Raw genomic sequence first — 54,498 nt, 5'->3', positions numbered from 1 at the left:
ATCCGAGAAGGATGGCAACAGGCATCGATCATAACCGAGTCTCATTGCTTATGGCGGTCCTTGAAAAAAGGGTGGGCCTCCTGCTTCAGAATCAGGACGCCTATTTAAACGTCGCCGGCGGTGTGCGTCTGGATGAACCAGCTGTTGATCTGGCCGTTGCCGTAAGCATAGCATCGAGCTTTCGGGATGCTCCTACCCGGCCGACAGATGTTATGATCGGGGAAGTCGGCCTGACAGGAGAAGTGCGCCGGGTTTCAAGAATCGACCAGCGGATTCATGAAGCTGCGAAACTTGGTTTCGAGCGGGCGATTATCCCGGATAAAAACCTCGGGGGATGGACAATCCCTAAAGGAATTGAAGTGATTGGTGTGTCTACTGTTGAAGAGGCATTGCACTATACTTTGGGAGGATAAGGTATGGATCATATACTAAGAGAAGCGATCATCAGCAACATGCTCCAGCTCGTTGCGCCAGGAACACCCCTCAGAGAGGGTATAGACAATGTACTCCGCGCCAATACTGGCGGCCTCATTGTTGTCGGCTATAATGATAAAGTTACACAGCTTGTTGACGGAGGATTCTCCATCAACTGTAAATATTCCCCGGCATCTCTTTATGAGCTCGCTAAGATGGATGGAGCCATCATCCTAAGTGAAGATGCCTCTCGCATCCTATATGCCAATACGCAATTGGTGCCTGACACGTCTATTCCGTCTACCGAAACCGGAATCCGGCACAGGACTGCTGAGCGTGTAGCCCGGCAGACCGGAAATCTTGTTATATCGATATCTCAGAGACGTAATGTCATCACGCTCTATCAAGGTGTGATCCGCTATTCATTGAAAGACATCGGTGTCATTTTAACAAAAGCAAACCAGGCCATCCAGACCCTCGAAAAATACAAGGTTGTGTTCGACCAGAGCGTAACAAACCTTGGTGCTCTTGAATTTGAGGAGCTTGTGACATTTCAGGAGGTCTCCCAGGTCATCCACCGTATTGAAATGGTTCTAAGAATAAAGAGCGAAATCATAAAATATGTTAATGAATTGGGTGTAGAGGGAAGATTAATACGGATGCAGATGGAAGAACTTGTATCTAACATAGAAGATGAGGCAGTTCTTTTAATCAAAGATTATGTAAAAGACAGAAAACATGACCCGGCACACATTCTCCGTCAGCTCAAAAAGCTTTCCAGCGACGAGCTGTTTGATGAAAATGTCATTGTGAAACTGCTGGGACACTCCCCTTCTTCCAATGTGCAGGATGAAACCGTTCATCCGCGTGGCTACCGCATCCTTTCAAAGATTCCAAGGCTGCCGACGCTCATTGTGGAAAATTTAATCGGAACATTCGACAGTCTTCCGAGTATTTTGCGAGCTTCTATCAAAGAGCTGGATGAAGTAGAGGGCATCGGAGAAATCCGTGCCAAGAAAATTAAAGAAGGCCTGAAACGGATTCAGGAGCAGCTTTTTGTAGACAGGCATATATAAATGGGTAATTTTTATGGAAATTATCAAAAGAGCACGTTTCAAAACAGACAATCTGTAAATAATGGTTAAGGGAGGTGAAATGCATGCTTAAAAGATTTGTACAGCTGTTTTTTGTTGTTGTTGGTGGCATGCTTGGTTTTATCTATGTCCCTGACATTATCCGTATTCTCAATTTGGGTGATCTGCCGTCAGAATTGACTTCATCTTATGCGGGCGCCGTCTTAGGGGCACTTATATTCTTTTTATCTACGTTTTGGGTGACTGATTATATTGTTGGGCTGATCCGGTGGGTGGAAGAAACCGTCGTAAAAGCTCCGGTCACTGATGTTCTTTTTGGAACGATGGGACTTATATTCGGACTTATAGTTGCTTTTTTTGTACAACTTCCTCTTAATAACATCAATATTGTGGTGTTCAGTTCGGTTCTGCCCATATTTCTAACGTTGTTATTAGGCTACCTCGGTTTCCAGGTTGGTTTTAAAAAGCGGGATGAGCTGATTAATCTGTTCTCCATTAACCGCTCAGGAAAAGAACGGAAAAAGGATACGGAAGAAGAAAAGCTTAAAGGAAAATATAAGATTCTAGATACGAGCGTCATCATTGACGGAAGAATCGCGGATATCTGCCAGACCGGTTTCCTTGAAGGCCCGCTCATTATTCCTCGCTTTGTGCTGGAAGAACTTCAGCATATTGCCGACTCGTCCGATGTATTGAAACGGAACAGAGGAAGGCGCGGACTTGATATTCTCAACCGCATCCAAAAGGAACTCTCCATCAAAGTTGAGATCTACGAAGGCGACTTTGAAGAAGTGAGCGAAGTGGACAGCAAATTGGTGAAACTCGCCCAGCTTCTGTCCGGTATCGTTGTAACGAATGATTTTAATTTAAACAAAGTATGCGAGCTTCAAAATGTGTTAGTATTGAACATAAATGACCTTGCCAACGCAGTGAAACCGGTCGTATTGCCTGGTGAAGAATTGATCGTGCAGGTGATAAAAGACGGCAAGGAGCATAACCAGGGTGTTGGCTATCTTGATGACGGAACGATGATCGTGGTGGAAGAAGGCCGAAACTATATCGGTAAGACCATCGATGTCCTCGTGACGAGCGTACTGCAGACTTCTGCGGGACGGATGATTTTTGCCAAGCCGAAACTTCTGGAGAAGGCTTTATAATTAACGAGCTTACAAGAGAGCCATTGATTTCTCTGTACGCGGTATAGTGTGGTGGAGAAGATTGTTGGAATATAGCGTAGTCATTCCTGCTGCAGGCCAGGGAAAAAGGATGAATGCAGGAAAGAATAAACAATGGATCGAACTGAACGGCAAACCGCTGATCGCTCATACACTTTCTGTATTTGAAGAGGATCCGTGGTGCCGGGAAATCATCCTGGCTGTGAATCGGTTGGAACAGGCTCAATTCCAGGAATTGGCCGAAAAAGGACGTTTTCAAAAGATTGTCCGGATTGTAGAAGGCGGAGCCGAACGGCAGCACAGTGTTTTTGAAGGATTAAAAGCAGTGCAGCACACGGAACTGGCACTCATTCATGATGGTGCACGTCCCTTTGTGGAAAGAGAAAACATTCATGAACTTGTACTGAAAGCGAATGAAACAGGAGCGGCCATCTTGGCTGTTCCTTTAAAAGATACGGTAAAAAAAGCAACAGGCGGAACCGTGTATGAAACGGTAGACCGTGCGAGCTTGTGGGCTGTCCAGACCCCACAAGCTTTTCGTCTGCCTGTCGTACTTGACGCTCACCGGATGGCAGCCGAAGCTGATTATCTAGGTACGGACGACGCCAGCCTCGTAGAACAAATGAACTACCCGGTATCCATCGTTGAGGGAGATTATCTAAACATTAAATTAACAACTGTGCATGACATACTATTCGCCAATGCCATATTGGCACAAAGGGAGAGGGGAAAACATGATTCGAGTAGGACAAGGCTATGATGTGCACCAGCTCGTCGAAGGGCGCCCTCTGATTATCGGAGGCATCACCATTCCTTATGAAAAGGGGCTGCTCGGCCATTCTGACGCGGATGTTCTGCTGCATGCTGTAACGGACGCATTGCTTGGAGCAGCGGGTGAAGGCGATATCGGCAAGCATTTTCCGGATACGGACGCAGCTTTTAAAGATGCGGATTCAAAAAAACTGCTTCAGGAGTCCTGGGATTTTGTAAAGAATAAAGGCTATATTCTAGGGAACGTCGATTGCACGATCATTGCCCAAAAGCCAAAGATGGCTCCATATATTGAAGAGATGCGAAATGTAATCGCCGGGATATTCGGTGCTGAAACGGATCAGATTAATGTGAAGGCGACAACGACTGAGAAACTGGGTTTTACCGGCCGCAGTGAAGGGATTGCCGCTAACGCAGTCATCCTTATTACAAAAAAGTAGACAAAGTGGTACAATGGGAAAAGCAAAAAATATATCGAGGTGGAATTGAAATGTCAAACGAAGTAAGGGTACGGTATGCACCAAGCCCAACAGGACATTTACATATAGGGAACGCAAGAACAGCATTGTTTAACTATTTGTTTGCCCGCCACAATAACGGCAAGCTAATCATCCGTATTGAGGATACTGACCAAAAACGAAATATCCAGGGCGGAGTGGAAAGCCAGCTGACGTATTTAAAATGGCTGGGCATCGATTGGGACGAAAGCATTGATGTCGGCGGAGAGTATGGCCCGTATACTCAGATGGAGCGTTTGGACATCTACAAAAAACACTATGAGGACTTGTTAGACCGCGGCTTGGCTTACCCGTGCTACTGTACAGAGGAAGAGCTTGAAGCGGCACGCGAGGAGCAGGTTGCCAAGAACGAGACGCCTCATTACTCAGGCAAGTGCCGCCATTTGACGGAAGATGAGCGTAAGGCGCTTGAAGCAGAAGGAAGAAAGCCAAGCATCCGTTTTGCTGTGCCGGCAGACCATACGTATACGTTTGATGATATGGTAAAAGGACATGTTTCGTTTGATTCCAATGGAATTGGCGACTATGTCATCGTGAAAAAAGACGGTATTCCGACTTATAACTTTGCCGTAGCTATAGATGATCACTTAATGAAGATTTCTCACGTACTGCGCGGGGATGATCACATCTCCAATACACCGAAACAGCTTATGGTCTATGAAGCATTTGGCTGGGAGCCGCCAGTGTTTGGCCACATGACGCTGATCTTTAATGAAAACCGCAAGAAACTGAGCAAACGCGATGAGTCCATCATCCAGTTTATTGAACAGTACGAACAGCTGGGATACATTCCTGAAGCTTTGTTCAACTTCATTACCTTGCTTGGCTGGTCTCCGGTTGGAGAAGAAGAGATCTTCACGAAGGAAGAGTTCATTGAAATCTTTGATCCTTCCAGACTGTCTAAAGCACCCGCTATTTTTGACAAGCAGAAGCTGCTTTGGGTAAACAACCAATACATGAAAAAGCAAGACCTTGAAACAGTGATGGAACTTACCCTTCCGCATCTTATTGAAGCAGGAAGGCTCAAAGAGAACATGACTGAGGAAGACCGCGAGTGGGCATCCAAGCTCATCTCCCTCTATCAGGAAAAATTAAGCTATGGCGCTGAGATCGTGGAACAGACAGATGTCTTCTTTAAGGATCAGATTGAATATGAAGAAGAAGCGCTTGAAGTTTTGAAAGGCGAAACGGTTCCTGAAGTCATCGCTGCCTTTAAAGGCCATGTCGAAGCGATCACGGATTTCTCTGCGGAGGAAGTGAAAGCGGCGATTAAAGCGACACAAAAGGAAACGAAGCAAAAAGGGAAAAATCTGTTCATGCCGATTCGCGTGGCGACTACAGGCCAGACGCATGGTCCAGATCTTCCTCAAGCTATCTCATTGTTTGGCAAGGAAGAGATCCTGAAACGCCTGGATAAAACAGCATCCCGCCTATCATAATTTTTTGTCAGGCAAAATTAGTTAACATTTTGCTCCTAATGTAATATATTAAAAGAAATTAATTACAGCGACAGCAAGGATGAGGAGAGTAAGTTTGCCATTTTCCTATCAGAGAGAACCGCCATGGGCTGAGAGCGGTTTATGAAAAGGAAACTGAAATGCACCTCGGAGCCTTTTATCGAACCGATACAGTAGATAAAAGCGGCCCTCCACGTTACGGAGTACAAGGAGAACAGCAAAAATACGGCATTATATTCCGTTTTTGCTGTTAAACAGAGTGGAACCGCGCAAAAAGCGTCTCTGTGCATACGCACAGTGGCGCTTTTTTTGCTGGAGCGGGCAGAGCAAGGGCCATGGATAAGTTTACTGGCGGAAATGAAGGGTTTACTGTCCGAAAGTGCACATTTACTGTCTAAAATGAAAATTTACTGGCGAAAAGCACACGTTTACCGGCCGAATGGGGATTACGGTAAACTAGCGGTTCAGCAGCTGCAGGAGCTTCAGCTTTTCTCGATCCAGCTTCAGCAGGCAGGGCCTCGGCCGCTTCACACTCCCACCACAACACAAAAAGCGTGTTGCTGTGTAAGTGTTCCACCGTCTTTCGGCCCTAAACGCCTGCTTCAGCTTTTCTAACTAAGGGGGGATTACAATGTGGAAACGCATGAGGGAGGATATACAGGCTGTCTTTGAGAATGATCCGGCAGCGCGCAGCAAGCTGGAGGTGGTTCTTACCTACTCTGGCCTGCATGCAATATGGGCACATCGGCTGGCACATAAGTTGTTCAAACGAAACTTTTTGTTTTGGGCCCGGGTCGTTTCGCAGATCAGCCGCTTTTTTACAGGAATTGAGATTCATCCGGGTGCACAGATCGGGCACCGGTTTTTTATAGACCATGGTATGGGTGTGGTCATAGGGGAGACCTGTATTATCGGTAATGATGTTACCTTGTATCAGGGGGTAACACTTGGTGGTACTGGTAAAGAAAAAGGTAAACGCCACCCGACCATTGAGGACCATGCTTTAATTGCGACAGGTGCAAAAGTATTGGGATCCATCACAATTGGGAAACATTCTAAGGTAGGAGCAGGATCTGTTGTTTTGCGGGATGTACCTCCGAATTCGACAGTTGTTGGGATTCCTGGTCGGATTGTTATCCAGGATGGAATGAAAATTGGCAAAGAACTGGATCATTGTAACCTGCCTGATCCGGTGGCCTCTCAGTTCAGAGAGGTTCAGGAAGAGCTGGAACGATTGCAGGAAGAGATTGAACGTTTACGAAAGGGAAGTGAAGTACGATGAGTTTAGTTATTTATAATACGTTGACGCGTCAAAAAGAGGTATTCAAACCTCTCGAAGAAGGGAAAGTAAAGATGTATGTATGCGGACCAACCGTCTACAATTATATTCATATTGGCAACGCGCGTCCGGCCATCGTCTTTGATACCGTAAGACGCTATCTCGAATATCGCGGCTATGATGTAAACTTTATTTCCAACTTTACGGATGTGGATGACAAACTCATTAAGGCGGCAAAAGAGCTTGGTACTGATGTGCCGGCAGTCGCAGAACGTTTTATCCAATCCTATCATGAAGATGTTTGCGCGTTGGGTGTACAAAAAGCGGACCACCATCCGCGGGTGACCGAAACGATGCCTGAAATCATTGATTTTATCAGCAAGCTGATTGAAAAAGGTTATGCATATGAAGCAAAAGGCGATGTTTATTTTAAAACCCGCTCGTTTGAAGGATATGGCAAGCTTTCTCATCAGTCGATCGATGACCTTCGTTCGGGTGCACGTATCGAAGTGGGTGAAATTAAGAAGGATCCGTTGGATTTCGCATTGTGGAAAGCGGCGAAAGAAGGGGAGATCTTCTGGGAAAGCCCTTGGGGCAATGGACGTCCGGGATGGCATATCGAGTGCTCGGCCATGGCTAAAAAATACCTTGGTGATTCCATTGATATTCATGGCGGCGGCCAGGATCTTACCTTTCCGCATCACGAAAATGAGATTGCTCAGTCTGAAGCCCTGAACGAAGCACCGATGGCCAAGTATTGGATGCATAACGGCTATATTAATATCAATAACGAAAAAATGTCCAAATCGCTTGGGAATTTTGTTCTCGTCCATGACATGATCAAAGAATATGATCCTCAAGTCATCCGCTTTTTCATGATGGCGGTTCACTACCGAAATCCGATCAATTTCAGTGATGAACTGCTTCAAAGCGCACATGCCAGTTTGAGTCGAATCCGTACAGCATACGAGAACTTGAAACACAGACAGGAAGTCAGTGCTGACCTGGCGGAAGATACAGCAGTTTGGGAAGCGAAAGTTTCGCAGTTTAAAAAGGACTTCATTTCTGAGATGGATGATGATTTTAATACAGCCAACGGAATTGCTGTCTTGTTTGACGCGGCTAGGGAAGCTAACGTTTACCTGCAGTCTGAAAACACATCCAAAAGTGTGCTGTCTGATTTTATCACCCTCTTTGAAGAGCTTACCGGGGTACTTGGTTTGGCCCTGTCAGCAGAAAAAGAACTGCTTGATGAAGAAATTGAAGCACTGATCGAAGAACGCAACAAATCAAGAAAAGACCGTAATTTTGCGAGAGCAGATGAAATTCGTGACCAGCTGAAGGATATGAACATCATCCTGGAGGATACTCCGCAGGGTGTCCGCTGGAAGAGGCAATAAATGAGCAGACAGATTTCGAGTTCGGATATAAAACAACTGAACGGGATGACGCTGGCTTACATGGGAGATGCTGTACTTGAAACATTTGTACGGCATCACCTCATCCATACCGGCCAGGTGAAACCGAACCGGCTTCATACCCTGGCAACCAAATATGTTTCAGCCAAGGCCCAGGCTTCTGTTGTTCTTCGCTTGCTTGATGAGAAATTTTTTGACGAAGAGGAAGTTAGTGTCATTATGCGGGGCAGAAACGCAAAGCAAGGTTCCGTGCCCAAAAACACAGATGTACAAACGTACAGGTATGGGACAGGCTTTGAAGCGATTATTGGCTATCATCATCTGCTTGGGAATGAAGAGCGGTTACAGACCATTTTTGAAAAAGTAGTTTCTTTCGTCGAACAGGCGGGAGAGGGAGGAAAAAAATGAGCGAAGAATTTATTATTGGCAGAAACCCTGTACTTGAGGTATTGCGTGCGGGAAGAGACATAAACAAAATATTTGTAGGTGAAGGCTCACAGAAAGGGCCGGTCAGCCAGGTCATTCATATGGCGAAGGAGAACAATGTCCTCGTGCAGTTTGTTCCGAAGCGCAAACTCGATCTGCTGAGTGACGGGGGCAATCACCAAGGAGTGATCGCTGCAGTTGCCGCATACGAATATTCAGAGATCGATGATTTATTTAAAAAAGCAGAGGAAAAAGGTGAAGAGCCTTTCTTCATCATCCTTGATGAGATTGAAGATCCCCACAACCTCGGATCCATTATGCGTACGGCAGACGCAGCAGGCGCCCACGGAATTATCATCCCTAAGCGGAGGGCGGTCGGATTGACGGCCGCTGTAGCAAAAGCCTCAACTGGAGCGATCGAATATATTCCGGTCGTGCGTGTGACCAACATCGTACAAACAATGAAAGAGCTTAAGGAGCGCGGCATTTGGTTTGTAGGAGCCGATATGAAAGGAAAGGAAGATTACAGGGAAGCCGGACTTGATATGCCAATCGGACTTGTCATCGGAAGTGAAGGCAAAGGCATGGGCAGGCTGGTTAAAGATACGTGTGACTTTCTTGTACGCCTGCCGATGGAAGGGAAAGTTACTTCTCTCAATGCTTCAGTCGCAGCCGGCCTTTTATTGTATGAGGTTTACCGCAAACGCCATCCGCTGTCATCATAATGGATAATATTTTACTCGTTGATGGCTATAATGTCATAGGCGCCTGGCCTGAACTCCGGTCATTAAAGGATGCGGACTTTGCAAAAGCACGCGATATCCTGATTGAAAAAATGGCAGAGTATCAGGCCTTTACAGGCTGCCGGGTCATCATTGTATTCGATGCCCATATGGTAGCTGGAATGGAGAAGAAAGCAAAGAATTACAAGGTTGAAGTGATTTTCACAAGGGAAAACGAAACGGCCGATGAAAGAATCGAGAGGCTGGCTTCAGAGTACAAAAATGTGAATACACGCATCTTTGTAGCAACCTCCGATTATACGGAGCAATGGGTTGTTTTTGCCAAAGGCGCTTTAAGAAAGTCATCCCGAGAGCTAAAGGTCGAAATGGACGATATAGAGAAAAGAATTGAGCGGAAAGTCAAGAAAGCGAGAGAACGAAACTTTTCCAGCATCTCCCTGTCCGAGGAAGTAGCTGAAATATTCGAAAAATGGCGAAGAGGTCAAAAATAAACAATCTTGACGCTTTTTCATGACATGCTGTATAATATTGTTATATTTTGCCTTGCATTCAGGCTCTGACGGGGGGATTGTCGTGAGCATTTACCTCAAAGAAATGACGGTTCTGGATTATGAACAGATTGAAGATGAAAGTCTGGTTGAACATGTCCATGAAGGAGACAGTGCTGCACTGGAATTTTTAATTAACAAGTATAAAAATTTCGTGCGCGCAAAAGCTAGATCCTACTTTTTAATCGGAGCTGACCGGGAGGATATTATCCAGGAAGGCATGATTGGCCTTTATAAGGCAATCAGGGATTATAAAGAGGACAAGCTTTCATCCTTTAAGGCTTTTGCCGAACTGTGCATCACGCGGCAAATGATAACGGCTATTAAGACAGCCACAAGGCAGAAACATATTCCGCTCAATTCCTATGTATCATTGGACAAGCCGATCTATGATGAAGAATCGGACAGGACGCTGATGGATGTAATTTGCGGGACGAAGGTTACCGATCCGGAAGAGTTGATCATTAACCAGGAAGAGTTTGATGATATTGAACTGAAAATGGGAGAGATATTGAGTGACCTCGAGCGAAAAGTGCTGATGCTCTACCTGGACGGAAGATCGTATCAGGAAATTTCGATCGATCTGGACAGGCATGTGAAATCGATCGACAATGCATTGCAGCGGGTGAAGAGGAAGCTCGAACGATATCTTGAGTTAAGAGAAATAACGTTATAAGCAGGGATCCCCCTGCTTTTCTTTTTTTATTTCAATAAAGTTTTCCGGAACGCGAAAGGGCACGATCTTCTCTCATGAGCCGTTCCGACCTTTATTGACAAGCCTTTTGGGCTGTGATAATGTGGTAAAAGTAGTATAGATATTGTGGATGAGTGGGTCTTAACAGCACGGAAGGTGTTATTATGCGAAAAAAAGTTATTTTAGCCTGCGGTCAATGCAACAGCCGAAATTATACCACCATGAAAAACCAGGCGGAAAATCCTGAACGTATCGAGGTTAAAAAGTTTTGCAGTCATTGCAATGCGCACACTACCCACAAAGAAACGAAATAAAAGGCCGGCTAGCCGGCTGTTTTCAAAGTAAGAAAGGTAAGACTAAGACTGTGAGGAATTCGGCAGGGCTATGTCTAGCTGCAGCGCCCACCCAGATCGCTTCCGCTTTTCTTACTCATATATCAATCAGGTAATGGGGGTAACATGATGGCTGACATTGCTGAAAAAACAAGGAAATCACCTGCAAAGTTTTTATCCGATGTTAAGAAGGAAATGAAAAAGGTAAGCTGGCCGAAACGTGATGAGCTGATCCGCTATACAACTATAACGGTCGTAACAGTGGTTTTGATGGCAATCTTTTTCTGGGCAGTTGATCTTGGTATTTCGAAGCTTATTGAACTCATTTTAGACTAGTTTGATTATATAGAAACATAACTGGATACAATGCTAGAGTATATCCGCTTAGGAGGGAAAGGACACGGGTTGTCCCGATGAATATGGAAAAAAACTGGTATGTCGTTCATACTTATTCAGGGTATGAAAACAAAGTGAAAACGAACCTGGAAAAGCGCGTGGAATCAATGGGAATGTCGGACAAGATCTTCCGTGTACTGGTTCCTGTTGAAGAAGAAACAGAAATCAAGAACGGCAAAACAAAAACCGCTATGAAAAAGGTGTTTCCTGGATATGTTTTGACTGAAATGGTCATGACGGATGATTCATGGTATGTGGTTCGAAATACGCCGGGTGTTACAGGATTCGTCGGATCTGCAGGAGCGGGTTCAAAACCGACTCCGCTCTTGCCTGAAGAGGTTGAACACATTCTTAAAGGCATGGGCATGGAAGAGCCTCGCATCGAAGTGGATTATGAGCTGAAGGAAGCGGTCAAAGTTAAAGAAGGACCGTTTGCTGACTTTGTCGGTACCATCGAAGAAATCGATCCGACAAAACGAAAACTCAAAGTTCACGTGAATATGTTTGGCCGCGAAACCCCGGTTGAATTAGATTTCAACCAGGTCGTCAAGCTTTAATTTTTGAAGTAATTTCAAAAACACTTGAAATCCAACTTAAAAAGTGATAGACTTTTTAATGTTTGATATTTCTAAACATCTGCTTTCTCCTAAGCAAGGGGGAAGCGTATTTTTGAGTGGGAGGGTATATCATACCCATATACCACATCACGGACTTAAGGAGGTGTGTCGCGTGGCTAAAAAGGTTATTAAAATGGTAAAGCTTCAGATCCCTGCTGGTAAAGCAAATCCGGCACCACCGGTTGGACCTGCACTAGGACAAGCTGGTGTTAACATCATGGGATTCTGTAAAGAGTTTAACGCTCGTACTGCTGATCAAGCTGGTTTAATCATTCCGGTTGAAATCACGGTTTTTGAAGACCGTTCATTTACATTCATCACTAAAACTCCTCCGGCTGCTGTTCTACTTAAAGTAGCTGCTGGAATCGAGTCTGGTTCAGGTGAGCCGAACAAGAAAAAAGTTGCAACTGTAAAACGTGATAAAGTTCGCGAAATTGCAGAATCAAAAATGCCTGACCTAAACGCTGCAAATGTTGAATCTGCAATGCGTATGGTTGAAGGTACAGCACGCAGCATGGGAATTGTTATCGAAGACTAATTCTAATGCTTCCAAAGGGTTGCGAGTAAAGGAGACATCCTACCGGTAACGGTTCGCAACCTTTATTAATGGAACCAAAGCCGGACGGAACGCGCGATAATCATCGGCGTTCCCAAAAAGGCATGGCGGCCTCAAAATCTCGAGAGACCGCTTAAGTGGGAGGAATATCCGCTAAACCACATAAGGGAGGAAATTTTTACAATGGCTAAAAAAGGAAAGAAATACCAAGAAGCGGCTAAATTAGTAGACCGCCAAAAATCTTATGAAGCTTCTGAAGCAATCGAGCTTGTTAAAAAGACTGCGACAGCTAAGTTTGATGAGTCTGTAGAAGTAGCAGTACGTCTTGGAGTAGATCCTAAGAAAGCGGACCAACAAGTTCGTGGCGCTGTAGTACTTCCGCACGGAACTGGTAAAACTCAACGTGTGCTAGTATTTGCTAAAGGCGAGAAAGCGAAAGAAGCAGAAGCTGCTGGAGCAGATTTCGTAGGCGATACTGACTACATCAACAAAATCCAACAAGGTTGGTTTGATTTTGATGTAATCGTAGCAACACCAGACATGATGGCTGAAGTTGGCCGTCTTGGACGCGTATTAGGGCCAAAAGGTTTAATGCCTAACCCTAAAACTGGTACAGTTACATTTGAAGTTGAAAAAGCGGTTAACGATATTAAAGCTGGTAAAGTAGAATATCGTGTAGATAAAGCTGGAAACATTCACGTGCCGATCGGTAAAGTTTCTTTCGACAACGACAAGTTGGCTGAGAACCTTGGTACAATCATCGACACATTGCTTAAAGTGAAACCAGCTGCTGCGAAAGGGACTTATGTTCGTAACGTAGCAATCTCTTCTACAATGGGACCTGGAATCAAAATTAACCCATCTAACTTTTCTCTTAAAAAATAGTTGACACACATTAATTAGACTGTTATAGTTGTTAATGTTGTAAATAAATATCTATGTCATGCCGTAGACAGCGGGGGCTTAATGCTTAATTATCCTGCCGAGGTGTGTAGCACAGAATAAATCAATTATTGATTGCTTAATTTCTGACACTACGCCTTCATGTCTAACATGAAGGCTTTTCTTATGGCTACGGTATGAAGATGACTAGACTATTCTACAGGAGGTGTAAGGATGAGCAGTATTCTTGAAACTAAGAAGCAATTGGTTTCTGATATCGCTGGACAATTGCGTGAGAGCAAATCAACAATTCTTGTTGACTATCGCGGTTTGACTGTAGCGGCAGTAACTGAGCTTCGTAAACAACTTCGTGATGCTGGGATCGAGTTTAAAGTATACAAAAACTCAATGGCTCGACGTGCAGCTGACGAAACTGGCTTATCTGAGCTTAACGAGCATTTGGTTGGTCCTACAGCGATTGCGTTCAGCAATGACGATGTAGTAGCTCCAGCTAAAATTCTTAACAACTTTGCTAAGGAAAATGATGCTCTTGAGATCAAAGCAGGTGTAATTGAAGGCCGTATCGCATCGGTTGAGGAAGTTAAAGCTCTTGCAGATCTTCCATCACGCGAAGGACTTCTTTCTATGTTACTCAGCGTGCTTCAAGCGCCAATTCGCAACTTTGCGTTGGTTACTAAAGCAGTTGCTGAACAAAAGGAAGAACAAGGCGCATAAGCTTTGCGTTTTAACTGATTTATAGATTTAACTAACTAAGGAGGAAATTATAATGTCTAAAGAAATCATTGAAAGCTTAAAAACTATGACAGTTTTAGAACTTAACGACCTAGTTAAGGCAATTGAAGAAGAGTTTGGTGTTACTGCTGCAGCTCCTGTAGCTGTAGCTGGTGGAGCTGCTGGTGCAGACGCTGCTGCTGAGCAAACTGAGTTTGATTTAGTTCTTACAAGCGCTGGCGCTTCTAAGATCAAAGTTATCAAAGTAGTTCGTGAGCTTACAGGCCTTGGTCTTAAAGAAGCTAAAGAACTAGTTGACGGCGCTCCAAGCAATGTTAAAGAAGGCATTGCTAAAGAAGAAGCTGAAGAAATGAAAGCTAAACTTGAAGAAGTTGGAGCTTCTGTAGAAGTTAAGTAATTTCAAATCAAAAAGGGTTCGCCAACAGGCGGACCTTTTTATTTGGAAGATAAGAAAGCATGAAAACTATGGAGCATTCGGCGAAGTATTGTCCAGCTCCAGCGCCCAGGGCTGAAAACGTATTTATTGTTTTCAGCATAAGTCCTCGGAGGGCGAATTGAAAAACCACAATTCGTCTTAGGTCGCTTCACTCTTGCCCCTCAACACAAAAAGCGTGTTGCTGTGCATGAGTTCCGGCGGTTGTCGGACTTAAACAGGGCACTTGCGCTTATCTTGAGTAATCTTGGTCATACTGATAACAGGAATTCCTTTTAAGGAAAGGAAGATGAACATGGGTGGTCATTATTATTCTGAGCGGCCGGACGTAAAAAGCGATCCGAAAAACTGGACGTTTACGCTTAGAAACCATGAGTTCAAATTCACATCTGATTCCGGTGTCTTTTCAAAAAAGGAAGTGGACTTCGGAAGCCGATTGCTGATTGAAGAATTTGTATCTCCGGGAATTGAAGGAGATTATTTGGATGTTGGATGCGGCTATGGACCGATTGGACTCGCGATTGCTAAAGAAAATCCTGGCCGGCGTGTGCTGATGGTGGACATTAACGAGCGCGCCCTGGAATTGTCTGCGGAAAACGCGAAGAAAAACGGGATCTCCAACATCGAAGTGCGAAAAAGCAGCCTGTTTGAAAATGTTGCAGAAATGGGATTTGCGGCCATTCTTACAAACCCTCCCATCCGTGCAGGAAAAAAGGTTGTCCATCAGCTGTTTGAAGATTCGTATGATAAATTGCAGACTGATGGGGAATTATGGATAGTCATTCAAAAGAAACAAGGTGCTCCATCTGCGATTGAAAAACTTCAGTCCGTATTTGCGGAAGTGGAGACTGTTTCAAAAAGTAAAGGGTACTATATTATTCGAGCGATAAAACGTTGACTCTGTATGGAGTCTATGCTAATATTATAAAATGCCAATGAATTCACATTTTCTGCCCTTGTGTTCAAATGCAGAAAAAACCTCGATATTATAACCTTTTAAGGTATATCAAGAGAAGAATTTGGACAAAATTATATAATCTGTTGCTCGATTGAAATTGTGGTTTTTATAAAAACCCTTTTTCTTTTTGTCTTTCTGACATTCAATAATAGAATGTTAGAGTATATAGGAACAAGAAAAAACGCTGGATTTGAGGGGTGAATCAGTTGACAGGTCAACTAGTTCAGTTTGGACGCCACCGCCAACGAAGAAGTTACGCAAGAATTAGCGAAGTGCTTGAATTACCGAACTTAATCGAAATTCAAACTGCTTCCTATCAATGGTTTCTTGATGAGGGACTGCGTGAAATGTTCCAGGACATTTCGCCGATTGAAGATTTCACTGGAAATCTCGTGCTAGAGTTTATTGACTATAGCCTCGGAGAGCCAAAGTATCCTGTGGAAGAATCAAAAGAGCGTGATGTAACTTATGCTGCGCCGCTTCGTGTAAAGGTGCGTCTCATTAATAAAGAGACTGGCGAAGTGAAAGAGCAAGAAGTATTTATGGGAGATTTCCCGTTAATGACAGATACAGGCACGTTTGTGATCAACGGTGCTGAACGTGTAATTGTTTCCCAGCTTGTTCGTTCACCAAGTGTCTATTACAGTGAAAAGATTGATAAAAACGGTAAAAAGGGTTTCACTGCCACTGTTATACCAAACCGAGGTGCCTGGCTTGAGTTCGAAACAGACGCCAAAGATATAGTATATGTGCGCATTGACCGCACTAGGAAAATTCCTATTACCGTATTGCTTCGCGCATTAGGGTTTGGGTCTGATCAAGAAATCATCGACTTGCTTGGGGAAGATGAGTATTTAAGAAATACCCTTGATAAAGACAATACAGAAGGTACGGAAAAGGCACTCCTAGAAATCTATGAGCGCCTTCGCCCCGGCGAACCTCCTACTGTTGATAACGCCAAGAGTTTGTTAGACTCACGCTTCTTTGATCCGAAGCGTTATGATCTTGCAAGTGTAGGACGTTATAAAATCAATAAAAAGCTTCATATTAAAAACCGCTTATTCAACCAAAAGCTGGCTGAAACCCTGGCTGATCCAGAAACGGGCGAAGTGCTTGCTGAAGCAGGGACACTACTCGACCGCCGTACACTGGACAAGATACTTCCTTATCTTGAGAACGGCATTGGTTTCCGTCATGTGACTCCGGCAGGCGGGGTAGCTGAAGATCAGGATATTCCGCTTCAGTCTATTAACATTTATGCTCCGGATGATGCTGATGGAGAGCGCGTTATTAAAGTAATTGGCAATGCTTATGTTGAGAAATCAGTTAAGAACATTACGGTTTCTGACATCATTGCATCTATTAACTACTTCTTCAACTTGCTTCATAGTGTTGGTAATACAGATGATATTGACCACCTTGGAAACCGCCGCTTGCGCTCTGTGGGCGAGCTTCTCCAAAATCAGTTCCGCATCGGGCTGTCCCGTATGGAACGTGTTGTTCGCGAACGTATGTCGATACAAGATACAAATGCGATTACACCACAGGCACTGATCAATATTCGCCCTGTTATTGCTGCGATCAAAGAGTTCTTCGGAAGCTCTCAGCTTTCTCAGTTTATGGACCAGACCAACCCACTTGCAGAACTTACGCATAAACGCCGTCTTTCAGCCCTAGGGCCCGGCGGACTTACGCGTGAGCGCGCAGGGTTCGAAGTCCGTGACGTTCACTACTCCCACTATGGCCGTATGTGTCCGATTGAAACACCTGAGGGACCGAATATCGGTTTGATCAACTCATTATCAAGCTATGCAAAAGTAAACGAGTACGGCTTTATTGAAACACCATATCGCCGTGTAGATCCTGAGACTGGTAAAGTAACAGGAAGAATCGATTACCTGACAGCTGATGAAGAAGACAACTATGTGGTAGCACAGGCGAACTCCCTTCTTGGTGAAGACGGGGAATTCCTGAACGAAGACGTCATCGCACGTTTCCGTGGTGAAAACACCATTGTCAGACGCGATCGCATCGACTATATGGACGTATCACCGAAACAGGTCGTATCCGCCGCTACAGCTTGTATTCCTTTCCTTGAAAATGATGACTCCAACCGTGCACTGATGGGTGCGAACATGCAGCGTCAAGCGGTTCCTCTAATGGTACCGGAAGCACCAGTCGTCGGAACAGGAATGGAGCATGTGTCTGCAAAAGATTCTGGTGCGGCTGTTATCTGTAAATACGAAGGAATTGTTGAGAAGGTTACCGCGAAACAAGTCCAAGTACGCCGCATTGAAACTATTGACGGGAAAGAAGTAGAAGGTCAGCTTGACCGCTACAACTGCCTTAAATTCATACGTTCCAACCAAGGAACTTGCTATAACCAGCGTCCGATTGTCAGTAAAGGCGACCGTGTAGTTAAAGGAGAAATTCTTGCAGACGGACCATCCATGGAAAAAGGAGAACTCGCTCTTGGGCGAAACGTTCTTGTCGGCTTCATGACATGGGAAGGCTATAACTATGAAGATGCGGTCATCATGAGCGAACGACTGGTAAAAGATGATGTATACACATCCATCCATATTGAAGAATATGAATCAGAAGCCCGTGATACGAAATTAGGTCCGGAAGAGATTACAAGAGATATCCCGAACGTAGGGGAAGAAGCTCTTCGCAATCTGGATGACCGTGGAATTATTCGTATCGGTGCGGAAGTGAAAGATGGAGACATCCTCGTAGGTAAAGTTACACCTAAAGGGGTTACTGAACTTACAGCTGAAGAACGCCTTCTTCACGCGATCTTTGGTGAAAAAGCGCGTGAAGTCCGTGATACATCACTTCGTGTGCCTCACGGCGGAGATGGAATCATTCTGGATGTTAAAGTATTTAACCGTGAAGACGGCGACGAGCTTCCTCCAGGAGTGAATCAGCTGGTGCGTGCTTATATCGTACAGAAGCGTAAGATTCACGAAGGAGATAAGATGGCGGGCCGCCACGGAAATAAAGGTGTAATCTCCCGCATCATGCCGGAAGAAGATATGCCGTTCCTTCCAGATGGAACACCTATTGATATCATGTTGAACCCTCTGGGTGTACCTTCCCGTATGAACATCGGCCAGGTGCTTGAGCTTCACCTTGGTATGGCTGCAAGACAGCTTGGCGTTCACATGGCAACACCGGTATTTGACGGTGCACGTGAAGAAGATGTTTGGGCAACCATTGAAGAAGCGGGAATGGCCCGAGATGGTAAAACCGTTCTTTATGACGGAAGAACTGGAGTTCCGTTTGACAACCGTGTTTCAGTTGGTGTCATGTACATGATCAAACTGGCTCACATGGTCGATGACAAACTTCACGCACGTTCTACTGGACCATACTCCCTTGTTACCCAGCAGCCGCTCGGTGGTAAGGCACAGTTCGGTGGACAGCGTTTCGGTGAGATGGAGGTTTGGGCACTCGAAGCATATGGTGCTGCTTATACTCTTCAAGAAATTCTTACCGTCAAATCCGATGATGTTGTGGGCCGTGTGAAAACATACGAAGCCATCGTCAAGGGTGAGAACGTACCAGAACCTGGAGTTCCTGAATCATTCAAAGTATTGATCAAAGAGCTTCAATCACTCGGAATGGACGTTAAGATCATGTCCGGTGACGATAAGGAAATTGAAATGCGCGAGCTTGATGATGAAGAAGATCAAGCAAGTGAAAAGCTTAATTTAAATCTTGAATCTTACACTGTAAGTGAATAAAAACAGGATATCATAAGGGAGGTTTGCTCCTTGATAGACGTAAACAATTTTGAGTATATGAAAATAGGCCTCGCTTCTCCTGATAAGATCCGTTCTTGGTCAAGAGGAGAAGTGAAAAAACCAGAAACGATCAACTATCGTACACTTAAGCCTGAAAAAGACGGTTTGTTCTGTGAACGTATTTTCGGACCTCAAAAGGACTGGGAATGCCATTGCGGAAAATACAAACGTGTCCGCTATAAAGGTGTCGTATGTGATCGCTGTGGCGTAGAAGTAACTCGTGCTAAAGTTCGACGTGACCGTATGGGTCACATCGAACTTGCTGCACCTGTTTCGCACATTTGGTATTTCAAAGGAATACCAAGCCGTATGGGTCTTGTACTCGATATGTCTCCAAGAGCACTGGAAGAAGTTATTTACTTTGCATCTTACGTGGTGACAGATACGGGTGAAACGCCGCTGGAGAAAAAGCAGCTGCTTTCTGAAAAAGAATACCGTTCATACCGTGAAAAATACGGTCAAGGGTTTACTGCACAAATGGGCGCAGAAGCCATCAGACGCCTTCTTGAAGACATCGACCTTGTAAAAGAAGTCGATCAGCTGAAAGAAGAGCTGAAAACTGCACAGGGACAGCGTCGTACCCGTGCAATCAAGCGTCTTGAAGTGCTTGAAGCGTTCCGTCATTCCGGCAACGAACCGTTCTGGATGATCCTGGATGTTCTTCCTGTAATTCCGCCTGAGCTTCGCCCAATGGTGCAGCTTGACGGAGGACGTTTTGCAACATCTGACTTGAATGACTTGTACCGCCGTGTTATTAACCGTAATAACCGTTTGAAGCGTCTTTTGGATTTAGGTGCGCCGAATATCATCGTACAGAATGAAAAACGTATGCTTCAAGAAGCGGTAGATGCTCTAATCGACAACGGACGACGCGGCCGTCCTGTAACAGGTCCTGGTAACCGTCCGCTAAAATCACTATCCCATATGTTAAAAGGGAAACAAGGCCGTTTCCGTCAAAACCTTCTTGGTAAGCGTGTTGACTACTCTGGCCGTTCCGTTATCGTAGTAGGTCCTCACCTTAAGATGTACCAATGCGGTCTTCCTAAGGAAATGGCACTTGAGCTCTTCAAGCCTTTCGTTATGAAAGAGCTTGTTGCCAAAGGTCTTGCTCATAACATTAAGAGCGCGAAACGCAAGGTTGAACGTGTTCAGCCGGAAGTATGGGATGTTCTTGAAGATGTAATCAGAGAGCATCCGGTATTGCTGAACCGTGCCCCGACTCTTCACAGACTAGGGATCCAGGCGTTCGAACCTACACTGGTTGAAGGACGCGCTATCCGTCTTCACCCACTCGTATGTACAGCTTACAACGCTGACTTTGATGGTGACCAAATGGCGGTTCACGTACCTTTATCAGCTGAAGCTCAAGCTGAGGCACGCATTCTTATGCTGGCTGCACAAAACATCTTGAACCCGAAAGATGGTAAACCGGTTGTTACACCATCTCAGGATATGGTACTGGGTAACTACTACCTTACGATGGAGCGTGCAGGTGCGATTGGTGAAGGGTCTGTGTTTAAAGATGCGAACGAAGCAATCGTTGCGTACGAAAATGGCTATGTCCATCTTCATACCCGTATTGCTGTTCCGGTATCCACTTTAAACAAGCCTTCATTTAAAGAACACCAGCAAAATATGATGTTAATGACGACTGTCGGAAAACTTCTCTTTAACGAGATTCTTCCTGAGTCATTCCCATACATCAACGAGCCAACAACAGCTAACCTGCAAATTGAAACGCCTGAGAAGTATTTCCTTCCTCAAGCTGCGAACATCAAAGAAGAAATCGCTAAGCATGATGAAGTAGATCCGTTTAAAAAAGGAATTCTCGGTAAAATCATTGCAGAAGTGTTCAAACGATTCAAAATTACTGAAACATCCAAGATGCTTGACCGTATGAAAGAGCTTGGATTCAAATATTCAACAAAAGCAGGGATTACCGTTGGTGTTTCTGACATCGTCGTATTGCCTGAGAAACAAGTCATCCTATCCGCAGCTGAAGAAAAAGTTACTACGGTAACGAAACAGTTCCGCCGCGGTCTGATTACAGAAGACGAGCGTTATGAGCGTGTCATCAACATCTGGAGCCAGGCGAAGGATGAGATTCAGCAAAAACTAATGCTTACCCTTGATAAGAGAAACCCAATCTTCATGATGAGTGACTCTGGTGCCCGTGGTAACGCATCTAACTTTACACAGCTTGCCGGTATGCGTGGTCTCATGGCCAACCCGGCTGGTAAAATCATCGAATTGCCGATCAAGTCCAGTTTCCGTGAAGGTCTGACGGTACTCGAATACTTTATCTCTACACATGGTGCGCGTAAAGGTCTTGCCGATACAGCACTTAAAACAGCTGACTCAGGTTACTTGACTCGCCGTCTTGTAGACGTAGCTCAGGACGTTATCGTCCGTGAAGATGACTGTGGAACGGACCGTGGTCTAACAGTTGCGGCTATTAAAGAAGGCAATGAAGTAATCGAGAACCTATACGAGCGTTTAGTCGGGCGTACAGTGTTCAGAACAGTGTACCACCCGGAAACAAACGAGGTTCTTGTCAGCAAAAACGAGCAAATTACGGAAGATTCAGCAGCAGCAGTAGTTGATGCAGGAATTGAAGAAGTAACGCTTCGTTCAGTATTTACTTGTGATACCCGTCACGGTGTTTGTAAAAAATGTTACGGACGCAACCTGGCAACAGGATCTGATGTTGAAGTCGGTGAAGCTGTCGGTATCATCGCTGCCCAATCAATCGGGGAGCCAGGAACACAGCTTACAATGCGTACCTTCCATACAGGCGGTGTAGCAGGAGACGATATCACTCAAGGTTTACCGCGTATCCAGGAGTTGTTTGAAGCACGTAACCCGAAAGGTCAGGCGCTAATCTCTGAGCTTGAAGGTACAGTGATCAATATTAATGAGTCTAAAGAGAAGCGTGAAATCCTTGTTCAAGGTGAGATTGAAACTAGATCTTACACTGTGCCATACGGCGCGCGCATTAAAGTTGCAGAAGGCGATGCTGTGGTTGCAGGGCAAGTTCTTACTGAAGGTTCAATCGACCCGAAAGAATTGATCAAAGTTAAAGGTGCAGAAGGCGTTCAAGAATACTTGCTGCGTGAAGTTCAAAAAGTATACCGTATGCAAGGGGTAGAAATTGGCGACAAACACGTAGAGGTAATGGTTCGCCAGATGCTTCGTAAAGTCCGTATCATTGATGCCGGCCACACTGATGTTCTGCCAGGCGCATTGATGGATATTCACGCCTTTACCGATGTGAACAGAAAGGTTCTTCTTCAAGGCGGCATTCCTGCTACAGGACGCCCTGTATTGCTTGGTATTACCAAAGCATCTCTTGAAACTGAATCGTTCTTGTCTGCAGCATCCTTCCAGGAAACAACACGTGTCCTGACAGATGCAGCAATCAAAGGTAAACGTGATGAATTGCTCGGATTGAAAGAGAACGTAATCATCGGTAAGCTGATCCCGGCTGGTACTGGAATGTCCCTTTACAGAAATGTAGGAATGGATTCTCCTGTATCAACAGAAGAAAGTGAAACTGCTGATCACGAAGCAACAGCAACAGAGCTAGTCTCACAAGATTAATAAGAGAAGTGTTGACATTGGGAGCACAACAGTGATATTATATCTGAGTGCTCCTAAGAATTGTTACTTTGGAGGATATAACGATGTCTTATGAAAAAGTGACACAGGCTTCTGATTTTATCGTAGGAACTAAGCAAACCATTAAGGCTTTGCAAAACGGGGAAGTTAAAGAGCTCGTCGTTGCCGATGATGCTGACCCTCGTGTAACCGGTAAAGTATTACAGATTGCACAGGAAAGACTTGTCCCGATTACGAGAGTCGATTCCATGAAAAAGCTTGGCAAAGCTTGCGGAATTGATGTTGGAGCCGCAACTGTTGCGATAAAAGGATAAAATAAATGTTTTTGCGACGTCACCCGCGTGGCCTCTCGCAAAAACTTTCTTTTGTCCAAAGATGAACCACCTGGTTCAGTGGTCTTAGAAAAACGTAAGGAAAGGAGGAAAAAACAAATGCCTACAATTAATCAATTGGTTCGTAAAGGCCGTGAGTCAAAAGGTAAAAAATCTGACTCTCCAGCTCTTAACAAAGGCTACAACAGCTTCAAAAAAGCTCAAACCAACGTTTCCTCTCCGCAAAAACGTGGAGTATGTACTCGTGTTGGTACGATGACACCGAAGAAACCGAACTCGGCTCTTCGTAAATACGCTCGTGTACGTTTAACCAATGGAATTGAAGTGACTGCTTACATCCCTGGGATCGGGCACAACCTTCAAGAGCATAGCGTAGTGTTGATCCGTGGCGGACGTGTAAAAGACTTACCAGGGGTACGTTACCACATCGTTCGTGGTGCGCTTGATACCGCTGGTGTTAACAACCGTATGCAAGGCCGTTCTAAATACGGAACTAAGCGTCCTAAAGCTGCTAAAAAGTAAGCTTTTAAATAATGCGTAAATAAATAGGAGAAAGGAGGGGACACAATGCCTCGTAAAGGACCTGTATCTCGTCGTGATGTGTTGCCTGATCCAATTTACAAGTCTAAACTTGTAACTCGTCTAATCAACAAAATTATGATTGACGGTAAAAGAGGAGTAGCACAAACCATTCTTTATAATGCATTTGACATTATCAAAGAACGTACAAACACAGAACCTATGGAAGTATTCGAACAAGCTCTTAAGAACATCATGCCTGTACTTGAAGTTCGTGCCCGCCGTGTTGGTGGAGCTAACTACCAAGTTCCAGTTGAAGTTCGCCCTGAGCGCCGTACGACTCTAGGACTTCGCTGGTTAACAAACTACGCTCGTCTTCGTGGGGAAAAGACAATGGAAGAACGTCTTGCTAACGAAATCATGGATGCTGCTAACAATGCTGGAGCATCAGTGAAGAAGCGTGAAGATATGCACAAAATGGCAGAAGCGAACAAAGCGTTTGCTCACTACCGCTGGTAAAAACTCAAGAGACAGTTTCTTAACTGTCTCTATCACACTATAAAAAATCATTTTCCTATGTATAGGAAGGAGAGAAATTCATGGCAAGAGAATTCTCCTTAAAAAATACGCGTAATATCGGTATCATGGCTCACATCGATGCTGGTAAAACAACGACAACTGAACGTGTACTATACTATACAGGTCGTATCCATAAAATTGGTGAAACTCATGAAGGAGCTTCACAAATGGACTGGATGGAGCAGGAACAAGAGCGCGGAATCACAATTACTTCCGCTGCAACAACTGCTCAGTGGAAAGGTCACCGTATCAACATCATTGATACTCCTGGACACGTAGACTTTACAGTAGAAGTAGAACGTTCATTGCGTGTATTAGACGGAGCTGTAGCTGTACTCGATGCTCAGTCTGGGGTTGAACCGCAAACTGAAACAGTATGGCGTCAAGCAACAACTTACGGGGTTCCCCGTGTAGTATTCGTTAACAAAATGGACAAGATCGGTGCTGACTTCCTTTACTCTGTAAAGACTCTTCATGACCGTCTTGGTGCAAATGCGCACCCTATTCAGCTTCCTATCGGTGCTGAAGACCAATTTGAGGCAATCATCGACCTAATCGAGATGAAAGCTGTATTCTACGGAAACGACCTTGGAACTGACATTGAAGTAGGCGAAATTCCTGCTGAATATCAAGAGCAAGCGGAAGAGTACCGTGGAAAGCTTATCGAAGCGGTAGCTGAGCTTGATGAAGAATTGATGATGAAGTACTTAGAAGGCGAAGAGATTACAAACGAAGAAATCAAAGCAGCTATCCGTCAAGGAACTGTAAACGTTGAATTCTTTCCTGTAATCTGTGGATCTGCATTTAAGAACAAAGGTGTTCAGCTTATGCTGGATGCTGTTCTTGACTACTTGCCAGCTCCAGTCGATGTAGAAGCAATCAAGGGTACTCTTCCTGATTCTGAAGAAGAAGTAACTCGCGAATCAAGCGACGATGCTCCATTCTCTGCATTGGCATTTAAAGTTATGACTGACCCTTATGTCGGTAAACTTACATTCTTCCGCGTATACTCCGGAACATTGAACTCAGGTTCATATGTACAGAACTCTACAAAAGGCAAGCGTGAGCGCGTTGGACGTATCCTTCAAATGCATGCGAACCACCGTGAAGAGATCTCTGTAGTATATGCTGGTGATATCGCAGCAGCTGTAGGTTTGAAAGATACAACAACTGGTGATACTCTCTGTGATGAGAAATCCCAAGTTATCCTAGAATCTATGGTATTCCCTGAGCCGGTAATCCACTTGTCTATCGAGCCTAAATCTAAAGCTGACCAAGATAAAATGGGTATGGCCCTTGCGAAACTTGCTGAGGAAGATCCTACATTCAGAACTGAAACTGACGAAGAAACAGGACAAACGATCATCGGCGGAATGGGTGAACTTCACCTTGACATCCTTGTTGACCGTATGAAACGTGAATTCAAAGTTGAAGCTAACGTAGGTGCTCCACAGGTTGCTTACCGTGAAACAATCCGCCAAGCGGCTAAAGTTGAAGGTAAGTTCGTACGTCAGTCCGGTGGTCGTGGACAATACGGTCACGTTTGGATCGAATTCGAACCAGGTGAAGAAGGATCTGGATTCGTATTCGAAAACAAAATCGTCGGTGGTGTTGTTCCTCGTGAATACATCCCAGCGGTACAAGCCGGTATTGAAGAATCAATGAAAAATGGTATGCTTGCAGGATTCCCATTGCTTGATCTTAAAGCAAGAATCGTTGACGGTTCATACCATGACGTTGACTCCAACGAAATGGCGTTTAAAATTGCCGGATCAATGGCACTTAAAAACGCGAAAGCAAAATGTGACCCTGCTATCCTTGAGCCGATCATGAAAGTTGAAGTGGTTGTTCCTGAAGAGTACATGGGAGACATTATGGGTGACGTAACTTCCCGACGCGGACGTGTTGAGGGTATGGAAGCTCGCGGTAACGCTCAAGTTGTTAAAGCGATGGTTCCACTTGCTGAAATGTTTGGTTACGCTACATCTCTTCGTTCTCGTACACAAGGACGTGGAACTTACTCCATGCACTTTGATCACTACGAAGAAGTACCAAAATCAATTTCAGAAGAAATCATTAAAAAATCAACTGGCCAATAATTGTTGACAGTTGTAACAAGCTAGCTTTTCATGTAATCTAAAATAGGCAGACAACCTGTCTGTTTTAAATAAAAAAATTAAACTTTTACACATATTAAGGAGGAATCTTTCTCATGGCTAAAGAGAAATTTGATCGTTCCAAAACGCATGCGAATATTGGTACAATCGGACACGTTGACCACGGTAAAACAACTTTAACAGCTGCAATTACTTCTGTACTTGCAAAAAAATCTGGTAAAGGTCAAGCTATGGCTTACGACCAAATCGACGGTGCTCCAGAAGAGCGTGAGCGTGGTATCACAATCTCAACTGCACACGTTGAGTACGAAACTGACACTCGTCACTATGCACACGTAGACTGCCCAGGACATGCTGACTATGTTAAAAACATGATCACTGGTGCTGCACAAATGGACGGAGGGATCCTAGTAGTATCTGCTGCTGACGGCCCAATGCCACAAACTCGTGAGCACATCCTTCTTTCTCGTCAAGTAGGTGTACCTTACCTAGTAGTATTCTTGAACAAATGTGATATGGTTGACGACGAAGAGCTTCTTGAACTAGTTGAAATGGAAGTTCGTGACCTTCTTTCTGAGTACGATTTCCCAGGAGACGATGTTCCTGTAATCAAAGGTTCTGCTCTTAAAGCTCTTGAAGGAGACGCTGAGTGGGAAGCTAAAATCATCGAACTTATGGACGCAGTTGACGAGTACATCCCAACTCCTCCACGTGACACTGAAAAACCATTCATGATGCCTGTTGAGGACGTATTCTCAATCACTGGCCGTGGTACTGTTGCTACTGGACGTGTTGAGCGTGGACAAGTTAAAGTCGGAGACGTTATCGAGATCCTTGGTCTTACTGAAGAGCCAAAATCAACAACTGTAACTGGTGTTGAAATGTTCCGTAAACTTCTTGACTATGCTGAAGCTGGTGACAACATCGGTGCACTTCTTCGTGGGGTTTCCCGTGACGATGTTGAGCGTGGACAAGTTCTTGCTAAGCCAGGAACTGTTAAAGCTCACACTAAATTCAAATCAGAAGTATACGTACTTTCTAAAGAAGAGGGTGGACGTCATACTCCATTCTTCTCTAACTACCGTCCTCAGTTCTACTTCCGTACAACTGACGTAACTGGTATCATCCAACTTCCAGAAGGAACTGAAATGGTTATGCCTGGAGACAACATCGAAATGACTGTTGAACTAATCGCTCCAATCGCGATCGAAGAAGGAACTAAGTTCTCTATTCGTGAAGGTGGACGTACAGTAGGCGCTGGAGTAGTAGCATCTATCCAAGCGTAAGTTCATTTCTCAAAAAAGCATCCCTTTATGGGATGCTTTTTTTATGTTCCTTAAAACAGAAGGCTTAGCTGTGTTTTATTTATATAGAAGAAACCCGTTTTTTTATTATTGGTAATTCCCGATCAGACCTTGCTTTTACAGGGTTGAGGGCCTATAATAGAAAAAGTGTGCGGCTGATGAAAATATTTATAAGAATAGCTTGCAATGGGCAGCTGTTTTTACTATAATAAGTAATGTTGGTCATTCATTTGCGATGATCCGGAAGGTTGCTGACACACCCGGCCCCATTGCCATGGCGGATGTCTGTCAGGTTAAATTTCCGTGGGAGTAATGTCTGTTTATCAAAATGGGCGAATAAAGGAGGGAAAATAATGGCAAAGCAAAAGATTCGTATTCGATTAAAAGCATATGATCACAGAATTCTTGATCAATCTGCTGAGAAAATTGTTGAGACAGCAAAACGTTCTGGTGCAAAAGTATCCGGACCAATTCCGCTTCCAACTGAAAAAGCTATTTACACAATCCTGCGTGCGGTGCACAAATATAAGGATTCTCGTGAGCAGTTCGAAATGCGTACTCATAAGCGTTTGATCGATATCATCGAACCAACGCCGCAAACTGTTGATTCATTAATGCGTTTGGATCTTCCATCTGGCGTTGACATTGAAATCAAACTATAAGAATTAACATATAAAAAATTTTAAACAATCAATAGGAGGTGTGACTAATGGCCAAAGGAATCTTAGGTAAAAAAGTAGGAATGACTCAAGTATTTGCAGAGAACGGTGATCTTATCCCAGTTACTGTAGTTGAAGTTACTCCAAACGTTGTTCTTCAAAAGAAAACTGCTGAAAACGACGGTTACGAAGCAATCCAATTAGGATTTGATGATAAGAAAGAAAGCCGTGTGAACAAGCCTGCAAAAGGGCATGCTGCTAAAGCTAACACAAACCCTAAGCGCTTCGTTAAAGAATTCCGCAATGTACAAGGCGCGGATTTTGAAGTTGGTCAGGAAGTCAAGGTAGATATTTTCGCAGAAGGTGACGTTGTAGACGTAACCGGAACATCAAAAGGTAAAGGATTCCAAGGTGTAATTAAACGCCACGGACAATCCCGCGGACCTATGAGCCACGGTTCCCGTTACCACCGTCGTCCTGGTTCTATGGGTGCAGTTGACCCTAACCGTGTATTCAAAGGTAAAAACCTACCTGGACGTACAGGCGGAGATACAATTACTGTTCAAAACCTAGAAGTTGTTAAAGTTGATGCTGAGCGCAACTTACTTCTAATCAAAGGTAACGTACCTGGTGCGAAAAAGAGCTACGTTACAATCAATGCAGCTGTAAAAGCTAAAGAAGCTAAATAAGAAGGGAGGATACATCGATGCCTAAAGTAGCTATTTACAAACAAGATGGTTCTCAAGCTGGCGATTTAGAGCTTAATGCTTCCGTTTTCGGTATTGAACCAAACCAAAATGTATTATTTGATGCTGTAATCATGCAGCAAGCGTCACTTCGTCAAGGTAACCACGACGTGAAAAACCGTTCTGAAGTTGCCGGTGGCGGACGCAAACCATGGAGACAAAAAGGAACTGGACGTGCTCGTCAAGGTTCAATCCGTTCTCCGCAATGGGTAGGCGGTGGAGTCGTTTTCGGACCAACGCCAAGAAGCTATTCTTACAAATTGCCTAAGAAAGTTCGCCGTTTAGCTATTAAATCTGCACTTTCTTCAAAGGTAATCGATAATAACCTAGTAGTTCTTGATGCTCTTTCTTTGGATGCTCCAAAGACTAAAGACATGAAGCAAGTACTGACAAATCTATCCGCAGATCGCAAAGCACTTGTTGTGACAGGAGATTTCAACGAATTTGTTGCTTTATCTGCTCGTAACATCCCTGGTGTAACTGTTGTTACAGCAACTGGTGTTAATGTGCTTGATGTGCTTAACCACGACAAGCTTGTTATGACAAGAGACGCTGTGGAAAAAGTAGAGGAGGTGCTTGCATAATGGATGCACGTGATATTATTAAGCGCCCCGTAATTACAGAGCGTTCTACTGAAATTATGGCTGACGGAAAATACACTTTCGAAGTTGACACTCGCGCAACAAAGACTCAAATCAAAATTGCGTTGGAAGACATTTTCGGAATTAAAGTTGCATCAGTAAACACTGCGAACTACAAAGGGAAATTCAAACGTGTAGGTCGTCATACTGGTTATACTTCAAAACGTAAAAAAGCAATCATTACTTTAACTCCAGGAAGCAAAGAATTGGACTTCTTTGAAGGAGTTTAAGATCAACAAGTAAAGGAGGGAAACACAAATGGGTATCAAAAAGTTTAAACCGATCACTAACGGTCGCCGTGGTATGACTCAGCTTGACTTTGCTGAAATTACTACTGACAAACCAGAAAAATCATTGCTTGCACCACTAAGCAAAAAAGCCGGACGCAACAACCAAGGTAAACTTACTGTTCGTCACCAAGGCGGTGGGCACAAGCGTAAATACAGAATCATCGACTTTAAACGCAACAAAGATGGAATACCAGGACGCGTTGCTACAATCGAGTATGATCCAAACCGTACTGCAAACATCGCGCTAATCAACTATGTTGATGGTGAAAAACGTTACATCCTAGCTCCTAAAGGACTTAAAGTAGGCCAAGAAATCATGTCTGGCGTTGGCGCTGACATTAAAGTAGGGAATGCACTTCCACTAGCGAACATTCCTGTAGGTTCTACAATCCACAACATCGAGCTAAAACCTGGCAAAGGCGGACAGCTTGCTCGTTCTGCTGGTGCTGAAGCTCAACTTCTTGGTAAAGAAGAAAAGTATGCTCTTGTTCGTTTAGGCTCTGGAGAAGTTCGTATGATCCTTCTAACTTGCCGTGCAACAATCGGTCAAGTAGGTAACCTTGAGCATGAACTTGTTAACGTAGGTAAAGCAGGTCGCTCTCGCTGGATGGGTATCCGTCCAACAGTTCGTGGTTCTGTAATGAACCCTAACGATCACCCACACGGTGGTGGTGAAGGACGCGCTCCAATCGGACGTAAATCACCAATGTCACCATGGGGCAAACCGACTCTTGGCTACAAGACTCGTAAGAAAAACAAAACAACCGACAAGTACATCGTACGCCGTCGTAAAAAATAACGTGTTTGTTCTACGGTTCAATCGAACCGTAGCGCAGTCGCGAAGGGAGGTTCACGTATGGGTCGCAGTTTGAAAAAAGGACCTTTTGTTGATGACCACTTAATGAAAAAAGTTGAAGGCTTGAACGAAACTAATGACAAAAAAGTTGTTAAAACTTGGTCTCGCCGTTCTACAATTTTCCCGGAATTCATCGGACACACATTAGCAGTATATGATGGACGTAAGCATGTGCCGGTTTATGTTACAGAAGACATGGTCGGACATAAGTTGGGTGAATTTGCACCAACTCGTACTTACAAAGGTCATGCCGCTGATGATAAGAAAACAAGACGTTAATTGAGGGGAGGTACACAAAATGCAAGCAAAAGCTGTTGCTAAACAAGTGCGTATTGCTCCTCGTAAGGCTAGAATTGTTATCGATCTGATTCGAGGTAAGCAAGTAGGCGAAGCACTTGCGATCTTACGCCTAACACCAAAAGCTGCTTCTCCAGTGATTGAAAAGGTGTTAAAGTCTGCTATCGCAAACGCGGAACACAACTATGAAATGGAACCAAACAACCTTGTGGTATCATCTGCATTCGTAGATGAAGGCATTACGTTAAAACGTTTCCGTCCTCGTGCAATGGGACGTGCAAGCCGTATTAACAAGCGTACTAGCCACATCACTATCGTTGTTTCTGAAAAGAAGGAGGGATAAGACGTGGGTCAAAAAGTAAATCCGATAGGACTACGTATTGGCGTCATCCGTGACTGGGAGTCAAAGTGGTACGCTGACAAAGACTATGCTGATCTATTACACGAAGATCTTAAAATTCGTAATTATATCGAAAAGCGTTTAAAAGACGCGGCTGTATCCGGCGTTGAAATCGAACGTGCAGCTAACCGCGTAAACATCACGATCAAAACTGCTAAGCCTGGTATGGTTATCGGTAAGGGTGGTACTGAAGTCGAAGCACTTCGTAAAGCACTTAACGAACTAACTGGCAAGCGAGTACATGTAAACATCTTTGAAATCAAGCAAGCTGATGTTGATGCTAAGCTTGTTGCTGAAAATATTGCTCGTCAATTGGAAAACCGTGTGTCTTTCCGTCGTGCAATGAAGCAATCGATCCAACGTTCTATGCGTGCTGGAGCAAAAGGAATCAAGACAGAAGTATCAGGACGTCTTGGTGGAGCAGATATCGCTCGTTCAGAATCTTACAGTGAAGGAACTGTTCCTCTTCATACCCTTCGTGCAGACATCGACTACGGAACTGCAGAAGCAGACACAACTTACGGTAAAATCGGCGTTAAAATCTGGATCTACCGTGGGGAAGTCCTTCCAACAAGAGGAACGAAAAAAGCGGAAGGAGGCAAATAATTATGTTATTGCCAAAACGTGTTAAATACCGCCGTGAACACCGCGGGAAAATGCGCGGACGTGCAAAAGGCGGAGCTGAAGTAGCATTCGGCGAATATGGTTTGCAAGCTGTTGAAGCATCTTGGATCACAAACCGCCAGATCGAAGCAGCTCGTATCGCGATGACTCGTTACATGAAGCGTGGCGGTAAAGTATGGATTAAAATTTTCCCATCTAAACCTTATACAGCTAAACCGCTAGAAGTCCGAATGGGTTCTGGTAAAGGGGCGCCTGAAGGTTGGGTTGCTGTAGTAAAACCAGGAAAAATCATGTTTGAAATCGCTGGTGTATCCGAAGAAGTAGCTCGCGAAGCACTTCGTCTTGCTGCACACAAGCTTCCTGTGAAATGTAAATTTGTAAAACGCGAAGAAGTGGGTGGTGACACTAATGAAGGCTAATGATATCCGTAACTTGACCACTGCTGAAATTGAACAAAACGCTAAGTCTTTGAAAGAAGAGCTTTTCAATCTTCGCTTTCAACTAGCTACAGGTCAATTAGAAAACCCTGCCCGCATTCGTGAAGTTCGTAAAGCAATTGCCCGTGCAAAAACTGTTTTACGTGAAAGAGAGCTAGGGATTACTAACGCTTAACATTGAGAGGAGGTTCGCACAATGAGTGAACGTAACCAGCGTAAAGTTTATGTTGGCCGTGTTGTATCTGACAAGATGGACAAAACAATCACTGTGCTTGTAGAGACTTACAAAAAACACCCTTTATATAACAAGCGTGTTAAGTACTCTAAGAAATTTAAAGCTCATGATGAAAACAACACTGCAAGAGTAAATGATATGGTAAGAATCATGGAAACTCGTCCGCTTTCTAAAGACAAACGTTTCCGTTTAGTAGAAGTGGTTGAAGTAGCAGTAGTTATTTAATATATGTTCGGATCGAAAATGTATCCGAAAGGAGGTCAATTCGCATGATTCAACAAGAGACTCGTTTAAAAGTAGCTGACAACTCAGGTGCTCGTGAGTTACTTTGTATTAAAGTTCTTGGTGGTTCTGGACGTAAATACGCAAACGTTGGTGACATCATCGTCTGTTCTGTAAAATCTGCAACACCAGGCGGCGTTGTTAAGAAAGGTGATGTCGTTAAAGCGGTTGTTGTTCGTACGAAACGCGGAATGCGCCGTAACGATGGATCTTCCATCCGTTTTGACGAAAACGCAGCAGTAATCGTTCGTGATGACAAGGGTCCTCGTGGTACTCGTATTTTTGGACCAGTTGCACGTGAACTTCGTGACAAACAATTCATGAAGATCGTATCACTTGCTCCAGAAGTACTTTAATTATCAATAGAATGCAAGGCTCAAAAAGTAGGCTTGTAAGGAGGTGCAACACGCTCATGCCAATGCATGTAAAAAAAGGCGATAAAGTACAAGTGATTTCTGGTAAGGATAAAGGCAAACAAGGAGTAATTCTTGAAGCTTATCCGAAACAAAATCGTGTCCTTGTAGAAGGCGTTAATATCGTTAAGAAACACGCGAAACCGTCTCAGGCTAATCCACAAGGTGGAATCGTAAGCCAAGAAGCTCCGGTTCACGTTTCTAACGTAATGCCTCTTGATCCAAAGACTGGTGCTCCTACCCGTGTAGGTCACAAAGAAGTCGATGGTAAAAAAGTTCGTGTAGCTAAATCAGGTGAAGTTTTAGATAAATAATAGCAGTGAAAGGAGGGCATCTTGATGAACCGTCTACAAGAGCGTTATAAAAGTGAGATTGTTCCTTCTCTAGTAGAGAAGTTTAACTACACTTCTGTAATGGAAGTTCCAAAGATCGAAAAAATTGTAATCAACATGGGTGTTGGTGACGCAGTTTCCAACTCTAAAGTATTGGACACAGCAGTTGAAGAGCTAACAGCTATCGCTGGTCAAAAGCCAGTAATCACTCGTGCTAAGAAATCTATCGCAGGCTTCAAGCTTCGTGAAGGGATGCCGATCGGTACAAAAGTAACTCTTCGCGGAGAACGCATGTTTGATTTCTTAGACAAACTAATCTCTGTTACACTTCCACGTGTTCGTGACTTCCGTGGTATTTCAAAGAAAGCTTTTGATGGCCGTGGTAACTACACTCTTGGTGTAAAAGAACAATTGATCTTCCCGGAGATCGATTATGATAAAGTTAACAAAGTTCGCGGTATGGACATCGTTATCGTAACGACTGCCAACACGGACGAAGAGGCACGTGAGCTATTGACTCAAGTAGGAATGCCTTTCCAAAAATAATCTTTAAGCCAAAGGAGGTAAACCCGTGGCAAAGAAATCTATGATTGCTAAGCAACAACGCCAGCAAAAGTTCAAAGTGCAGGAATACACTCGCTGTGAACGATGCGGGCGTCCTCATTCAGTAATCCGCAAGTTTAAACTATGCCGTATTTGCTTTAGAGAACTTGCTTATAAAGGTCAAATTCCTGGTGTTAAAAAAGCCAGCTGGTAATACCCTGAACAAAGGGAAGGAGGTAAATATCAATGGTCATGACAGATCCAATTGCAGATATGCTTACTCGTATTCGCAACGCTAACACTGTTCGTCACGATAAATTAGAGGTTCCTGGCTCAACGATTAAGAAAGAAATCGCAGAAATCCTCAAGCGTGAAGGCTTTGTACGTGATGTGGAATACATTGAAGATAATAAACAAGGGATGATTCGCATCTTCCTTAAATACGGTTCTAACAATGAACGTGTAATTACTGGTCTTAAACGAATCAGTAAGCCTGGACTACGTGTTTATGCAAAATCAACTGAACTTCCACGAGTACTTGGAGGATTGGGGATTGCGCTAGTATCCACTTCTAAAGGCGTTCTAACTGACAAAGAAGCTCGCCAGCAACAAGTCGGCGGCGAAGTATTAGCATACGTTTGGTAAAAATTAAGCAGCGAATGGAGGTGTCATTATGTCTCGCATAGGTAATAAACCTGTTGAAATCCCAAGCGGCGTAACAGTTGATTTGAAGGAGAACAACCTTGTCACTGTTAAAGGTCCTAAGGGTGAACTAACTCGTAAATTCCACAACGATATTAAAATCAATGTGGCTGAAAGCACAATCACTTTTGAGCGCCCGAGCGATCACAAAGAACATCGTGCTTTACACGGAACAACTAGAAGCGTACTTAACAACATGGTTGTTGGTGTTACAACTGGATATGAAAGAGCACTAGATATCATTGGTGTAGGTTACCGTGCTTCTAAGTCTGGTAACAAACTTATCCTTAACGTTGGATACTCTCATCCAGTAGAAATCGTTCCTGAAAAAGGAATTGACATTGATGTTCCTTCTAACACGAAAGTAATTGTTAAAGGTATCGATAAAGAACGCGTTGGCGAAATCGCAGCAAACATCCGTTCAGTACGTGCTCCTGAGCCTTACAAAGGTAAAGGTATCCGTTATGAAGGTGAGTTTGTACGACGCAAAGAAGGTAAGACTGGTAAATAAGGCCGTTAAGAAGTTAGCGGAAAGGAGTGCATAGGATGATCACTAAAGCGGATAAAAATGTCGCTCGTAAAAAAAGACATGCTCGTGTTCGCCGCTCTGTAATCGGAACAGCACAACGTCCTCGTTTGAACGTATTCCGTTCTACCAAGCATATTTATGCTCAACTGATCGATGATCAAAACGGAGTTACAATCGCATCTGCCTCTTCATTAGATAAAGGCGTTGATGTTAAAAACGGCGGTAACGTTGAAGCTGCTAAGGCAATTGGCGAAGCCATTGCTAAACGCGGTGCAGAAAAAGGCGTTAAATCAGTAGTATTCGACCGTGGCGGATATCTATATCATGGACGTGTAAAAGCATTAGCTGATGCAGCCCGTGAGGCTGGGTTAGAATTTTAATAGAAGGAGGGAAACTGATGCGTATCGACCCTAATAAACTTGAACTTGAAGAACGTGTCGTAACGGTCAACCGTGTAGCGAAGGTTGTAAAAGGTGGACGTCGTTTCCGCTTTGCTGCAGTCGTTGTCGTTGGTGACAAAAATGGTCATGTCGGATTTGGTACTGGTAAAGCACAAGAAGTACCAGATGCTATCCGTAAAGCAATTGAAGACGCAAAGAAAAATCTTATTACAGTACCAGTTGTTCGTACAACGATCCCTCACCAAATTACAGGACAATTTGGCGCAGGAAAAGTATTGCTTAAGCCTGCTTCTGAGGGTACTGGAGTTATCGCGGGCGGACCTGTCCGTGCGGTACTAGAACTTGCTGGTGTTGGCGATATTCTTTCTAAATCTCTTGGATCTAACAACCCGATCAACATGGTGCGTGCTACGATCGAAGGATTAAGAAATCTTAAACGCGCTGAGGACGTTGCGAAACTTCGCGGCAAATCAGTAGAAGAGCTTTTAGGTTAAGGAGGGAATAGTAGATGGCTAAGAAATTAGAAATCACCCTCACACGCAGTGTTATCGGTCGTCCTGAGAATCAGCGTGTAACTGTTAAGACTCTAGGTCTTAGAAAAATGCATCAAACGGTTGTTCACGAAGATAACGCAGCAATCCGTGGAATGGTTAACAAGGTATCTCACCTTTTAACTGTTACTGAAATCGACGCGTAAAACGATAAATAAATCATGAGGAGGTGCTCAGATGAAACTTCATGAGTTGAAACCAGCTGAAGGATCCCGTTCAACACGCAACCGTGTAGGACGCGGTATCGGATCAGGAAATGGTAAAACCAGTGGACGTGGTCACAAAGGACAAAAGGCTCGTTCTGGTGGAGGAGTTCGTCCGGGATTTGAGGGTGGACAAAATCCATTAGCACGTCGTTTGCCTAAACGTGGATTCACAAACCCAACTCGTAAAGAGTACTCAATTGTTAATCTTGAAAAACTTGCTCGTTTTGAAGAAGGAACAGAGGTAACTCCAGAACTTCTTATCGAAACTGGCGTAGTAAGCAAAGAAAATAGCGGCATTAAAGTTCTAGGAAATGGCAAGTTAGGAGTTAAGCTTACAGTTAAGGCCCACAAATTCTCTGCTTCTGCTAAAGAAGCTATTGAAGCAGCCGGCGGAAAAACTGAGGTGATCTAATGTTCCGGACAATCTCCAACATTATGCGTGTGGGTGATCTGAGAAACAAGATTCTTTTTACACTCTTGATGCTGATCGTTTTCAGGATCGGAACATTTATTCCTGTTCCAGGTGTGAATCGCGAAGTTCTCAAGTTTGGCACTGAAAATAACGCAAGTATTTTTGGATTCTTGAACACGTTCGGTGGTGGAGCATTAAAAAACTTCTCCATCTTTGCAATGGGTATCATGCCATACATTACAGCATCAATCATTGTTCAGCTGCTTCAGATGGATGTGGTTCCTAAATTTACGGAGTGGAGTAAACAAGGGGAAGTGGGCCGACGCAAGCTGGCTCAGTTCACCAGGTACGGAACGATTGTCCTCGGCTTTATCCAAGCTGTAGGGATGTCAATAGGTTTTAACAACCTGTTCCCTGGGCTGATCTCAGATCCGGGAATCATGACGTATTTGTTTATTGCGTTAGTATTGACTGCAGGAACTGCCTTCTTGATGTGGTTAGGTGAGCAGATTACCCTTAAGGGAATTGGAAATGGGATTTCCGTTCTCATTTTCGCGGGGATTGTCGCAGCTATTCCTACAGCAGTTAACCAGATATATGCAGCGCAATTCAAAGGCGCAAACGATCAGCTGTTTATGCATATTGTAACTGTACTTCTGTTACTGATCGCTATTATCTTAGTTGTTGTCGGCGTTATCTTTATTCAACAAGGTTTGCGTAAAATCCCGATTCAGTATGCAAAACGAGTCGTCGGAAATAAGCCTGTTGGCGGTCAATCCACGCACTTGCCGATCAAAGTCAATGCAGCAGGAGTTATCCCGGTTATCTTTGCGATTTCCTTGATTATCACTCCGCGTACGGTTGCCGGCTTTTTCGAGCAAAACAGTGTGACCAAATGGATTGTCAATACGTTTGACTACACCCAGCCAGTCGGAATGATTATATATGCGCTTTTAATTATTGGATTTTCGTACTTCTATACTTTCATTCAAGTCAACCCAGAACAAATGGCAGACAACTTGAAGAAACAGGGCGGTTATATTCCCGGCATTCGTCCAGGAGCTAACACTCAGGCGTATATTACGAAAATTTTATATCGATTAACTTTTGTAGGATCTCTATTCCTTGCGTTGATCGCTATTCTCCCGGTAATCTTTACAGCAATTCCAGGGCTTAACCTTCCGCCTTCTATCCGAATTGGCGGAACGAGCATACTGATTGTTGTAGGTGTGGCATTAGACACGATGAAGCAGATTGAAAGCCAGTTGATCAAACGGCATTACAAAGGCTTCATTAAGTAGAGGAAAGGGAAGAGCCTTTTCTTCCCAAACCCTCAGTCTATTGACTAGATTAGTGACGTATGGAGGGATTAGATGTATCTTGTATTAATGGGATTGCCTGGTGCCGGTAAAGGGACACAGGCAGAACAAATTGTTGAACAGTACGGAATTCCTCATATTTCTACTGGAGATATGTTTCGCGCAGCGATAAAAGAAGGTACTCCTCTCGGTCTGAAGGCAAAGTCATATATGGATTCCGGCAACTTGGTTCCGGATGATGTAACGATCGGAATTGTCCGTGAACGTCTTGCCAAAGATGACTGTGAAAAAGGATTCCTGCTTGATGGTTTCCCTCGTACTGTTGCTCAAGCTGAAGCGCTTGAGGAAATTCTTCGCGATTTGGAACGCCAGATTGATTATGTACTCAATATTTCTGTTGATACAGATAAATTGATGCAGCGGTTGACTGGCCGCCGGGTTTGCCCGGAATGCGGAGCCACTTATCATGTGATTTTCAATCCGCCTAAAGTGGATGGAAAATGTGACAAGGACGGCACTGAATTAATTCAACGCAAAGATGATAACGAAGAGACTGTTCGTACCCGCTTGGAAGTAAACATGGAGCAATCCAAACCTTTGCTTGATTTCTATAAAGAAAAAGGTTACCTCAAGAACATTGATGGCGATCAGGAAATCAATAAAGTGTATAACGATATCAACAAACTTATTGGAGGGTTGGCAAAATGATTATCTGCAAAACGCCGCGGGAGATAGAAATCATGCGGGAAGCAGGGAGAATCGTTGCCCTAACTCACCAAGAGTTAAAGAAACACATTATACCTGGTGTGACAACGAAAGAACTGGATAACATTGCTGAAAAGTTTATTCGCAGCCAGGGTGCAATCCCTTCATTCAAGGATTATAATGGATTTACGGGAAGCATCTGTACTTCCGTTAATGAAGAGCTTGTACATGGAATCCCAGGAAGGCGTGTATTGAACCATGGCGACATTATCTCTTTAGATATTGGGGCGAAATACAAAGGCTATCATGGGGATTCAGCCTGGACGTACGGGGTTGGAGAGATTTCTGAGGAATCTCAAAAGCTTCTCGATGTAACCGAGCAATCTCTATTCAAAGGATTAGAGAAAGCGAAGGCAGGTGCCAGACTAACAGACATTTCTCATGACATTCAAGTATATGCAGAAGCTGAAGGGTTCTCTGTTGTACGAGAGTACGTGGGTCATGGAGTCGGCCAGGAATTGCATGAAGATCCGCAAATTCCTCATTACGGACCGCCCGGCAAAGGGCCGATCCTAAAAAAGGGAATGGTATTGGCTGTTGAGCCGATGATCAATGCTGGATCTCGTTACGTTCGAACATTATCCGATAACTGGACGGTTGTCACAACGGATGGCAAATGGTGTGCTCACTTCGAACATACCATCGCTATTACGGAGGAAGGTTACGAAATCTTAACAAAGATCTAGGTGAAGGTGATATAATGGTTAGCGATTCTGAATCGGTACCGCAAATAGGTCAGATGGTTCGAATCATAAAGGGAAGAGACGCTGAGAAATTAGGTGTCATTGTAAATATCCTGGATGATCGTTTTGTACTTATAGCCGATGGCGATAAACGCAAATATGATCGCGCCAAACGTAAAAACCTGATTCACTTAGAACTTCTTGATTTTATTTCTCCGGAAGTTGCAAGAAGCATTCTTGAAACAGGCCGTGTAACTAATGGCAAACTACGGTACGCAGTAGCGAAGTTTTCCGACGAGAAAGTCATTGCTCTGAAGAAGGGAGACCATATCGATGGCTAAAGATGATGTAATTGAGGTAGAAGGTACGGTAATCGAACCACTGCCAAACGCCATGTTCCGAGTGGAGCTTGAGAATGGACATAAAATTCTAGCGCACGTTTCTGGTAAGATCCGTATGCACTACATTCGTATATTACCAGGGGATAAAGTAACCGTAGAATTGTCTCCATATGACTTATCACGTGGTCGTATAACGTATCGCTTTAAATAAAAAATCGTACTCCGTGACATAAGGAGGTTTAAAAGATGAAGGTTAGACCATCAGTCAAACCCATTTGTGAAAAATGTAAAGTTATTCGTCGTAGAGGTACTGTTATGGTGATCTGCGAAAACCCGAAACACAAGCAAAAACAAGGTTAATCCAAGGAGGTGCTAAATTATGGCACGTATTGCAGGAGTGGACGTTCCACGCGATAAGCGTATTGTCATTTCACTAACATATATCTTTGGAATCGGGAAAGCTAAAGCACAACAAGTTCTTGCTGAAGCTGGCGTATCTGAAGAAACTCGTGTTCGTGATCTTACAGAAGATGAATTAAACAAAATTCGTGAAGCGATCGACAAAATTAAAGTTGAAGGTGACCTTCGCCGTGAAGTGTCTCTTAACATTAAACGTCTTATTGAAATCGGCAGCTACCGTGGGATCCGCCACCGTCGCGGTCTTCCAGTTCGCGGTCAGAATACGAAGAACAACTCTCGTACTCGTAAAGGACCTCGTCGTACAGTAGCGAATAAGAAAAAGTAAGAGTAAAGGAGGTAAACTCTAATGGCTAAGCAACGTAAAACTAACACACGTAAACGTCGTGTCAAAAAGAATATTGAGACTGGTATCGCGCATATCCGTTCGACTTTCAACAACACGATCATTACGATTACTGATACACACGGGAATGCAATCTCTTGGGCTACATCTGGCCACTTAGGATTCAAAGGTTCTCGTAAATCAACTCCGTTCGCAGCGCAAATGGCAGCTGAAACTGCTGGTAAAACTGCAATGGAAAATGGCATGAAAACACTAGAGGTTTCTGTTAAAGGCCCTGGTGCTGGCCGTGAAGCTGCAATCCGTGCCCTTCAAGCGGTAGGTTTAGAAGTAACAGCTATTCGCGATGTTACACCTGTTCCTCATAACGGATGCCGTCCTCCAAAACGCCGCCGCGTGTAACAATAGTTACACTCTTCGGTATAAAGTATGCATAGCCTGTCTATAATGGGTATGTATACTATTAGTTTTGGTGAAGAACACTAATTAGTTGTTTAAGTCGGGAATGCCATTGGGGAATTTCGGCTGGGTTCTGCCCGGTCGAGGTTCGACGTTTGAAGGAGGGTTTAGTTGAATGATCGAAATCGAAAAGCCAAGAATTGAAACGGTTGAAATCAGCGACGATGCCACATATGGAAAGTTTGTTGTTGAACCACTTGAACGTGGATATGGTACTACACTGGGCAACTCCTTACGTCGTATCCTATTATCCTCACTGCCTGGTGCAGCTGTTACATCAATTCAGATTAATGGAGTATTGCATGAGTTCTCAACAGTTGAAGGTGTTGTAGAAGACGTTACTACGATCATCCTTAACTTGAAAAAGCTTGCGATGAAGATTTATTCTGAAGAAGATAAAACATTGGAAATAGATGTACAGGGTGAGGGAGTCGTTACAGCTGGTGACATTACACATGACAGTGATGTGGAAATTTTGAATCCGGACCTTCATATTGCTACTCTTGCAGAAGGCGCTCATTTCCAAATGAAGCTGAATGCAAAGAGAGGCCGCGGTTACGTTCAGGCGGAAGGCAATAAGAGTGAAGATCTTCCAATCGGAGTTATTCCGGTGGATTCAATTTACACACCAATTTCTCGTGTAAACTACCAGGTAGAAAATACCCGCGTTGGACAAGTGACAAACTATGACAAGCTTACATTTGACATTTGGACAGATGGAAGCATCCGTCCTGAAGAGGCAGTTTCTCTTGGAGCGAAGATCATTACCGAACATTTGAATATATTTGTCGGACTAACCGATCAAGCGCAAAAAGCTGAAATTATGGTTGAAAAAGAAGAAGACCAAAAGGAAAAAGTTCTTGAAATGACGATTGAAGAACTTGATCTTTCTGTGCGTTCTTACAACTGCCTTAAGCGCGCTGGTATTAATACAGTTCAAGAACTTGCTAATAAATCAGAAGAAGACATGATGAAAGTTCGCAACCTCGGTAAGAAGTCTCTTGAAGAAGTTCAAGAAAAACTTGACGAGCTCGGGCTTTCATTACGTGCTGACGATTAATCTGACAGACTAGAATTTGCTTTTTCACAGGTGACTGTTTTTATAAACAGCCCCTGTCTGCAAAAAGCACAGAAGGAGGGAATAGACATGGCATACCAAAAGTTGGGTCGTGTTTCAGCTGTTCGCCGCGCAATGCTGCGTGACTTAGCAACTGACTTAATTATCAACGATCGTATCGAAACAACAGAAGCACGTGCTAAAGAAGTACGTAAATTTGTTGAAAAGATGATCACGCTTGGTAAGCGTGGAGACCTTCACGCACGCCGTCAAGCTGCAAGTTTCGTACGAAACGAAGTAGCTAACGAAGAATCAGGACAAAAGGCAATTCAAAAACTATTTAGTGACCTTGGACCTCGTTATGCTGAGCGTAATGGTGGTTACACTCGTATCGCTAAAATCGGTCCTCGCCGTGGTGACGGTGCACCTATGGTCATCATCGAATTAGTTTAATAGTGAATAAAGGGCGGGACAGGGTCGTAAAGATCGTTTCTTGCCCTTTTTTTATTTGGTGAAAAATTCACCAAACAAAAAAAGTAAGCATCGAAGAAACAGTGCCTGGCACCGCAGTTCACTTTCAGGTGCCTGGCACGGAAAAACATCCTGCAAAGGAAGATAAAAGCTGGTCCTGAAAGGGTCAGTAGATGTTTTTAAGGTAAGCATTGCTGACTTAAAAGATGTTATTTCCGTGATGCAAATCACAAATGTAGTAACGCTTCGATTAGTTACTTAAATATCTGGAGTCAGGCACCTGAATGTAAAAAACGGTGCCAGACACCATTTCAAGAAGTAAAGTGTTTTTTCAAAGAAGTAATAGCTGAGCTGAGGGGGAGAAAAACGTGAAGGAACTGATATCGGTCAATAACGTTTCCTTCCAGTACCCGAGCGAGGAGAAAACCACACTGGCGGATTTAAGCCTCTCGGTGTACCAAGGAGAATGGCTGGCGATTGTCGGCCATAACGGGTCCGGAAAATCTACACTGGCTAAATTGCTCAACGGACTGCTTCTGCCTTCTTCAGGAGAGATAAAGGTAGAAGACTACACAACGACAAACGAACAAGAACTATGGGAGATCAGAAGGCGGGTCGGCATCGTTTTTCAAAATCCGGACAACCAGTTCGTCGGGACAAGTGTCAGAGACGATGTGGCGTTTGGGTTGGAAAACTTCGGTGTGCCCCGTGAAGAGATGATTTCTCGTATTGAACAAAGCATTCAGCGTGTAAAGATGCAGGAGTTTATTGAAAGTGAACCTCACCATCTTTCAGGCGGCCAGAAGCAGCGTGTTGCCATTGCCGGCATCATTGCCCAAAAGCCGTCTATCATCATCCTCGATGAAGCGACTTCCATGCTGGATCCGATGGGCCGGAAAGAAGTCATCGACACGGTGAAACAACTGAACGAGGAAGAAGGGATTACTGTTATCTCCATTACGCATGATCTGGAGGAAGCGGTCCGTGCTGACCGGGTCATGGTCATGAAACAAGGTTCCATCCTCACGACAGGAAGTCCGAGACAAGTGTTCCAGAACGAGTCGTTATTGCTGGATGCCGGCTTGGATCTGCCGTTCTCCCTTAAACTCGGATTAGCGCTTAAGGAAAATGGGATAGGCTTAAAAGAACAACATTTAACACAGGAAGAATTGGTGGGTGCATTATGGACATTAAAATCAACAACCTAACCCATCGCTACAAGCCTGGAACGCCTTTTGAGCGGCTTGCACTAAAGGATGTGAATCTATCTATTCCATCGGGCTCATTCCTTGCAGTCATCGGTCACACGGGTTCTGGGAAGTCGACGCTCATTCAGCATTTGAACGGCCTGTTAAAGCCATCTGAAGGCACCATACAGGTTGGGGACCTGACGATTGCTGCCAATGAGAAAAAGAAACAGCTAAAAGCCCTGCGCAAAAGAGTAGGTATTGTCTTTCAATATCCAGAACATCAGTTATTTGATGAAACGGTGGAGAAGGATGTCATGTTCGGTCCGATGAACTTCGGGCAGAGTGAAGAAGCAGCCAGAAAAACAGCTCGAGAGATGGTTAAGCTTGTCGGGCTTCCGGATGAGGTACTGCAAAAGTCACCTTTTGACTTGAGCGGCGGACAGATGCGGCGGGTAGCTATCGCAGGTGTTCTTGCGATGCAGCCTGAAGTGCTGATTCTGGATGAGCCGACAGCGGGGCTAGATCCAAAAGGGCGCAAAGAGATCATGGACTTATTCCGTGCCCTTCATGATCAGCGTAAGACGACGACCATCCTTGTTACGCATTCCATGGAGGATGCTGCGTATTATGCGGACCATATTGTTGTCATGGATAAAGGATCCACCTATCTAGAAGGCACTCCTGCGGAAATCTTTGATAAACGGGACGAGCTTCAGGCTGTTGGGCTGGATGTGCCGGAAACGGTGCAGTTTTTGCTCAAGTGGCAGGAATTGACGAAGAATCCAATGAAACTATCCTCTTTTACCATTGAAGAAACAGCTAAAGCCATTGCGGCTGACTTCGGCAAGGAGGGTCAATATGCTAGATAACGTGATCATTGGGCAGTATATTCCGGGCCGTTCCGTCATCCACAAGATGGACCCGCGTGCGAAGCTGCTCAGCATCTTTTTGTTTATTTTCGTGGTCTTTCTGGCCAATAACTGGCTGACCTATGTCCTGCTCGGCATTTTTGCAGCGGGTGCTATGCTGTCATCCCAGGTATCGCTCCGTTATATCTATAAAGGGCTTAAACCCATTTTTCTTATTGTCATTTTTACATTCATCCTGCATATTGTGATGACGAAGCAAGGCGATGTCATCTACCACCTGGGATGGCTGAAGATTTATGAAGGCGGCTTAAAGCAAGGGGTATTCATCTCACTTCGTCTCGTCTATCTCGTTGTCATAACATCATTGCTGACGCTGACGACCACACCGATCGATATAACAGATGGACTTGAATACTTACTGTCTCCTTTTAAAAAGATAAAGCTGCCCGTTCATGAGTTTGCCCTCATGATGTCCATTTCTCTCCGCTTCATTCCTACGCTGCTGCAGGAAACGGAGAAAATCATGAAGGCACAGATGGCCCGGGGTGCAGAGTTTACAACTGGTCCTATAAAAGAGCGCGTCAAAGCGTTTGTTCCGCTGCTGGTGCCTTTGTTTATCTCATCCTTTAAACGTGCGGAAGACCTGGCTCTCGCAATGGAAGCCCGCGGTTACCGAGGGGGAGAGGGCAGGACGAGGCTGCGCATTCTGGAATGGAGATTCAGGGATACAGCCTCTCTGCTCATTCTGCTCGCATTGGCCGTCGTTCTTTTCGTATTCCGAACGCATTAATCTTAAGGGAGTTTGATGTATGCAGCGCTGGAAAGCTACCGTAAGCTATGATGGCACCTTGTTTGCCGGCTATCAGGTTCAGCCGGAGGGCCGTACTGTACAGAGTGAGATTGAACGGAGCCTGGCCAAAATGCATAAAGGCGAGGATCTGCGCATCTCGGCTTCTGGAAGGACAGATGCAGGAGTCCATGCCATTGGGCAGGTATGTCACTTTGACAGCCCGTTGGCCATTGCCGGAGACCGTTGGCAGAAAGCCCTGAATGCGCTGCTGCCCAGTGATATACGCATCACGAAAGTGGAAGCTGTTGCTCCGGATTTTCATGCGCGTTTCAGTGCACAGAAGAAGGAGTATCATTATCGGCTATTGACCTGCAGTCAGCCAGATGTTTTCCGCCGGCATTATGCGTATCATTTTCCTTATTCTCTAAATCGTGGCGCCTTGGAAGAGGGCATGAGGATGTTCTTGGGAACACACGACTTTACATCGTTTTCCTCGGCCCGTTCCACTGTTGAGGACAAAATACGTACCATCTACCGTTTTGATATGGACACGTCTACAAACGAGATCATTTTTAAAGTGAGCGGGAGCGGGTTTTTGTATAACATGGTCCGAATCATGATTGGCACTCTTCTTGATGCAGGCCAGGGCAGGATCGAGCCGAAGGAAATCGAAGCGATGCTGCAGGAGAAGAACCGGATTGCTGCAGGAAAGACGGCTCCTCCGCACGGTTTATACTTATATCACGTCACCTATTAAAATTCTAAAAAAACATGTAGTAATTTTATAAAAAATTACCTAGTGATTTTATAAAAAATCACCTTATAAATTTCTCGACACACTTGACATCGTTGTTTATATGTTATAAGATATTCTTTGGTATTTCTAAGATTATCTCCCTGCCCCGGAAGATAATTCGGCGAAATGTTTAGTAATTCAAAAATGTTCAGCGAACCGTATTTTACTGTGAGTTTGAACAGCATTCATAAAAAAATTGAGCGATTTAGCGAATGAAGATACAGGAGGGAAAATTCATGCGTACGACATTCATGGCGAAAGCTTCTGAAGTAGAACGTAAGTGGTTATTGATCGACGCTGAAGGAAAGACATTAGGTCGTCTTGCAAGTGAAGTTGCAGCAATCCTTCGCGGAAAACACAAACCAACTTTTACACCACATGTTGATACTGGAGATCATGTAATCCTAATCAACGCAGAAAAAATTCATCTAACAGGTAAAAAGTTAAGTGACAAGATTTACTACCGTCACACTGGACACCCAGGTGGACTTCGCACAAGAACTGCATTAGAAATGCGTACAACTCGTTCTGAGCAAATGCTTGAATTAGCGATCAAAGGTATGCTTCCTAAGAACAGCCTTGGCCGTCAAATGATCAAAAAGCTTCACGTATATGCTGGAGCTGAGCACCAACACCAAGCACAAAAGCCAGAAAAATACGAATTACGCGGATAATAAAAGGGAGGTATTCACGTGGCACAAGTACAATATTACGGTACTGGGCGTCGTAAGCACTCCGTTGCTCGCGTACGTTTAGTTCCTGGTGATGGCCGTATCGTAATCAACGGTCGCAGCATTGACGAATATTTCGGTTTAGAAACATTAAAACTTATCGTAAGACAGCCCCTTAACGAAACAGCTACAGAAGGTAACTACGACGTTCTTGTAACTGTTCAAGGTGGAGGATATACAGGACAAGCAGGAGCGATCCGTCATGGTATCTCTCGCGCTCTTCTACAAGCAGATCCAGAATTCCGCGGCAACCTTAAGTCTGCTGGATTCTTGACTCGTGACGCTCGTATGAAAGAACGTAAGAAATACGGTCTTAAGGGCGCTCGTCGTGCACCACAGTTCTCAAAACGTTAATCTTTACGTTTCAAGGCTCTCAACCATTTGGTTGGGGGTCTTTTTTGTTGTTCAGGCACTTAATCTTCACTTTGAGCTCATGTTCCTTTCGCTACTCGTAAACAATAGCTGTAACAGACCGAGTTTTCTGAAGGAGGGATATGATGTCGGAGTTAATGGAGGTATTTTGGAGGACCTTGCTGGCTTTTGCTTTGTTTTTAGGAATCGCCCGGCTGCTTGGAAAGCAAACCTTGTCGTATCTGACACTGAATCATTTTATAGCTGCTGCCACTCTTGGGTCGATCACCGCTAACCTGGCATTTAATCTTAATATCGAGACATGGCATGCAGTACTCGCGATGATTACCTTCTTTGTTGCCTCCATCCTCATTTTGCTTTGGACGGTAAAAAGCAGAAAGGCGCGCAGGTGGATATCGGGAGAACCGACAGTGCTGATTGAAGACGGAACCATTTTGGAAAAAAACATGGGGAAAGCAAAATTTACGATTGATAACCTGAACCAGCTTCTTAGAGAGAAGGGGGTATTTGATATCAATGAGGTCCAATATGCCATCCTGGAAACAAACGGAGGCATCTCTGTTCAAAAAAAGCCGCCATTCAGAATGCTCACGCAACAAGACATGGGTATTGCTTCCCAAAAGAATGACGCACAGTTTCCTGTGGAGCTTATTATGGAAAAACAAGTTCTGACGAAAAACCTTATGCAGAATAATTTATCGGAAGCATGGCTTCATGAGGAGTTAAAAAAGAAAAACCTGACCCTGCCGGACGTATATTATGCTGTAAAAGGAACGAACGGCAACCTGTACATTGACTGTTATAAAGACAAGCTGGAGGCACCGATTGATAAGGAATAACGGTTAAACAAGCGTTTAAGCTTTTAATCCGTCCAGCCTCAGCGCCTAGATACCCGTGTACTTCGGTCTTTGTCAGAAAACAAAAAGCGTTTTATGACAAAGCCCTCCAGTGCTTATCGTCTCTAAACAGTCGTTTCAGCATCTCTTTTTTCCCATCATTTACGCAGGATGATGCTTTACTCTTTTGCAAAAGATGTAGTTAAGGGTGAACCCATTAATTATATAGATATGTGATTGGCGCATCTGCGCGGGAAGAGGAAAAATGATGGCGATTGTAATTACAACATTTAGGGAGAAGCAGCGTACGAAAAAAGCGGAGTACGAAAGAAAAGTGCTGAGGGATCTTTCGCTAGGAAAGATCAAAAAGGAATTCCAAAGCCTGTATCAGCCGTTCTTTCAATATTCTTTGCTGTATCAGCAGGACATTGAAGACGCCTGCATTGATCTGGCGATTGATGCCTACTTGCTTGGGGCTGCGTACAGCCGGTTTGCGTATCACGGGGAATCGCTGGATGGCATTAAGAAACGCAGCCAACAGGCTGAAAAGGAATTGACGGACAGCCTCTTTGAATATTGGCAGTTCTGGTGCTGGGGAACAGAACAGATGATGGAATCTCTATATATGTGCTGTGAAGTGTATATCCAGCATTGGTGGCTCGAAGGATACTGGAACGGAGAGAAAAGATACAGAATGAAGCTTCATTAAGTTATATTCATCGTCTTGTCCCATATATATAGACATATATGACTGTTTATTAGGGGGCAAAAATGAAGAAGCGGGTAAAGCAAGTTGCCTTTGCCTTAGGTTTTACACTTCTGCTATTTATCTTAACGTACCAGTTTACGGAAAACCGGTCTTGGAAATCGTGGAACCTGCCGCTATCAGGTAAGGTAATCGTGCTGGATCCAGGACACGGCGGAATGGATGGCGGGGCAGTCGGCAGTGACGGTGTGCTGGAAAAGGACATCTCATTGGATATATCGCTTAAGTTGAGGGATTATTTGCAGGAATCCGGGGCTCTCGTGATAATGACGAGGGAAAGAGATAAGGATTTAAGCGGTAGAGACTCTGGGCGAATTCGGGCCCGGAAATGGGAAGATTTACGAAAACGAAAAGAAATCATCAATGGATCCAACGGGGACTTATATGTGAGCATTCATCTAAATGCTTTGCCCTCCAGCCGATGGAGAGGCGCACAAGTATTTTTTAATCCCGCAGACAAAAAAGGGGAAGCGGCCTCTAAATTTATTCAAAATGAACTTAAACGCAACCTTCAGAATACCAACCGGATTGCCAAATCCATTGATGGCATCTATTTGATGCGGACGAGCAAACTGCCTGCAACATTGGTCGAGGTTGGCTTCTTGTCCAATCCGAACGAGCGGGAGCTGCTTAAAACCAAGTCCTATCAGCATAAGGTTTCGGCATCAGTTTACCAAGGCATCCTTCGTTATTATACAAAAGAAAAGATACCTGATTAAGGTGCGAGCCCTTCGGCTTGCACCTTTTAGCTTATGAGTCAACGATTAAAGCCATTTGTGCTATACTGAATATGAAAATGAAATCGAATACATGCAAAGGAAGTGTCTTTACCATGACAGAAGAGAAAGTAATTGAACTTTTATCTCATATTCAAGACCCTTTTTTACATAAAAGCCTGACAGAATCAGGGGCGATTCAAGAAATAAAAGTAAAGGAAAGCTACGTAAGCTTAAAAGTAGCTTTGCCTCAAACAGGAACACCTGAACAGATGATGCTTCAGCAGGAAATCGTTAATATTCTAAAAGGTGCTGGATTCGAATCAGTCGGCCTGAGGTTTGAAGAACGCAAACCCGCTCAGGAAGCCCAAAAAGCGGCACCTGGTGTACCGTCTTTGCTAGCGCCGGAAAGTAAGACAGAATTTATCGCGATTGCCAGCGGTAAAGGCGGAGTCGGAAAATCCACCGTATCCGTAAACCTTGCCGTTGCTCTTGCCCGTCTCGGCAAAAAAGTAGGATTGATCGATGCGGACATTTATGGGTTCAGTGTTCCGGATATGATGGGTATCACAGAACGGCCGAAAGTAGTGGGCGAAACCATACAGCCGGTCGAACGTTTCGGTGTAAAAGTCATTTCCATGGCCTTTTTCGTTGAGGACAATGCACCTGTTATCTGGCGCGGACCTATGCTCGGCAAGATGCTGATGAATTTCTTCAGTGAAGTAGAATGGGGAGAACTTGACTACGTTTTGCTGGATCTGCCGCCGGGAACCGGAGATGTGGCCCTGGATGTTCATAAGATGCTGCCTAAATGCAAAGAAATCATTGTTACCACTCCGCATGCAACAGCAGCTTTCGTTGCGGCAAGAGCGGGAACAATGGCATTAAAAACCGATCATGAGATCATCGGTGTTATTGAAAATATGTCCTTTTTTGAGAGCCAGCTGACTGGAGAAAAAGAATATGTATTCGGTAAAGGCGGTGGAGAGCGCCTTTCAGAAGAACTCGGAATCCCAATGCTTGGCCAGCTTCCACTCGGCCAGCCTGATATTAACGAAGATGACTTTGCACCAAGTATCTATGCTGCGGATCATCGTCTTGGAAGAGCTTATGAAGACATCGCACAAAAGGTCATCGATCAGGTTAAATAAAACAAAACCTCGTACTGAAATCCAGTACGAGGTTTTTTAACGGTTATTGGCCGCCTCCGCCTCCGCCGCCTCCGCCGCCTCCGCCGCCTTGCTGATTCTGCTGCTGACCGCCCTGTTGTCCTTTTTTGGAGGTGGCCTGATCAATTTCGTCGTGTGCAGCTTTTTGCAGCATCTCAGCTAATTGAGCACGCACAATCGGGCTGTCGAAGGTTTCCATCATGACTTTCTTTACTTCTTTTCGGTATTGAGGGGAATTGGCAAGGTCCAATAGTTCTTGTCCCATCTTGGGATCTTTCATAATGTTCATGATCTGTTGCTGATAAGAAGGGTCTTTCATTAGACCTTTCATTAACTTTTCGTGTTCTGGCTTCATGCTTTTTGCATAAGCCGCAGCAAATTTAGGATCCTTAAAGGCTTGTTTCCAAAATTGTTCGCCTTTGGGAGATAACAGCTCTTTCTCGATCGTCTGTTTAATTAATGCCTGATCAAGCAATAGCTGTTCCTTCATTTTTTCATCAGATAATACATCTTTAATGGCCTTTTTGCCGTCATCTGTTTTTAATATATCCACCAGCATGTTTTTGGTTGCATCATAATCGATGTTCTGGGAACTGCTTCCTTGTGCTTCATTTTGCGCACAGGCGCTTAGGGCAAAAAGAAGAAAACAGAAGAGACATGGGATCCACGTTTTTTTCACGTCTGCTCCTTCTCCTTTCTATTAGGTCTTACCTTTAGGTTGGGTGTTTTGAGAAGATTTATGCAGAACAAATATAGGAAAACAGTATGGCTTTTTTGGGGTAGGATTGGTACAATCGATAACGGTTACATTTGGATTGGAGGCAATCACGTGAAGTCAAGAAACTGGGTCTTTTTATTTATTACTACGTTGCTCTTAGGAATTGGCTGCGCTATTGTGGCAGGTTTGATATCACAATTTCCGCAAAGCGGAGGTGTGAAAGAGTTTTTTATCTATATACTCGGTCTTGTTGGTTTTGGCGCATTGTTCAGTGTGTTCAGCCAAATGGGCTTTTTTGCGTACTTGACGGTTCACCGATTCGGTTTGGGAATATTTAAATCGCAATCTCTTTGGAATGGTGTACAGATCGTTCTTATTATTGTTGTTCTCTTTGACTTATTTTATCTGCGGTATACCGCGTTTCATAAAGCGGGACAAAGCCTTGCTTCCTACAGCTTGATTCCAATCGGCGTGCTGATTCTAGGGTTTGCGGTGGCTTATCTTAAACAAAAGCAAACCAACAAGGGAGCATTTGTCCCAACGCTGTTTTTCATCATCGTGGTTACGACGATGGAGTGGGTCCCAGTTTTAAAAACAAACGCTCCAAGTGCCATGTGGATGGCATTTGCGGCTCTTGGTGCCTGCAATACTTATCAGATCTTAATGCTGCACCGGCTCATTAATCAAAATACAGGAACAAAATCAAAAACTTCCGCTGTCTAGGCGGAAGTTTTTTTGTGAGAATTAATGGACTTCCTGGCTTTGTGCCTGAGTGTTGGCAATCATTTCACCAACGCTGACAAACGAATAACCCTCCGATTTTAATTTGCTGATAATTTCTGGCAGGGCTTTATGTGTCTGCTTGACTGAGTCAGAAGCATGCAGGAGAAGGATATCTCCAGGTTTCACGTGACCAGTCGCATTTTGCACGATCTTTTCGACTCCGGGATTTTTCCAGTCTTTCGTATCGATGCTCCAATGCACAACAGAATGGTGAGTACCTTCTGAGACTTCAAGGACCCGTTTATCAAAATTGCCATTCGGCGGACGAAGGAGCGTCGTTGTTTTTCCGGAAACCTTTTTGATTTTTTCCTGTGCGATTAAGATGTCTCTTCGAATTCGGGGAACTTCCCAATCCGTATAGTTCTTATATTGATAACCGAGGCTGGCAATTTCGTGCCCATCTTTTACGATTCGTTCAATAATTTCAGGATGCCTTTCCGCCCAGGCGGCAGAAACAAAGAAGGTGCAATTTTTGATTCCTTGTTTTTTCAGTACGTTTAAGATAGGAATAGCTCTCTTGTCTCCCCAGCTGATATCAAACGTCAGCGCGACTTTGTTCCCTTTTTCTTCACCTTTATAGATTGCCCGGGGCCCATCTTTGGATGAAAAAACAGATAATTGCTCTTGTCCCATAAATGCAAGTGAAGCGGCAAAGAAGGCAGCAAACACAACGACCATATACTGCTTCACTTTCTTACCGTTAACCACCATGAAAAATTTCATACCGTCCCCCCTAATCCTGTATATTGAGCTGATCCTTTTTCTTTTTCGTTTGCCAGAGCTGTCTGCCTAAGGAAATATATATGACCAGTGAGGACAAGATAGACCACAGACAGGAAACGGCCATTTATATACATAGAAAACAAGGGGGCGGGAACGATAGCTTAAAACAAACACTAAAGGAAGCTATGGTGGCGCAATGATAGGCTTAATGATGAATCGCAGGGAAGCAAAGGAATTCGAATATCTTCTAAAAAAAGAAATGGAAGAGCTTTTGTTTGATCTGCAAGATGACAGGCTGGATAAGATAGTAAAATCCGCAATCGAAGAAAGGTACCAGGTTCTCTTTAAGCTCTTTGCCAGGCTGGCCGAACCTGCAGAATGCGCGCGTTTCTGCAGAAGAAAACAGAGCCAATAACATGGCATAAAAGGATTCAATCACTTTTTTTAAATAAAGTATTGACACTAAAAAGCGATACGTGATATAGTATCCCTTGTCGCCGATGAGACGGTGATGAGCAACAAAATATCAACAAAATAATCGTTGACATGATGGTTGCAAAAATGTTAAAGTATAAAAGTCGCCAAAACGAGCGACACAAACTTGTTCTTTGAAAACCAAACAAAAGCCAGGTAAGTCAGGGATTTTACAATCCCATCAATTTTTAAACTTTAAGAGCTATATCAAACACTTTATTGGAGAGTTTGATCCTGGCTCAGGATGAACGCTGGCGGCGTGCCTAATACATGCAAGTCGAGCGGACCAAAGAGAGCTTGCTCTCTGAGGTTAGCGGCGGACGGGTGAGTAACACGTGGGTAACCTGCCTGTAAGACGGGGATAACTTCGGGAAACCGAAGCTAATACCGGAGGATAAAGAGAAACGCCGGT

73 protein-coding genes, 1 rRNA gene and 2 other annotated features (1 of these 76 only partly in view) are annotated in these 54,498 nt (G+C 44.2%); of the genes, 72 read left to right on the top strand and 2 right to left on the bottom strand.

All coding sequences use genetic code 11. The features are described 5' to 3' along the window. From radA to P4361_RS18850, 69 genes are all read left to right on the top strand, one after another. On the top strand, positions 1-413 hold the end of the coding sequence (gene radA, locus P4361_RS19190; RefSeq protein ID WP_053356225.1) for a DNA repair protein RadA. The gene continues 964 nt to the left of window position 1, outside the view; 413 of the gene's 1,377 nt are visible here — the last part of the coding sequence; its start codon lies off the left edge, out of view; the stop codon is at positions 411-413. Positions 414-416: 3 nt separating this feature from the next. Next, positions 417-1,490 (top strand): DNA integrity scanning diadenylate cyclase DisA, encoded by a 1,074-nt coding sequence (gene disA / locus P4361_RS19185; protein WP_053356224.1) that lies wholly within the window; start codon positions 417-419, stop codon positions 1,488-1,490. Between the two features lie 83 nt (positions 1,491-1,573). Further along, positions 1,574-2,665: a PIN/TRAM domain-containing protein gene (locus tag P4361_RS19180; RefSeq protein WP_053356223.1), complete on the top strand. Its 1,092-nt coding sequence runs from the start codon at positions 1,574-1,576 to the stop codon at positions 2,663-2,665. Positions 2,666-2,729: 64 nt separating this feature from the next. Then, a complete protein-coding gene (gene ispD / locus P4361_RS19175; RefSeq protein WP_328090550.1) occupies positions 2,730-3,443 on the top strand; it encodes a 2-C-methyl-D-erythritol 4-phosphate cytidylyltransferase in 714 nt (237 codons plus the stop codon). After that, the gene (ispF, locus tag P4361_RS19170; protein ID WP_328090549.1) at positions 3,418-3,894 is read left to right on the top strand and encodes a 2-C-methyl-D-erythritol 2,4-cyclodiphosphate synthase; all 477 of its coding nucleotides are present in this window, start codon (positions 3,418-3,420) and stop codon (positions 3,892-3,894) included. The genes ispD and ispF overlap by 26 nt, the downstream gene beginning before the upstream one ends. 50 nt (positions 3,895-3,944) lie before the next feature. Next, positions 3,945-5,411 (top strand): glutamate--tRNA ligase, encoded by a 1,467-nt coding sequence (gene gltX, locus P4361_RS19165; protein ID WP_328090548.1) that lies wholly within the window; start codon positions 3,945-3,947, stop codon positions 5,409-5,411. A 67-nt stretch (positions 5,412-5,478) separates the two neighbouring features. Further along, positions 5,479-5,716, top strand: a binding site (T-box leader). 22 nt (positions 5,717-5,738) lie between these two features. Next, positions 5,739-6,044: a hypothetical protein gene (locus P4361_RS19160; protein WP_091010590.1), complete on the top strand. Its 306-nt coding sequence runs from the start codon at positions 5,739-5,741 to the stop codon at positions 6,042-6,044. Between the two features lie 16 nt (positions 6,045-6,060). Next, entirely contained in the window at positions 6,061-6,711 is a 651-nt protein-coding gene (epsC, locus tag P4361_RS19155) for a serine O-acetyltransferase EpsC (RefSeq protein WP_053356219.1), read from the top strand. Beyond that, a complete protein-coding gene (gene cysS, locus P4361_RS19150; RefSeq protein ID WP_328090546.1) occupies positions 6,708-8,108 on the top strand; it encodes a cysteine--tRNA ligase in 1,401 nt (466 codons plus the stop codon). The genes epsC and cysS overlap by 4 nt, the downstream gene beginning before the upstream one ends. After that, positions 8,109-8,534 (top strand): Mini-ribonuclease 3, encoded by a 426-nt coding sequence (locus P4361_RS19145; RefSeq protein WP_053356217.1) that lies wholly within the window; start codon positions 8,109-8,111, stop codon positions 8,532-8,534. It abuts the gene before it with no gap. Further along, the gene (rlmB, locus tag P4361_RS19140; RefSeq protein ID WP_053356216.1) at positions 8,531-9,277 is read left to right on the top strand and encodes a 23S rRNA (guanosine(2251)-2'-O)-methyltransferase RlmB; all 747 of its coding nucleotides are present in this window, start codon (positions 8,531-8,533) and stop codon (positions 9,275-9,277) included. Before P4361_RS19145 ends, rlmB begins: the two co-directional genes overlap by 4 nt. After that, positions 9,277-9,786, top strand: a complete 510-nt coding sequence (locus P4361_RS19135) for an NYN domain-containing protein (protein WP_328090544.1) — start codon at positions 9,277-9,279, stop codon at positions 9,784-9,786. The genes rlmB and P4361_RS19135 overlap by 1 nt, the downstream gene beginning before the upstream one ends. A gap of 82 nt (positions 9,787-9,868) precedes the next feature. Continuing rightward, the gene (sigH, locus tag P4361_RS19130) at positions 9,869-10,519 is read left to right on the top strand and encodes an RNA polymerase sporulation sigma factor SigH (protein WP_053356214.1); all 651 of its coding nucleotides are present in this window, start codon (positions 9,869-9,871) and stop codon (positions 10,517-10,519) included. Between the two features lie 182 nt (positions 10,520-10,701). Beyond that, positions 10,702-10,851, top strand: a complete 150-nt coding sequence (gene rpmG / locus P4361_RS19125; protein ID WP_062240211.1) for a 50S ribosomal protein L33 — start codon at positions 10,702-10,704, stop codon at positions 10,849-10,851. A gap of 144 nt (positions 10,852-10,995) precedes the next feature. Continuing rightward, on the top strand, positions 10,996-11,205 hold the full coding sequence (gene secE / locus P4361_RS19120; RefSeq protein WP_425590291.1) for a preprotein translocase subunit SecE: 210 nt from the start codon (positions 10,996-10,998) through the stop codon (positions 11,203-11,205). Between the two features lie 83 nt (positions 11,206-11,288). Then, positions 11,289-11,822, top strand: coding sequence for a transcription termination/antitermination protein NusG (gene nusG / locus P4361_RS19115; protein ID WP_053356211.1), 534 nt, complete (start codon positions 11,289-11,291; stop codon positions 11,820-11,822). A 172-nt stretch (positions 11,823-11,994) separates the two neighbouring features. After that, complete coding sequence (gene rplK / locus P4361_RS19110; protein WP_053356210.1) at positions 11,995-12,420, top strand: 50S ribosomal protein L11; 426 nt, start codon at positions 11,995-11,997, stop codon at positions 12,418-12,420. Between the two features lie 201 nt (positions 12,421-12,621). Next, entirely contained in the window at positions 12,622-13,323 is a 702-nt protein-coding gene (gene rplA / locus P4361_RS19105; protein WP_328090542.1) for a 50S ribosomal protein L1, read from the top strand. 43 nt (positions 13,324-13,366) lie between these two features. Then, positions 13,367-13,514 (top strand) — a sequence feature (ribosomal protein L10 leader region). Positions 13,515-13,554: 40 nt separating this feature from the next. Then, positions 13,555-14,055: a 50S ribosomal protein L10 gene (rplJ, locus tag P4361_RS19100; RefSeq protein ID WP_062240216.1), complete on the top strand. Its 501-nt coding sequence runs from the start codon at positions 13,555-13,557 to the stop codon at positions 14,053-14,055. A 52-nt stretch (positions 14,056-14,107) separates the two neighbouring features. Further along, a complete protein-coding gene (rplL, locus tag P4361_RS19095) occupies positions 14,108-14,470 on the top strand; it encodes a 50S ribosomal protein L7/L12 (RefSeq protein WP_053356207.1) in 363 nt (120 codons plus the stop codon). Positions 14,471-14,801: 331 nt separating this feature from the next. After that, on the top strand, positions 14,802-15,404 hold the full coding sequence (locus P4361_RS19090; protein ID WP_091010597.1) for a class I SAM-dependent methyltransferase: 603 nt from the start codon (positions 14,802-14,804) through the stop codon (positions 15,402-15,404). Between the two features lie 266 nt (positions 15,405-15,670). Then, positions 15,671-19,213: a DNA-directed RNA polymerase subunit beta gene (gene rpoB / locus P4361_RS19085; protein WP_265408952.1), complete on the top strand. Its 3,543-nt coding sequence runs from the start codon at positions 15,671-15,673 to the stop codon at positions 19,211-19,213. 30 nt (positions 19,214-19,243) lie between these two features. Then, complete coding sequence (gene rpoC, locus P4361_RS19080) at positions 19,244-22,873, top strand: DNA-directed RNA polymerase subunit beta' (RefSeq protein WP_328090541.1); 3,630 nt, start codon at positions 19,244-19,246, stop codon at positions 22,871-22,873. Positions 22,874-22,956: 83 nt separating this feature from the next. Beyond that, positions 22,957-23,205, top strand: coding sequence for a 50S ribosomal protein L7ae-like protein (locus tag P4361_RS19075; protein WP_053356203.1), 249 nt, complete (start codon positions 22,957-22,959; stop codon positions 23,203-23,205). A 117-nt stretch (positions 23,206-23,322) separates the two neighbouring features. After that, complete coding sequence (gene rpsL, locus P4361_RS19070) at positions 23,323-23,745, top strand: 30S ribosomal protein S12 (protein ID WP_053356202.1); 423 nt, start codon at positions 23,323-23,325, stop codon at positions 23,743-23,745. Positions 23,746-23,790: 45 nt separating this feature from the next. Further along, complete coding sequence (gene rpsG / locus P4361_RS19065) at positions 23,791-24,261, top strand: 30S ribosomal protein S7 (RefSeq protein ID WP_053356201.1); 471 nt, start codon at positions 23,791-23,793, stop codon at positions 24,259-24,261. An 80-nt stretch (positions 24,262-24,341) separates the two neighbouring features. Then, a complete protein-coding gene (fusA, locus tag P4361_RS19060; RefSeq protein WP_328090539.1) occupies positions 24,342-26,420 on the top strand; it encodes an elongation factor G in 2,079 nt (692 codons plus the stop codon). Between the two features lie 113 nt (positions 26,421-26,533). Continuing rightward, positions 26,534-27,724 (top strand): elongation factor Tu, encoded by a 1,191-nt coding sequence (tuf, locus tag P4361_RS19055; RefSeq protein ID WP_248251079.1) that lies wholly within the window; start codon positions 26,534-26,536, stop codon positions 27,722-27,724. Positions 27,725-28,095: 371 nt separating this feature from the next. Further along, a complete protein-coding gene (gene rpsJ, locus P4361_RS19050; RefSeq protein WP_053356198.1) occupies positions 28,096-28,404 on the top strand; it encodes a 30S ribosomal protein S10 in 309 nt (102 codons plus the stop codon). 47 nt (positions 28,405-28,451) lie between these two features. Then, the gene (gene rplC, locus P4361_RS19045) at positions 28,452-29,090 is read left to right on the top strand and encodes a 50S ribosomal protein L3 (RefSeq protein WP_256227838.1); all 639 of its coding nucleotides are present in this window, start codon (positions 28,452-28,454) and stop codon (positions 29,088-29,090) included. Between the two features lie 17 nt (positions 29,091-29,107). Further along, complete coding sequence (rplD, locus tag P4361_RS19040; protein ID WP_053356196.1) at positions 29,108-29,731, top strand: 50S ribosomal protein L4; 624 nt, start codon at positions 29,108-29,110, stop codon at positions 29,729-29,731. Next, positions 29,731-30,018, top strand: a complete 288-nt coding sequence (rplW, locus tag P4361_RS19035) for a 50S ribosomal protein L23 (protein WP_053356195.1) — start codon at positions 29,731-29,733, stop codon at positions 30,016-30,018. Before rplD ends, rplW begins: the two co-directional genes overlap by 1 nt. Positions 30,019-30,046: 28 nt before the next feature. Beyond that, complete coding sequence (rplB, locus tag P4361_RS19030) at positions 30,047-30,877, top strand: 50S ribosomal protein L2 (RefSeq protein WP_053356194.1); 831 nt, start codon at positions 30,047-30,049, stop codon at positions 30,875-30,877. A 57-nt stretch (positions 30,878-30,934) separates the two neighbouring features. Continuing rightward, positions 30,935-31,213 (top strand): 30S ribosomal protein S19, encoded by a 279-nt coding sequence (gene rpsS, locus P4361_RS19025; RefSeq protein WP_053356193.1) that lies wholly within the window; start codon positions 30,935-30,937, stop codon positions 31,211-31,213. Positions 31,214-31,232: 19 nt separating this feature from the next. Beyond that, a complete protein-coding gene (gene rplV / locus P4361_RS19020) occupies positions 31,233-31,574 on the top strand; it encodes a 50S ribosomal protein L22 (RefSeq protein ID WP_007203546.1) in 342 nt (113 codons plus the stop codon). Positions 31,575-31,577: 3 nt separating this feature from the next. Then, entirely contained in the window at positions 31,578-32,237 is a 660-nt protein-coding gene (rpsC, locus tag P4361_RS19015; protein WP_062240240.1) for a 30S ribosomal protein S3, read from the top strand. Positions 32,238-32,239: 2 nt separating this feature from the next. Beyond that, the gene (gene rplP / locus P4361_RS19010; protein WP_053356191.1) at positions 32,240-32,674 is read left to right on the top strand and encodes a 50S ribosomal protein L16; all 435 of its coding nucleotides are present in this window, start codon (positions 32,240-32,242) and stop codon (positions 32,672-32,674) included. Then, positions 32,664-32,867, top strand: a complete 204-nt coding sequence (gene rpmC, locus P4361_RS19005; protein WP_053356190.1) for a 50S ribosomal protein L29 — start codon at positions 32,664-32,666, stop codon at positions 32,865-32,867. The genes rplP and rpmC overlap by 11 nt, the downstream gene beginning before the upstream one ends. A 21-nt stretch (positions 32,868-32,888) precedes the next feature. Continuing rightward, complete coding sequence (gene rpsQ / locus P4361_RS19000) at positions 32,889-33,152, top strand: 30S ribosomal protein S17 (RefSeq protein WP_053356189.1); 264 nt, start codon at positions 32,889-32,891, stop codon at positions 33,150-33,152. A gap of 44 nt (positions 33,153-33,196) precedes the next feature. Next, positions 33,197-33,565: a 50S ribosomal protein L14 gene (gene rplN / locus P4361_RS18995; RefSeq protein ID WP_053356188.1), complete on the top strand. Its 369-nt coding sequence runs from the start codon at positions 33,197-33,199 to the stop codon at positions 33,563-33,565. Between the two features lie 62 nt (positions 33,566-33,627). Beyond that, the gene (gene rplX, locus P4361_RS18990) at positions 33,628-33,936 is read left to right on the top strand and encodes a 50S ribosomal protein L24 (RefSeq protein ID WP_053358406.1); all 309 of its coding nucleotides are present in this window, start codon (positions 33,628-33,630) and stop codon (positions 33,934-33,936) included. Between the two features lie 24 nt (positions 33,937-33,960). Next, a complete protein-coding gene (gene rplE / locus P4361_RS18985; protein WP_248251082.1) occupies positions 33,961-34,500 on the top strand; it encodes a 50S ribosomal protein L5 in 540 nt (179 codons plus the stop codon). Positions 34,501-34,525: 25 nt separating this feature from the next. After that, on the top strand, positions 34,526-34,711 hold the full coding sequence (rpsN, locus tag P4361_RS18980) for a 30S ribosomal protein S14 (RefSeq protein ID WP_007203538.1): 186 nt from the start codon (positions 34,526-34,528) through the stop codon (positions 34,709-34,711). A gap of 32 nt (positions 34,712-34,743) precedes the next feature. Then, positions 34,744-35,142 (top strand): 30S ribosomal protein S8, encoded by a 399-nt coding sequence (gene rpsH, locus P4361_RS18975; protein WP_053356186.1) that lies wholly within the window; start codon positions 34,744-34,746, stop codon positions 35,140-35,142. 28 nt (positions 35,143-35,170) lie between these two features. Then, entirely contained in the window at positions 35,171-35,710 is a 540-nt protein-coding gene (gene rplF / locus P4361_RS18970) for a 50S ribosomal protein L6 (protein WP_053356185.1), read from the top strand. 35 nt (positions 35,711-35,745) lie between these two features. Then, complete coding sequence (gene rplR / locus P4361_RS18965) at positions 35,746-36,108, top strand: 50S ribosomal protein L18 (protein WP_091010607.1); 363 nt, start codon at positions 35,746-35,748, stop codon at positions 36,106-36,108. Between the two features lie 14 nt (positions 36,109-36,122). Further along, positions 36,123-36,623, top strand: a complete 501-nt coding sequence (rpsE, locus tag P4361_RS18960) for a 30S ribosomal protein S5 (RefSeq protein WP_082316075.1) — start codon at positions 36,123-36,125, stop codon at positions 36,621-36,623. Between the two features lie 14 nt (positions 36,624-36,637). Then, entirely contained in the window at positions 36,638-36,826 is a 189-nt protein-coding gene (gene rpmD / locus P4361_RS18955) for a 50S ribosomal protein L30 (RefSeq protein ID WP_053356182.1), read from the top strand. Between the two features lie 31 nt (positions 36,827-36,857). Continuing rightward, the gene (gene rplO / locus P4361_RS18950) at positions 36,858-37,298 is read left to right on the top strand and encodes a 50S ribosomal protein L15 (RefSeq protein WP_053356181.1); all 441 of its coding nucleotides are present in this window, start codon (positions 36,858-36,860) and stop codon (positions 37,296-37,298) included. Next, on the top strand, positions 37,298-38,599 hold the full coding sequence (secY, locus tag P4361_RS18945) for a preprotein translocase subunit SecY (protein WP_328090537.1): 1,302 nt from the start codon (positions 37,298-37,300) through the stop codon (positions 38,597-38,599). The genes rplO and secY overlap by 1 nt, the downstream gene beginning before the upstream one ends. Before the next feature lie 72 nt (positions 38,600-38,671). Continuing rightward, the gene (locus P4361_RS18940) at positions 38,672-39,325 is read left to right on the top strand and encodes an adenylate kinase (RefSeq protein WP_053356179.1); all 654 of its coding nucleotides are present in this window, start codon (positions 38,672-38,674) and stop codon (positions 39,323-39,325) included. Next, positions 39,322-40,068, top strand: a complete 747-nt coding sequence (map, locus tag P4361_RS18935; RefSeq protein WP_062240250.1) for a type I methionyl aminopeptidase — start codon at positions 39,322-39,324, stop codon at positions 40,066-40,068. Before P4361_RS18940 ends, map begins: the two co-directional genes overlap by 4 nt. Before the next feature lie 53 nt (positions 40,069-40,121). After that, a complete protein-coding gene (locus P4361_RS18930; protein ID WP_231689176.1) occupies positions 40,122-40,406 on the top strand; it encodes a KOW domain-containing RNA-binding protein in 285 nt (94 codons plus the stop codon). Beyond that, complete coding sequence (gene infA / locus P4361_RS18925) at positions 40,399-40,617, top strand: translation initiation factor IF-1 (RefSeq protein ID WP_007203527.1); 219 nt, start codon at positions 40,399-40,401, stop codon at positions 40,615-40,617. The genes P4361_RS18930 and infA overlap by 8 nt, the downstream gene beginning before the upstream one ends. A 35-nt stretch (positions 40,618-40,652) precedes the next feature. Next, complete coding sequence (gene rpmJ, locus P4361_RS18920) at positions 40,653-40,766, top strand: 50S ribosomal protein L36 (RefSeq protein WP_007203526.1); 114 nt, start codon at positions 40,653-40,655, stop codon at positions 40,764-40,766. A 19-nt stretch (positions 40,767-40,785) separates the two neighbouring features. Beyond that, the gene (rpsM, locus tag P4361_RS18915; RefSeq protein WP_053356176.1) at positions 40,786-41,151 is read left to right on the top strand and encodes a 30S ribosomal protein S13; all 366 of its coding nucleotides are present in this window, start codon (positions 40,786-40,788) and stop codon (positions 41,149-41,151) included. Positions 41,152-41,172: 21 nt separating this feature from the next. After that, the gene (gene rpsK / locus P4361_RS18910) at positions 41,173-41,568 is read left to right on the top strand and encodes a 30S ribosomal protein S11 (RefSeq protein ID WP_053356175.1); all 396 of its coding nucleotides are present in this window, start codon (positions 41,173-41,175) and stop codon (positions 41,566-41,568) included. Between the two features lie 172 nt (positions 41,569-41,740). Continuing rightward, complete coding sequence (locus P4361_RS18905; protein ID WP_062240254.1) at positions 41,741-42,685, top strand: DNA-directed RNA polymerase subunit alpha; 945 nt, start codon at positions 41,741-41,743, stop codon at positions 42,683-42,685. Between the two features lie 87 nt (positions 42,686-42,772). Beyond that, positions 42,773-43,135, top strand: a complete 363-nt coding sequence (gene rplQ / locus P4361_RS18900) for a 50S ribosomal protein L17 (RefSeq protein ID WP_053356173.1) — start codon at positions 42,773-42,775, stop codon at positions 43,133-43,135. A 386-nt stretch (positions 43,136-43,521) separates the two neighbouring features. Further along, complete coding sequence (locus P4361_RS18895; RefSeq protein ID WP_062240257.1) at positions 43,522-44,361, top strand: energy-coupling factor ABC transporter ATP-binding protein; 840 nt, start codon at positions 43,522-43,524, stop codon at positions 44,359-44,361. Next, positions 44,337-45,212, top strand: coding sequence for an energy-coupling factor ABC transporter ATP-binding protein (locus P4361_RS18890; RefSeq protein ID WP_328090536.1), 876 nt, complete (start codon positions 44,337-44,339; stop codon positions 45,210-45,212). The genes P4361_RS18895 and P4361_RS18890 overlap by 25 nt, the downstream gene beginning before the upstream one ends. Continuing rightward, entirely contained in the window at positions 45,202-46,002 is an 801-nt protein-coding gene (locus P4361_RS18885) for an energy-coupling factor transporter transmembrane component T family protein (RefSeq protein WP_053356169.1), read from the top strand. Before P4361_RS18890 ends, P4361_RS18885 begins: the two co-directional genes overlap by 11 nt. Before the next feature lie 19 nt (positions 46,003-46,021). After that, entirely contained in the window at positions 46,022-46,759 is a 738-nt protein-coding gene (truA, locus tag P4361_RS18880; RefSeq protein ID WP_328090535.1) for a tRNA pseudouridine(38-40) synthase TruA, read from the top strand. Positions 46,760-47,034: 275 nt separating this feature from the next. Continuing rightward, entirely contained in the window at positions 47,035-47,472 is a 438-nt protein-coding gene (gene rplM, locus P4361_RS18875; RefSeq protein WP_007203517.1) for a 50S ribosomal protein L13, read from the top strand. A gap of 18 nt (positions 47,473-47,490) precedes the next feature. Further along, positions 47,491-47,883 (top strand): 30S ribosomal protein S9, encoded by a 393-nt coding sequence (rpsI, locus tag P4361_RS18870; protein WP_053356167.1) that lies wholly within the window; start codon positions 47,491-47,493, stop codon positions 47,881-47,883. Between the two features lie 143 nt (positions 47,884-48,026). Then, the gene (locus P4361_RS18865) at positions 48,027-48,740 is read left to right on the top strand and encodes a DUF421 domain-containing protein (protein ID WP_328090534.1); all 714 of its coding nucleotides are present in this window, start codon (positions 48,027-48,029) and stop codon (positions 48,738-48,740) included. 262 nt (positions 48,741-49,002) lie between these two features. Further along, on the top strand, positions 49,003-49,446 hold the full coding sequence (locus P4361_RS18860) for a DUF2521 family protein (RefSeq protein ID WP_082316073.1): 444 nt from the start codon (positions 49,003-49,005) through the stop codon (positions 49,444-49,446). 62 nt (positions 49,447-49,508) lie between these two features. Next, positions 49,509-50,222, top strand: coding sequence for an N-acetylmuramoyl-L-alanine amidase CwlD (gene cwlD / locus P4361_RS18855; protein WP_062240271.1), 714 nt, complete (start codon positions 49,509-49,511; stop codon positions 50,220-50,222). Positions 50,223-50,335: 113 nt separating this feature from the next. After that, complete coding sequence (locus P4361_RS18850; protein WP_248251092.1) at positions 50,336-51,370, top strand: P-loop NTPase; 1,035 nt, start codon at positions 50,336-50,338, stop codon at positions 51,368-51,370. A gap of 43 nt (positions 51,371-51,413) precedes the next feature. On the opposite strand, the gene gerD is transcribed toward P4361_RS18850, so the two are convergent. Then, positions 51,414-52,067 carry a spore germination lipoprotein GerD gene (gene gerD / locus P4361_RS18845; RefSeq protein ID WP_328090531.1) on the bottom strand — a complete coding sequence of 218 codons (654 nt, stop codon included), beginning with the start codon at positions 52,065-52,067 and terminating at the stop codon, positions 51,414-51,416. Between the two features lie 150 nt (positions 52,068-52,217). Between gerD and P4361_RS18840 the strand changes: the two genes are divergently transcribed. Continuing rightward, positions 52,218-52,829 (top strand): KinB-signaling pathway activation protein, encoded by a 612-nt coding sequence (locus P4361_RS18840; protein WP_053356161.1) that lies wholly within the window; start codon positions 52,218-52,220, stop codon positions 52,827-52,829. 21 nt (positions 52,830-52,850) lie between these two features. Here the strand turns inward: P4361_RS18840 and pdaB are convergent, their stop codons facing one another. Further along, the gene (pdaB, locus tag P4361_RS18835; RefSeq protein WP_062240283.1) at positions 52,851-53,612 is read right to left on the bottom strand and encodes a polysaccharide deacetylase family sporulation protein PdaB; all 762 of its coding nucleotides are present in this window, start codon (positions 53,610-53,612) and stop codon (positions 52,851-52,853) included. Positions 53,613-53,808: 196 nt separating this feature from the next. Here pdaB and P4361_RS18830 point away from each other — a divergent pair, with 196 nt between their 5' ends. Together P4361_RS18830 and P4361_RS18825 are read left to right on the top strand one after the other, a co-directional pair. Further along, positions 53,809-54,027 carry a hypothetical protein gene (locus P4361_RS18830; RefSeq protein ID WP_062240286.1) on the top strand — a complete coding sequence of 73 codons (219 nt, stop codon included), beginning with the start codon at positions 53,809-53,811 and terminating at the stop codon, positions 54,025-54,027. Between the two features lie 275 nt (positions 54,028-54,302). Further along, positions 54,303-54,498 (top strand): 16S ribosomal RNA (locus P4361_RS18825); the annotation flags it as partial.

This window comes from Fictibacillus sp. B-59209 (assembly GCF_036216745.1).
Classification (GTDB): Bacteria; Bacillota; Bacilli; order Bacillales; family Fictibacillaceae; genus Fictibacillus_C; species Fictibacillus_C marinisediminis.
Note: the sequence above shows the minus strand (reverse complement) of the source record. Positions and strands in the feature narration are given on the sequence as shown.

What these genes read in the sequence shown, in the direction of transcription:
- disA (WP_053356224.1), top strand. Translation starts at nt 417, where the DNA reads ATGGATCATATACTAAGAGAAGCGATCATCAGCAACATGCTCCAGCTC.
- P4361_RS19180 (WP_053356223.1), top strand. Translation starts at nt 1,574, where the DNA reads ATGCTTAAAAGATTTGTACAGCTGTTTTTTGTTGTTGTTGGTGGCATG.
- ispF (WP_328090549.1), top strand. Translation starts at nt 3,418, where the DNA reads ATGATTCGAGTAGGACAAGGCTATGATGTGCACCAGCTCGTCGAAGGG.
- gltX (WP_328090548.1), top strand. Translation starts at nt 3,945, where the DNA reads ATGTCAAACGAAGTAAGGGTACGGTATGCACCAAGCCCAACAGGACAT.
- epsC (WP_053356219.1), top strand. Translation starts at nt 6,061, where the DNA reads ATGTGGAAACGCATGAGGGAGGATATACAGGCTGTCTTTGAGAATGAT.
- cysS (WP_328090546.1), top strand. Translation starts at nt 6,708, where the DNA reads ATGAGTTTAGTTATTTATAATACGTTGACGCGTCAAAAAGAGGTATTC.
- P4361_RS19145 (WP_053356217.1), top strand. Translation starts at nt 8,109, where the DNA reads ATGAGCAGACAGATTTCGAGTTCGGATATAAAACAACTGAACGGGATG.
- rlmB (WP_053356216.1), top strand. Translation starts at nt 8,531, where the DNA reads ATGAGCGAAGAATTTATTATTGGCAGAAACCCTGTACTTGAGGTATTG.
- P4361_RS19135 (WP_328090544.1), top strand. Translation starts at nt 9,277, where the DNA reads ATGGATAATATTTTACTCGTTGATGGCTATAATGTCATAGGCGCCTGG.
- rpmG (WP_062240211.1), top strand. Translation starts at nt 10,702, where the DNA reads ATGCGAAAAAAAGTTATTTTAGCCTGCGGTCAATGCAACAGCCGAAAT.
- secE (WP_425590291.1), top strand. Translation starts at nt 10,996, where the DNA reads ATGATGGCTGACATTGCTGAAAAAACAAGGAAATCACCTGCAAAGTTT.
- nusG (WP_053356211.1), top strand. Translation starts at nt 11,289, where the DNA reads ATGGAAAAAAACTGGTATGTCGTTCATACTTATTCAGGGTATGAAAAC.
- rplA (WP_328090542.1), top strand. Translation starts at nt 12,622, where the DNA reads ATGGCTAAAAAAGGAAAGAAATACCAAGAAGCGGCTAAATTAGTAGAC.
- rplJ (WP_062240216.1), top strand. Translation starts at nt 13,555, where the DNA reads ATGAGCAGTATTCTTGAAACTAAGAAGCAATTGGTTTCTGATATCGCT.
- rplL (WP_053356207.1), top strand. Translation starts at nt 14,108, where the DNA reads ATGTCTAAAGAAATCATTGAAAGCTTAAAAACTATGACAGTTTTAGAA.
- P4361_RS19090 (WP_091010597.1), top strand. Translation starts at nt 14,802, where the DNA reads ATGGGTGGTCATTATTATTCTGAGCGGCCGGACGTAAAAAGCGATCCG.
- P4361_RS19075 (WP_053356203.1), top strand. Translation starts at nt 22,957, where the DNA reads ATGTCTTATGAAAAAGTGACACAGGCTTCTGATTTTATCGTAGGAACT.
- rpsL (WP_053356202.1), top strand. Translation starts at nt 23,323, where the DNA reads ATGCCTACAATTAATCAATTGGTTCGTAAAGGCCGTGAGTCAAAAGGT.
- rpsG (WP_053356201.1), top strand. Translation starts at nt 23,791, where the DNA reads ATGCCTCGTAAAGGACCTGTATCTCGTCGTGATGTGTTGCCTGATCCA.
- fusA (WP_328090539.1), top strand. Translation starts at nt 24,342, where the DNA reads ATGGCAAGAGAATTCTCCTTAAAAAATACGCGTAATATCGGTATCATG.
- tuf (WP_248251079.1), top strand. Translation starts at nt 26,534, where the DNA reads ATGGCTAAAGAGAAATTTGATCGTTCCAAAACGCATGCGAATATTGGT.
- rpsJ (WP_053356198.1), top strand. Translation starts at nt 28,096, where the DNA reads ATGGCAAAGCAAAAGATTCGTATTCGATTAAAAGCATATGATCACAGA.
- rplC (WP_256227838.1), top strand. Translation starts at nt 28,452, where the DNA reads ATGGCCAAAGGAATCTTAGGTAAAAAAGTAGGAATGACTCAAGTATTT.
- rplD (WP_053356196.1), top strand. Translation starts at nt 29,108, where the DNA reads ATGCCTAAAGTAGCTATTTACAAACAAGATGGTTCTCAAGCTGGCGAT.
- rplW (WP_053356195.1), top strand. Translation starts at nt 29,731, where the DNA reads ATGGATGCACGTGATATTATTAAGCGCCCCGTAATTACAGAGCGTTCT.
- rplB (WP_053356194.1), top strand. Translation starts at nt 30,047, where the DNA reads ATGGGTATCAAAAAGTTTAAACCGATCACTAACGGTCGCCGTGGTATG.
- rpsS (WP_053356193.1), top strand. Translation starts at nt 30,935, where the DNA reads ATGGGTCGCAGTTTGAAAAAAGGACCTTTTGTTGATGACCACTTAATG.
- rplV (WP_007203546.1), top strand. Translation starts at nt 31,233, where the DNA reads ATGCAAGCAAAAGCTGTTGCTAAACAAGTGCGTATTGCTCCTCGTAAG.
- rplP (WP_053356191.1), top strand. Translation starts at nt 32,240, where the DNA reads ATGTTATTGCCAAAACGTGTTAAATACCGCCGTGAACACCGCGGGAAA.
- rpmC (WP_053356190.1), top strand. Translation starts at nt 32,664, where the DNA reads ATGAAGGCTAATGATATCCGTAACTTGACCACTGCTGAAATTGAACAA.
- rpsQ (WP_053356189.1), top strand. Translation starts at nt 32,889, where the DNA reads ATGAGTGAACGTAACCAGCGTAAAGTTTATGTTGGCCGTGTTGTATCT.
- rplN (WP_053356188.1), top strand. Translation starts at nt 33,197, where the DNA reads ATGATTCAACAAGAGACTCGTTTAAAAGTAGCTGACAACTCAGGTGCT.
- rplX (WP_053358406.1), top strand. Translation starts at nt 33,628, where the DNA reads ATGCATGTAAAAAAAGGCGATAAAGTACAAGTGATTTCTGGTAAGGAT.
- rplE (WP_248251082.1), top strand. Translation starts at nt 33,961, where the DNA reads ATGAACCGTCTACAAGAGCGTTATAAAAGTGAGATTGTTCCTTCTCTA.
- rpsH (WP_053356186.1), top strand. Translation starts at nt 34,744, where the DNA reads ATGGTCATGACAGATCCAATTGCAGATATGCTTACTCGTATTCGCAAC.
- rplF (WP_053356185.1), top strand. Translation starts at nt 35,171, where the DNA reads ATGTCTCGCATAGGTAATAAACCTGTTGAAATCCCAAGCGGCGTAACA.
- rplR (WP_091010607.1), top strand. Translation starts at nt 35,746, where the DNA reads ATGATCACTAAAGCGGATAAAAATGTCGCTCGTAAAAAAAGACATGCT.
- rpmD (WP_053356182.1), top strand. Translation starts at nt 36,638, where the DNA reads ATGGCTAAGAAATTAGAAATCACCCTCACACGCAGTGTTATCGGTCGT.
- rplO (WP_053356181.1), top strand. Translation starts at nt 36,858, where the DNA reads ATGAAACTTCATGAGTTGAAACCAGCTGAAGGATCCCGTTCAACACGC.
- secY (WP_328090537.1), top strand. Translation starts at nt 37,298, where the DNA reads ATGTTCCGGACAATCTCCAACATTATGCGTGTGGGTGATCTGAGAAAC.
- P4361_RS18940 (WP_053356179.1), top strand. Translation starts at nt 38,672, where the DNA reads ATGTATCTTGTATTAATGGGATTGCCTGGTGCCGGTAAAGGGACACAG.
- map (WP_062240250.1), top strand. Translation starts at nt 39,322, where the DNA reads ATGATTATCTGCAAAACGCCGCGGGAGATAGAAATCATGCGGGAAGCA.
- P4361_RS18930 (WP_231689176.1), top strand. Translation starts at nt 40,122, where the DNA reads ATGGTTCGAATCATAAAGGGAAGAGACGCTGAGAAATTAGGTGTCATT.
- infA (WP_007203527.1), top strand. Translation starts at nt 40,399, where the DNA reads ATGGCTAAAGATGATGTAATTGAGGTAGAAGGTACGGTAATCGAACCA.
- rpmJ (WP_007203526.1), top strand. Translation starts at nt 40,653, where the DNA reads ATGAAGGTTAGACCATCAGTCAAACCCATTTGTGAAAAATGTAAAGTT.
- rpsM (WP_053356176.1), top strand. Translation starts at nt 40,786, where the DNA reads ATGGCACGTATTGCAGGAGTGGACGTTCCACGCGATAAGCGTATTGTC.
- rpsK (WP_053356175.1), top strand. Translation starts at nt 41,173, where the DNA reads ATGGCTAAGCAACGTAAAACTAACACACGTAAACGTCGTGTCAAAAAG.
- P4361_RS18905 (WP_062240254.1), top strand. Translation starts at nt 41,741, where the DNA reads ATGATCGAAATCGAAAAGCCAAGAATTGAAACGGTTGAAATCAGCGAC.
- rplQ (WP_053356173.1), top strand. Translation starts at nt 42,773, where the DNA reads ATGGCATACCAAAAGTTGGGTCGTGTTTCAGCTGTTCGCCGCGCAATG.
- P4361_RS18890 (WP_328090536.1), top strand. Translation starts at nt 44,337, where the DNA reads ATGGACATTAAAATCAACAACCTAACCCATCGCTACAAGCCTGGAACG.
- P4361_RS18885 (WP_053356169.1), top strand. Translation starts at nt 45,202, where the DNA reads ATGCTAGATAACGTGATCATTGGGCAGTATATTCCGGGCCGTTCCGTC.
- truA (WP_328090535.1), top strand. Translation starts at nt 46,022, where the DNA reads ATGCAGCGCTGGAAAGCTACCGTAAGCTATGATGGCACCTTGTTTGCC.
- rplM (WP_007203517.1), top strand. Translation starts at nt 47,035, where the DNA reads ATGCGTACGACATTCATGGCGAAAGCTTCTGAAGTAGAACGTAAGTGG.
- P4361_RS18865 (WP_328090534.1), top strand. Translation starts at nt 48,027, where the DNA reads ATGTCGGAGTTAATGGAGGTATTTTGGAGGACCTTGCTGGCTTTTGCT.
- P4361_RS18860 (WP_082316073.1), top strand. Translation starts at nt 49,003, where the DNA reads ATGATGGCGATTGTAATTACAACATTTAGGGAGAAGCAGCGTACGAAA.
- cwlD (WP_062240271.1), top strand. Translation starts at nt 49,509, where the DNA reads ATGAAGAAGCGGGTAAAGCAAGTTGCCTTTGCCTTAGGTTTTACACTT.
- P4361_RS18850 (WP_248251092.1), top strand. Translation starts at nt 50,336, where the DNA reads ATGACAGAAGAGAAAGTAATTGAACTTTTATCTCATATTCAAGACCCT.
- pdaB (WP_062240283.1), bottom strand. Translation starts at nt 53,612, where the DNA reads ATGAAATTTTTCATGGTGGTTAACGGTAAGAAAGTGAAGCAGTATATG.
- P4361_RS18830 (WP_062240286.1), top strand. Translation starts at nt 53,809, where the DNA reads ATGATAGGCTTAATGATGAATCGCAGGGAAGCAAAGGAATTCGAATAT.